Genomic DNA, 57,671 nt, shown 5'->3' with positions numbered 1-57,671 from the left:
CGAAAAGAGTAAACCCGCTCTTTCGCCCGGGACTTCTCTTCATCCCGGCGGGCACCACCAAAGGCCGCATCGAAACCGTACTTATCCAGAGCCTGACGCAGGGCCTGAGTTTTCATAATATCGGTGTGTTTGGAGCTGCCGTGGGTTAACGGACCAACGCCCATATCCACACCTTCCTGATTGATATGTACCAGCAAATCGAGGTCGTACTTTTCTGCCATTCGATCCCGAAACTCAATCATCTCCCGGAACTTCCAGGTGGTGTCAACATGCAGCAGGGGAAAGGGAATACGTCCGGGGAAAAATGCTTTACGGGCAAGATGCAGCATCACTGCAGAGTCTTTGCCCACAGAATACAGCATCACCGGATTATCGAACTCAGCCGCCACTTCTCGAATAATATGGATACTTTCGGCTTCAAGTTGCCGAAGGTGGTTCAGGTTAAAATCCGCGCTCATTGGGGCAACCCCGTTATTGTCATTCTGAGCCGCCTTATTCGTTTGAGTTATTGGCGGGAGGCTCACTATATCAATAATTCTAAAGAATATGAGCGGGGATATTTAGAATTGTTTGTACTATCTATATGACATCAAAGGGTGACTCTAAGAAACGAGCGTACCCTAACGACAATACGGAGCGCAGCAAGTCACTACCTGCTGCGATCAAACTCAAATAAGGCAACAAAGTTAAACCGGATTACCAATATCAAAGAACTGATGCTCTATGCCATATTCAGCAGCAAGCCAGGCACCCAAAGCCTGAACACCGCCGCGTTCCGTCGCATGGTGACCCGCTGAAATATAATGGATGCCTTCCTCCCGGGCGGTATGAACAGTAGATTCTGAAATCTCGCCACTGATATAAGCATCCACTCCAGCCTCAACTGCCTTACCCAGCAGACTTTGAGCGCCGCCAGTACACCACGCCACGGTTTTGATCGGATGATCACCACCGCTGATGACCAAAGGCTTACGACCCAACGTGCTCTCTATCATGGCACTGAAGTCATCCAGCGAAGTAGACTGATCAACCTCTCCTACATTGCCAATTGGGCGGGATTCTGCTGGATCAAGAGGGCCGGTTTCCGTTAGACCCAACAGTTTGGCCAGCGTTGCGTTATTACCCATGGTGGTGTGGGCATCCAACGGCAGGTGATAACCCAGCAGGCTGATATCGTGGGTAAGCAACTTTTGCAGGCGGCGCTTTTTCATGCCGGTAATCTGCGCCTGTTCATTTTTCCAAAAGTAGCCGTGGTGCACCAGAATGGCATCGGCTTTCCAGGCAATAGCCTGATCGATCACGGCTTCACAGGCGGTTACGCCGGTTGCTACACGCAGAACTTCATCCCGACCTTCAACCTGTAAGCCATTGGGACAGTAGTCACGAAACTGCCACGGCTGCAGCTCTGTATCCAGAATACGAACCAGTTCCTGTAATTTCATGGTGGTATTTACCTTCTTTTCAGACATACCGGGCTTTTCATATATCACCAGCCCATTCATACCTTTATACTAATTCTGAGCTATTGATGTTTCACCATATAACTCAGTAGCCCATAAGAATTTAAGCTCAACACACAGGATGGCTGGATACATCGAATGAGCCGGTTTTCTCGCACTTTCCGCTGGTTTGGCTGGCCCGCACTTTGCGGATTTCTTGTTGCACTGTTAATCCTGCAACAGTATCCCTCACTCACTGGCATACCAGAAAAGAAGCCTGTGGCCGAGCAACCTGCACAGGAATTTGTTCCATCCTTTAATTCCGCCGTAGTGAAAGCGGCACCCTCTGTGGTCAGCATTTTCACCCAGAGAACCCTGCGTCGCCCCGGAAACCGTGAGAACAACCTGATTTCTGAACCGTTCAGCAAAAGTCGAATCCCTCGCCGGCAACAGGTTCAATCCAGCCTTGGCTCTGGTGTCATTGTAAGTCCCGCTGGATACATTCTCACCAATAATCATGTCATCAAAGGTGCTGACGATATTATTGTTGCTTTACCCGACTTTAGGGAGACACGGGCCAATGTTATTGGTGTTGATCCGGAAACCGATCTGGCAGTGTTGAAAATTGAGATACAAGACTTACCCAGTGCCGATTGGGCTGACTCAAAATCAGTAAAAATTGGCGATGTAGTTTTAGCCATTGGTAACCCGTTTGGTCTTGGACAAACCGTGAGCCAGGGCATTATCAGCGCTACTCGCCGTGATCTTCGCCTCAGCAACTACGAAGGTTTCCTTCAGACCGATGCAGCTATCAATATCGGCAATTCCGGTGGCGCCCTTGTGAATGCCAAGGGCGAACTTGTGGGCATTTCCACTGCTCTGATCTCCAGTGATGGTGGCAGTGAAGGTTTGGGCTTTGCTATCCCCTCCAATCTCGCAAAGTTTGTGATGTCGTCCATCATCGATAAGGGTCGAGTCGTGCGTGGCTGGCTGGGAATTGAGTCTACAGCTCTCAGCACCGAGCTGGCTGAGGCATTTAACCTGCCACTGGGCAGCGGAATTCTGATTTCCGGAGTGTATGAGAAAGGTCCTGCCAAAGCTGCAGGATTACAGCGCGGGGACATTATTCTGCGTATCAATGATCTTGTGACATACGACGCCCGAAAGGTAATGAACAGTGTGGCCAAGTTAAAGCCTGGCTCAAAGGTAACCATTATGGTCCTACGGGACGGTAAGAAGATGCCTTTTGTTGCTGAGGTTGGCGAGCGTCCAGAGGACCCCTCTCGCGGCTAGGGAGCTTAATAAAAGCTCCCTGAGAACTTTATTTGTTTATTCGATACTCCGCAGAGCAAGCGTGAGCCGTCAGCCCTTCCCCTCTTGCCAATACCGAAGCCACCTTTCCAGCTTCCGATGCCCCTTTTGCTGAAAAGTTAATGAGGGATGTTCGTTTCTGGAAATCATAAACCCCCAGAGGCGATGAGAACCGCGCTGTGCCAGAGGTCGGAAGCACATGGTTTGGCCCTGCGCAGTAGTCTCCGAGAGCTTCAGCGGTATAGCGCCCCATAAAAATGGCACCGGCATGGCGAATATGGGGGAGCATAGCCTCCGGATTCTCTACTGACAGTTCGAGGTGTTCTGGTGCAACCCGATTCACAACCTCAAGCCCCCTTCCCAAGTCCGGCACATGGATAAATGCACCACGGCCACTAATGGATGCCTGAATAATCTCTTTCCGTTCCATCGCAGGCAGCAGCTTGTTCATACTCGCCTGCACCGCATCCAAAAATGCGGCATCCTGACTGATCAGAATGGCTTGAGCATCCTCATCATGCTCTGCCTGTGAGAATAAATCCATCGCGACCCAGTCTGGGTTTGTCTTGCCATCACTAATCACAAGAATCTCCGATGGGCCAGCAATCATATCAATACCAACCTGGCCGAACACCATACGCTTGGCGGTCGCCACATAGATATTCCCAGGCCCAACAATTTTATCAACAGCGGGAACGGTTTCTGTTCCATAGGCCAAAGCCGCAACAGCCTGCGCTCCGCCAATGGTGAAGACTTTGTCTACATCCGCAAGAGCCGCAGCTGCAAGAACCAGCTCGTTCACCTCCCCATGAGATGCAGGGACAACCATAACTACTTCTTCCACACCAGCAACTCTGGCGGGAATGGCATTCATCAGAACAGAGGAGGGATATGCGGCCTGACCACCTGGCACATAAAGCCCTACGCGATCAAGAGAAGTTATTCGCTGACCAAGTGTTGTGCCATCAGATTCTGTAAAGCTCCAGTCACTTTGAACCTGTTTTTCGTGATAATCGCGAATACGCTTTGCTGCCACTTCCAGTGCATTACGCTGTTCTGGTGGCAGATTTTCCAGAGCATTAGCCAGCTGCTCTTTATTGAGGCTGACGTCGGACATCTCTGTTGCAGATAACCCATCAAAGCGGTTGCTGTACTCCAGAAGAGCTGCATCACCACGGGTACGAACCTGTTCAACAATGTCAGTCACAATCTGCTGAACAGTGGTGTCAGAAACCGTTTCCCACGCCAGAAGATGATCCAGTTGTTGCGCAAATGTCTTATCACCATAAACCAGCCTGCGGGGTTGCAGTTCATCTTTGCTCATGGAGTACCTCTGACGTTGTCACTCGTTTTTATTAGTAATTGATTAAGGAGCCTGTGAAAATGCGGGTTAAGGCATTGCGTCTACTGCCGCTTTCATATGAGCGATAATCTGGCTGATTGTTTCGTGCTTCGTTTTCATGGCTGCACGGTTGACTACCAGTCGGGAGCTGATATCGGCAATATGCTCTCTGGGCTCCAGACCATTGGCTTTTAAGGTATTTCCGGTATCCACGATATCGACAATCTGATCGGCCAGATCAATCAGTGGTGCCAGCTCCATAGAGCCATATAACTTGATGATATCCACCTGTTTGCCCTGGCTGGCATAAAACCGCTTGGCAATGTTGACGAACTTTGTCGCCACTCGAATGCGCTTACCGGGCTCTTCCTGATAATCAACGGTTGTGGCCGTCATGAGGCGACACTTTGAGATTTGCAGATCAAGAGGCTCATAGAGTTCAGAAGAGTTGTGCTCCATCAGCACATCCTTTCCGGCCACACCAAGGTCGGCAGCTCCATGTTCAACATAGGTCGGCACATCACTCGCCCGAACAATCAGCAGACGAACATTTTCATGGTTGGTGAGAATAATCAGTTTGCGGGTTTTGGCAATATCTTCCGCCGGGGTAATACCTGCCTTTTCAAGAAGCGGGCGGGTTTCCTGAAGAATACGCCCCTTGGAGAGGGCTATTGTCAGAGGTGTCGAAATCATTGTTATTGTCCGCTTATAGCTTGCTCGGTACAGATCATATCTGCATCTCAATATGATTGCCTGGGGAGTGCTCCCCACACTCCTGGGCAACGTTTCCCTCCCTTTTCAGAGGAGGGAGCTTTAGCGAGGTACGCGACGGATGGTTGCACCCAGCTGTTGCAGCTTCTCTTCGATACATTCGTAACCACGGTCGATATGGTAGATACGATCAACGACAGTATCGCCAGTAGCCACCAGACCTGCGATGACCAGACTGGCAGATGCACGGAGGTCCGTCGCCATAACCGGAGCAGACTTCAGGTTATCCACACCACGCACAATTGCAGTATTGCCTTCAACGTCAATATCTGCCCCCATACGCTTCATTTCAAGAACATGCATAAAGCGGTTTTCGAAAATGGTTTCGGTGATTGTGCCAGAACCGGTTGCCACTGCATTCAGTGCGGTGAACTGCGCCTGAACGTCAGTCGCCATACCGGGATAAGGCGCTGTTTTCAGGCTCACAGCTTTAGGCTGACGACCTTCCATATCCAGTTCAATCCAGTCTTCACCCACTTCAACCTTGGCGCCAGATTCACGGAGTTTCACCAGAACCGGATCCAGAATAGTGGGATCAGTATCTTTTACACGAATGCGTCCGCGGGTTGCGGCCGCAGCGATCAGATATGTTGTGGTTTCGATACGGTCAGGCAGCACAGAGTAAACACAGCCGTGGAGCTTTTCCTTGCCCTGAATGCGAATAGTGTCTGTACCATGACCTTCAATGTCTGCACCCATGCGGATAAGGCACTCTGCCAGATCAACCACTTCTGGTTCACGGGCAGCATTTTCGAGAATCGTTTCCCCATCAGCCAGCACCGCTGCCATCAGCAAGTTCTCGGTGCCTGTTACAGTAACGGTGTCGAAGAAGATGTGAGCACCTTTCAGGCGATCAGCCTTGGCTTTGATATAACCATCTTCCACAAGCACTTCTGCGCCCATGGCTTCCAGACCGCGCAGGTGTAAGTCCACAGGACGGCTGCCAATGCCACAACCACCGGGAAGAGCCACTTCTGCATAACCATTCTTGGCCACCAGTGGGCCAAGCACCAGAATGGAGGCACGCATGGTTTTTACCAGATCGTAGGGAGCTGTGAGGTGCTTGATGGTATCGGCATGAACTTCTACGTTCATTTTCTCGTCAATCATCAGCTCCACGCCCATGCAGCCAAACAGCTCAATGAGGGTGGTGATGTCCTGAAGATGAGGCAGGTTGCAAATGGTTACCGGCTCGCTGGCCAGAAGGGTGGCGGCCAGAATTGGCAGGGCAGCATTTTTGGCACCAGAAATACGGATTTCTCCGTCCAGGCGGTTGCCACCAGTAATAATCAGTTTATCCATCGAATAACCGCTTACCCTTGACGGGCTGCCCACTCCTCAGGTGTGAAAATCTGCATAGTAACAGCATGGATAGTGCCAGCAGCTATCATCTCGTTGAGATGTGTATAGACCATCTGCTGGCGTTTGACTGGCAGACACCCTGCAAAAACCGGAGAAATGATTTTCAGAGTGAAGTCGCAACCTTCGCCCTCAACCATTACCTCTGCACCCTCTAGCCTGGCTTCGAGCAGCTCTTTAACTTCGCTGGCTTGCATAATAAGTCTTTCCAAAAACAGGAACGCAAAAGTGCGTATGATAGGGAACTCAGGGGCGGGAGACTAGGGGCAACAACTCATCCATGCCACAAACCCGGGCTAAAGCCATCAAATCATCTGGAATTTGGGCGAAGGCAAGCTCTTTTTCACTCTGGCGAGCACGGCGTACCCAAGACAATAACATAGCCAGCGCAGAGCTATCAGCGTGATCGACTCCTGACAGATCAACAACCAGATCCCTCGCTGGGTCCTTTGCAAGAGCGGCCCAGCTGCTATCGACCAGCTTGGGCACAGAATCTTTATTCACCACCCCGGTCAGAGCGAAACGACCGGGGGACATGGGAGTCAGTTCGCCCATTGACTATTCCCCCTGATTTTTGTCTGTCAGCTCTTTAACCTGTTCCTGTTCACTCTGCTGCATGAGCTCAGGCCATTTTTCGATAGCCTTGGAGACATCACGGAAGCGGTTCACCGCATTTTCAAACTGGTTACGGAACTGGATACCGATGTTGATGCCTTCAACAACAATGTTGCGCACCTTCCACTCTCCATTCTGTTTCATCATGGAGTAAGACATGGTGTATTCAGTATCCCTGCTACGAACTTTCAGGTTTACAGGCACGTTACGGCTTCTGCCCGCATCATATCGCTTCATCAACTCCTCAGGCACTGGCTCAACATTGCTGACGGACAACTGGCTGGCATCAAAGGTGAGTACGGCACGGCTGTAAAAGTGCACCAGCGTGGACTCAAACACCTGTGTAAACTGGTCCACTTCTTTGTCTGATACACGGTGAGCGTACTTACCCATAACGGCGCGGGCAATTTCGTCAAATGCCACAACAGGGGTAATCACCTGCTCCACATCACGATAAAAAGCTTCGGGATCTTTTTCATAGTGCGCGCGGTTATCCTTCATCAGCTGGATAACTTTAATGGTCGCATTACCGGCTATTTTATCTGGAGTCGCAGTTGATGCCTGAGCTGGCAGAGCCACAGCAAACATCATTAAAGCGCCCAATACTGAGACCAGTATTCCCTGTTTTTTCACCAATGACATAGTCCGGCTCCTCAACTTCACAAACGCGCTGAAACAAAAATATAAGAATTAAAAGCTATCGCCGCCATCATCATCCTTGCCAACAGAACCCAGCAAGAACTTACCAATCAGGTCTTCGAGAATTACGGCAGACTGAGTGTCATCAATACTTTCACCATCTCTATAGAACTCCCGGGAGCCCCCTACGCTGATACCAATAAACTTCTCACCCAGCAAACCAGCTGTCAGGATAGCGGCAGAACTGTCCACGGGAATATTATCTACACTGGTGTTCACATCCATCACAACCCGGGCCATATAAGTCTTCTTGTCCAGCTCGATATCCACTACCCGCCCAATCACTACACCGCCCATGGCCACCTTGGCACGTCTGGTGAGTGAACCAACATTGTCAAACTCAGCGTAGAGTCGGTAAGTTGAGTTATCGGTATTGACTGACAGCCCGCTTACTCTCAGGGCTAACAGTACCAGCGCAAAAAGGCCCGCCAGCAAAAAGGCACCAACACTGATTTCTACAGTACGCATCCGCATTTAGAGATCTCCAAACATCACGGCTGTGAGGATAAAGTCCAGCCCCAGCACAGCCAGGGAGGCGTAGACAACGGTTCGGGTCGTTGCCCGACTGATACCTTCAGATGTCGGCACAGCATCATACCCCTGAAACACCGCAATCCAGGTCACCACGAAACCAAACATCACACTTTTAATGATGCCGTCGATGACATCATCACGAAAATCAACAGAGTTTTGCATGTTGACCCAGAAGGAACCTTCATAAATTCCCAGCCAGTCAACACCCACCATTGCCCCGCCAAAAATCCCCACCATAGAGAAGATACAGGCCAGCAGAGGCATGCTGATAAACCCGGCCCAGAAACGCGGTGCAATAATGCGCTTGAGAGGGTCAACACCAATCATCTCCAAAGAAGACAACTGCTCAGTGGCTTTCATCAAACCGATTTCAGCCGTCAGCGCAGAGCCCGCTCGACCAGCGAATAACAGAGCTGTGACCACGGGCCCCAGCTCACGCACCAGGCTTAAGGCCACCATCTGCCCCACCGCCTGTTCGGAGCCATAACGCACAAGAATGTTATATCCCTGCAGCCCCAGCACCATGCCGATAAAAACACCGGACACAGTGATAATAATCAGGGACAAAACACCCACTGAATAAATCTGCTTAACAATCAACTTACCCATAGAGCCGTGGGTATGACTGCGGCCGAGCAATGCCATCGTCAGCATAATGGTTGCACGGCCAACGGCTTGCAGAACCTCCAGCCCGCTTCGCCCAAGAGCAGCGATATGATCAAGAATGCGGGTCATGAACGATCTCCCAGCATATCTTCCTCCAGGCTGCTTCCCGGAAAATGGAAAGGTACAGGGCCATCAGGTAACCCTTTCATAAACTGTTTCACCTTAGGATCATTAGAATCCTGCAGTTCTTCCGGTGTGCCTTTGGCAATCACCGAACCATCAGCCAGCAAATAGAGATAATCAGAGATACTGGCGGTTTCTGCCAAATCGTGGGAGACAATCACACTGGTCAGATTTAATGCGGTATTAAGCTTGCGAATCAGATTTACAAGCACGCCCATGGCGATAGGATCCTGTCCAACAAACGGTTCATCGTACATGATGAAATCCGGATCCAAAGAGACAGCCCGCGCCAGAGCCACGCGGCGCGCCATACCACCCGACAGTTCAGCTGGCATCAGCTGTGCTGCACTGCGCAGACCAACTGCATGCAGTTTCATCAGCACAACATCACGAACAATGGGTTCAGGCAACTTAGTGTGAACACGCAGGGGAAAGGCTACATTTTCAAAAACTGTCAGGTCAGTAAACAGTGCGCCACTTTGAAACAGCATACCCATTTTAGAGCGGGCACGAAACAGCTCTTCGCGCCCGAGGTGGGAGATATTCTGACCATCAACAAAGATCTCACCAGCATCCGGTTTTAGCTGTGCACCAATCAGGCGTAACAAGGTTGTTTTACCGGTGCCGCTAGGCCCCATAATCCCGGTTACTTTACCCCGAGGGATGTCCATATCAATATTATCAAAAATAACCCGCTCACCTCGTCTGAACGCAAGTCCGCGGATTTCAATAAAGTTTTCAGTCTCTTGATTCATCAGCAACAGGTTTCCACTGCAGAGGCAATGCTATGGCCAGCAGTCGTATTCACTTACCCTCAATACGACAAATAATTTTTTGTTTTTTAACTTTTGCGAAGTGTAACACCCACCGCCACACAATAGCAGTAGTGTCTGTATCAATGTCACATACAAACCGATTAGATCATGTGATTTTATTGTCAAACGCCGTGCTTTTCGCAAAAGTATTACTGTGCCTTCGCACCCTGCATAGCTGCAATCAGTTCTTTTTTGGAGCCTCCGAAGCCTTTTGCGGCCATGGCATGATAGCCTTCCTGGAACCTCTGCCCATCCTGCATGGCCTCCACCATTTGCTGCTGAGTTAACTCCATCCCTCCATTCAAGAGGCTGTCCGGGTTCACACTGGGATCAAAACTTGCGATCAGCTGCCTTCCCAGAGTGGAGAACTGTTCCATATCATTGAGCTGCTTTTGTACTAATGCCAGTTTTGCTTCCTGGGTAGCAAGCTCTTCTTTCAGGCGGATGATTTCTTCATCGCGCTTATCAGCTTTACCTTCCTCTTTCTTTTCCTTAAGTTGTTCCATCTGCTCAATCTCTTTTTGGGATTTCTCTAACAGCTTCTGAGACTCAGAAAGCTGTTGATTAAGGTCTTCAAGCTGACCAAGCAATTCTAGATTAGCCTGCAGATTTTTTTGGCATTCCATATGTAAATGGCTGACCTCCTCTTCCTTATCCTTGAGCTGCTTCATGGCCGTCTCAAGCTCTTGTCCTCTGTCACTCACACCATCGAAAGGTTGAGATTCCACTTCCGGGGTAAGAGCTGGAGTATGAGACACAGGCTCCACTACAGCCTTAGCCCCCAGACATCCGCCAACCATAAGGATCAGGCCAACCAAGCCAACAACAACCAAAACGATTACAGGAATGCTGACTTCTCCTGCCACCCACCCTCCTGTTGCAAGACCAAGGGCAATAGCACCACCCAGCCTGCCAATCTCCTTAATATTCTGAACACCCATGAAATACTCCAGCATCCTTGCAGCTATTTATTCAGAATAGTCACCAAAACAGATAACAGAAGTGCTTTGAACACTCACTGAAAAGCCGGATGAAAAGCCTGTAGGAAATCCGTAGAATGTCACCCTTTATTCACATCTTTATATCTCTACAAAAAAACAAACGGTTTAGGATTCATGCTACTAGCCACTGGAGCTCTTATTCTCGGCTTTATTGCCTTGATGTGGAGCGCTGATCAATTTGTAAACGGTGCAGCTGTCACAGCCAGAAATCTGGGCATGTCCCCCATGCTGATTGGCCTGACCATTATCTCTATAGGCACCTCAGCGCCCGAGATTCTTGTTTCTTTTATGGCTGCTACTTCCGGTCATGGTGATCTGGCTATTGGTAATGCACTGGGCTCAAACATCGCTAACATTGCTCTGGTACTGGGTGTCACGCTGCTTATTGCCCCCATTCCTGTGGATGAACGCCTGATAAAGAAGGAGCTGCCTTTGCTGGCTGCCATCACTGTCGCATCAGGTCTGCTGATTTATGACAACTACATTGGCTTTGCCGAAGGCATAGCCATGATTGTCGCTCTTGTTATCACGTTAATGGTTTTCAACTACTGGCAAAAGCACCCAAAGCCTGAAGGACTCAGCTCTGCTGGAGATGAGGGCGAAGCTGAGATTCCCGATATCACTCAGAACAAGGCTATATTTTTGTTGCTGGGTGGTTTAGGCGTTCTTCTGGCCAGCTCCAAAATGCTGGTATGGGCAGCCTCTGAGATTGTACGGGGCCTTGGAGTCAGCGAACTCACCATTGGTCTGACCGTTGTAGCCATCGGTACCAGCCTGCCGGAGCTGGCCGCCAGTGTTGCCAGTGCTTTGAAAAAGCACCACGATATGGCCATCGGCAATATTATTGGTTCTAACATTTTCAACCTGCTGGCTGTTATGGCTGTGCCCGGAATCGTATCGCCCATGCATATTGATCCGTCCGCCTTTGCCCGGGACTACCCGATCATGACAGGTCTGACCCTGCTTCTGGTATTCCTCACCCTGATCAGCAAACGCCCCAGGATTCTGGGCAGAGCCTCCGGTGCGCTACTGCTTGGCTGCTATATAGCCTATAGTCTCCTGATTCTGACACAGCCTTAAGCTCAGACTCTGAGAAACACTTCAACGATAGCAGGGTGCGCCCTGTTTCGTTACAATCCCGTGATTCGTTTTCTGTATGTATAAACGCTCTCCTATGACAACATCGACCACCACCCCTGTGGCCGCCTCTACGACCACCTCCGCAGCAAGCGCCGAAGAGTTTATTGCCTCCGGTCGCCGTACGGTCAATATCGAACAACAAGCTGTCATGGCTCTGCAGGACCGTATCAACCATGACTTTGCCAAAGCCTGTGAGCTTATTCTGAACTGCCGTGGCCGTGTGGTTGTAACAGGCATGGGTAAATCCGGTCACATCGGCAATAAGATGGCCGCTACGTTTGCCAGCACCGGCACGCCGTCTTTCTTTGTGCATCCTGGTGAAGCTGCTCACGGGGATATGGGCATGATTACCGCCAATGACGTTGTTATTGCCCTCTCCAACTCCGGTGGCAGCTCTGAAGTTGTTACACTGATTCCCCTGTTCAAGCGTCTGGGTATCCCCATGATCGCTATGACCGGCAATCCCGGATCAGTTCTGGCCACCAGCGCAGAAGTCCACTTGAACACCGGTGTAGAGCAGGAAGCCTGCCCTCTGGATCTGGCCCCCACTTCCAGTACTACCGCCACTCTGGTTATGGGTGATTCTCTGGCCATTGCTCTGCTGGAAGCCCGTGGCTTCACAGCTGAAGATTTTGCTTTCTCCCACCCCGGAGGCAGTCTGGGTCGTCGTCTGCTGCTGAAGGTGAGTGACCTTATGCACTCTGGTGATCGCCTGCCAGTGGTTGAAGAAGGTACAGCTCTGCGCACCGCCCTGCTGGAAGTCACCAGCAAAGGCCTGGGCATGACCGCTATTACAGATAACTCCCGTCGCCTTCGTGGCATCTTCACTGATGGCGACCTGCGCCGCACCCTCGACAACGGTATCAACCCGCTAACTACCAACGTGGAAGAGGTCATGACCGCCAACTGTGTCACTATCCAACCAAACATTCTTGCAGCAGAGGCTCTGAAAGTGATGGAAGATCACAATATCAACGCCCTGATCTGCATTGATGATGACAACCGCCCCGTGGGTGCTATCAACATGCACGACTTACTGAAAGCCGGTGTTGTTTAATGTCCTTGCGGCAAATCTTTTTCACAGCTCTCGCTCTTGGGTTTATCGGGATGATTGGTTTCTGGTCGTATACGGCGGACAACCCCAACACAATCGCCAATAAACCTGCTGCAGCCCAGAACAAGGCTCCGGATTTTTTTGTACGCAATGCGCGTGTCACAGAGTTTGGGCCGGAAGGTGAACTGGAGTCTGTGCTGGTTTCCGATGAAATCAGCCACTTTCCCCACAACGATACAACGCTGCTGAAAAACCCTGACCTGTTGAGCTACAACGGCGATCCACAAGTCACTGGTAAACAACCATGGCATACAACGGCAGACAGCGGCCGTGTTTTACCTGACGGTGAAACGGTTGAACTGATTGACAATGTGGTGATGGTGCAACGGGATGCACAGGGAAACCCGGCACAGCGTGTAGACACAGATTTTATGACCGTTTACTCTGGGCAGGAATTTGCAGAAAGCAATCTGCCAGTGCGCCTGACAACCCCGACCAGCGTCGTGAATGCTGTGGGCATGCGCGCGTTCTATAAACGGGATTTTATTCAGCTTAAATCCAGGGTACGAAGCATACATGAAACTCGCTAATCTCCCTTTTGGTAAGAGTCTGGTTTATCTGAGCCTGGCCCTGACTACGGTACTCACCGCCTCGCCCTCCTGGGCGCTCTCGGGAGATAGGGAGCAGCCTATCCATATCTCATCCGACAGTGCGGATATTGATGATGCAAAAGGCATTGCCATTTATCGTGGCGATGTAGTGATGACTCAGGGCTCCACCAAACTGACCGGCGACATCATCACTATCTATTCCACCAATCGCCAGGTACAGCGTGTTGTTTCAGAAGGCAACAACGATCTTGCCTACTACGAAGAAGAACAAGAGGGCGATAAAGGCATTTTAAAAGCCTGGGGTGTGACCATTGATTACAATATGGGCACCGAAAAAATCAAACTGATCGAGAAAGCTCGCCTGCAGCAAAAAGGCGATACCTTTATCGGTGATCGCATTGATTACGATCAGGCCAGACAGCTTGTAAACGCACAGGGTCAGCAAGGTAAAAGCAACGGTCGGGTTCAGATGGTAATCCAGCCTAATCAGGCGCCCGGTTCGTCGAAGTAGATTAGAGAAAGACACAGGCCTTATGGCACAACTGCAAGCAAAACACCTGAAGAAAAGTTACAGCGGCCGACAAGTCGTCCGCGATGTTTCTGTCTCTATTGAAAGTGGTCAGATTGTCGGCCTGCTTGGCCCCAACGGGGCAGGCAAGACCACCTGTTTTTACATGATTGTAGGCCTGGTGAAAACCGAAGGCGGCCAGATCACTATAGACGACAAAGACCTTACACCATTACCTATGCACGGCCGGGCTCGTGCAGGAATTGGCTACCTGCCACAGGAAGCCTCCATATTCCGCAAACTCACTGTTGCTGATAACATCATGGCCATTCTGGAAACTCGGAAAGACCTGAGCAAAGCAGAACGCATTGATAAAATGGAAGGTTTGCTGAACGAGTTCAATATTCAGCACATCCGCAACAACCTGGGCATGAGCCTGTCGGGTGGTGAACGCCGTCGTGTAGAGATCGCCCGGGCACTGGCAACAGAACCTTCCTTTATTCTGCTCGACGAACCCTTTGCCGGCGTTGACCCCATCTCGGTTACTGACATTAAAGAAATTGTCACGCATCTGAAAAACAGAGGTATTGGGGTGCTGATTACAGACCACAATGTTAGAGAAACACTGGACATCTGTGAACATGCCTATATTGTGAGCGAGGGTCAGATTATCGCGTCCGGAAACAGTAACACTGTTCTGGCCAACCAGAAGGTTCGCGACGTCTACCTTGGCGAGCACTTCCGAATTTAAAACCATTCAGTGATAGATAGGTTTATCGGGTAGCGTTTCAGGCATGCTTGAGAGGCAGGGATGATGACAACAATTTGCAGGACTGCGCAGTAAAGGCTGGATAATACGATCCTATGAAGCCATCTCTGGAACTTAAAATTGGCCAGCAGCTCACCATGACGCCCCAGCTGCAGCAGGCCATTCGGCTACTGCAGCTTTCTACGCTGGATCTCCAACAGGAGATTCAGCAGGCGCTGGAAAGTAACCCCATGCTGGAACAGGATGAACAGCAGACGTCAGACCCTGCCACACAGGATGCTTTGTCCGATGCAGGTCTGACAGACCTCAATGAATCTGCAAAAGCTGAAAAGACTGATGAAACCCGGGAAACACAGGAAGACTGGGCAGACTCTATTCCAACAGACCTGCCCGTAGACAGCGGCTGGGACGATGTTTATCAGGCCGCGCCTTCCTCCGGTTCAAACAGCCAGACCGACGCCTCTTCCGATGACTACGCCTCCCGCACCAGCTCCAGCGAAACCCTCCAGGATCACCTTGAGTGGCAGCTGAACCTGACACCTATGTCCGACAGTGATCGCATGATTGCCATGGCCATTATTGAAGGAGTTGACGACAATGGCTACCTGACAGTTTCTCTGGACGACATCCTGGAAGGGCAGGACCCGGAACTGGGTATTGAAATGGATGAGATTGAGATGGTACTCAATCGCATTCAGCACTTTGATCCTGTCGGTGTCGCCTGTCGGGATTTACGCGAGTGCCTTCTTATTCAATTACGCCAGCTTCCTGAAGCCACCGATGATGTGATGAACGCCCATCGTATTGTAGATCTCTACATTGATCTTCTGGGCACACGGGATTATGCATCCCTTATGCGTCGTACCCGCTTAAAAGAGCCACAAGTGAAAGCCGCTCTGGATATCATTCAAAGCCTGAACCCTCGCCCCGGTTCCCAGTTGCAGGAATCAGAAGCGGCATATGTAATTCCAGACGTACTGGTACGTAAGCGTAAAGGCCGTTGGGTTGTTGATTTGAACCCTGATACTTCACCGAATCTGCGTATCAACGACAGCTATGCGTCACTGATTCGTCGGGCAGACTCCAGCGATGACAATACCTATTTGAAAAACCATTTGCAGGAGGCGCGCTGGTTTATCAAAAGCCTGCAGAGCCGTAACGAGACTCTGCTTAAGGTTGCTTCCCGTATTGTGGAATACCAAAGAGGCTTTCTTGATTATGGTGAGGAAGCTATGAAACCACTGGTACTGCATGATATTGCCGAAGCGGTTGATATGCATGAATCCACAATTTCACGGGTCACCACCCAGAAGTTTATGCATACGCCTCGAGGCATTTTTGAACTCAAGTACTTTTTCTCCAGTCATGTCAGTACCACATCAGGAGGAGAGTGTTCTTCAACAGCCATTCGAGCCTTGATTAAAAAGCTGGTCGCTCAGGAAAATCCGAAAAAACCATTAAGTGACAGCAAGATGGCTGTTCTTCTGGAAGAACAGGGTATAAAGGTGGCAAGACGCACCATCGCCAAGTACAGGGAGGCACTTATGATTCCGCCCTCTAATGAGCGTAAACGTCTGGTTTAACTGATTAAATATCCAAATCATTGCTTTCCCATAGTCTGGCGGCGTATTGATTGAAAATTTCGCTAACAGTAGCCAAAAACTGAGCCTGAACCTGCTCTGGCTCATGGAAATAGTCTCCATATACGCAAAATCCGAGACGGAGCACAGGACTAATGATAGAATCTAAAGTGTCGGCCCGGTATGGAATTGCCGGGGCTGCTCAACCTGACATCAGGAGAGTAACGCATGCAAGTTAAGATCAGTGGTCATCAGTTCGACGTCACAGAAGCTCTGCACGAGTACGTTTCCAAAAAGCTTAATAAACTCGCCAGTCATTACGATGGAATCACCAGCATTCAGGTTACTCTGAGTGTTGAAAAACAAAGGCAATGTGCCGAAGCCACCCTTCACGTACGTAACGCAGATATCGCGGCCTCGTCCGAACATGAAGATATGTATGCTGCCATTGATCTTATGACAGACAAGCTTGATCGTCAGCTCCTGAAATATAAGGAAAAGAATATTGATCGCCTTCAGGGGGCTTCACACTAATCCCCGGTCCAAAATCCAATGAGTCTACGGAATATTCTTGCTCCTGGTCACGCCTTATTTGGCGTGCAGGGAGCCAGCAAGAAGCGCACCCTGGAATACATCGCCAACATCATTAGTCAGCGGCAACCCGGCCTCGATGCCAAGGAGTTGTTTAACCAGCTTGTGATCCGGGAAAAGCTCGGCAGCACAGGTCTTGGTAGTGGTTTTGCTCTTCCCCATTGCCGTATCGCTGGCCTGGAAGAGCCGCAGGCTGTATTTCTCAGGCTGGCTGAAGCTATCGACTTTGATGCTATAGATAGTGAACCTGTTGATCTGGTTTTTGCTCTGGTTGTTCCAGAACAGGAAACTGAAAAGCATCTGGACTTTTTACGACAAATTGCCGAACAGTTCAGTGATGCGCCACTCTGTGAAGAGCTAAGGTCAGCAGATAGCAGCGAAACACTTTACCGATTGCTCACCGCTAAAGTTACAGCCTGATTTTCATCATGTCCTACTCAAAACAGAGCCCTTCATATAGGCTCTGTTTTTTACATATTTTTTTAATGGTTTTTTTCCTATGCTTGTCTGACAGACGGGGGGATTGATTCGGATATGTCAAAGACCATAAGACTTGTTATTATCAGCGGCCGTTCCGGTTCAGGTAAAAGTTCTGCACTGGCAGCTCTCGAAGACCAGGGCTTTTATTGTGTTGATAACTTGCCTGCCAGTTTACTTCTCAATCTGGTTAAACGCTGCCACTCAAACCCAGACAGTATGGATAATTTAATCGCTGTCAGTATTGATGCACGCAACACATCAGGAGAGCTGGCCGAGTTTCCATTGATTCACCAACAACTACAGGAACAGAAAAATCTGGTGGGTGATATCATCTACCTCGATGCCGACCACGAAACACTGTTAAAGCGTTTCAGTGCTACTCGCCGTCGTCACCCTCTTAGTGATGGTGAGTCTTCTCTTGATGAGGCAATTAAGAAAGAAGCTGAGGTTCTCAGTTATATTGCAGATTCTGCAGATATGCGCGTTGATACCAGCCGCCTGTCACTACACGATCTGCGCAGCGTAATTCGCCAGCGTGTTGCCGGAAAAGAACGCCACGACCTGTCGTTACAATTCCAGTCTTTCGGTTTCAAGAAAGGTGTCCCCATTGATGCCGACTATGTATTTGACGTGCGTTGTCTCCCAAATCCTTATTGGCAGGAAGAGCTTCGTGGGATGACAGGAAAGGAGCAACCGATTATTGATTTTCTTTCTGCTCACGATTCTGTCAAACGAATGCAGGATGATATCTACCAGTTCGTCCATAATTGGTTACCAGAGTTTGAATCCGGCAATCGCAGCTATCTGACCGTAGCCATAGGTTGCACAGGTGGACAACACCGATCAGTCTATATTAGTGAGCAGTTAGCAAAAGCGTTTACAGACATCATGGCTTCTGTACAGGTTCGCCATCGAGAGCTGGAGCACGCAGCGTCCCAATAAACTCTCAGCGGCAGACGAGCAACCCGATAAGGATAACAACAGAACATGGCGGCGATTCAGGAACAGATTGAAATCATCAACAAGCTTGGCCTCCATGCTCGGGCTGCTGCAAAATTCGTAGGGGTTGCTTCCAGCTTTACCAGTTCTGTCCGTGTTGGTCGACCGAACAAAATGGTGGACGGCAAAAGTATCATGTCTGTCATGATGCTGGCCGCCAGCAAAGGCACCTCCCTGCAATTAGAAGTGGAAGGGAGTGATGCCGACCAGGCTCTGCAGGCCATTATTGAGCTGGTTGCCAATCGTTTTGATGAAAGTGAGTAACACATTTTCCCATGTTGCAGCATCAGCAGTCTCTAACCCTCTCTGAAGACCAGCTGGAAGCACTTGACCGCGCTTTATCCGGCAACATGCCCGAGCATACCCGCCATATGCTCGGCAGCCTGTCTGCCGCTGATATTGCCCACCTTCTTGAGTCCTCCCCACCTCGGCAGCGCAGCATCCTCTGGAAACTGATTCCCGTTGAAGAGGAGGGTGATGTTCTCAATGAACTGGGGGAAGAGGTTCGTCAGTTCTTTATTGACCAGATGAACGTGGCCGAGCTGATAGACATTCTGGAAGACCAGGATGTCGATGATATGGCCGATATCCTCCAGCAGCTGCCAACACGCATTACCCGTCAGGTTCTGAACTCCATGGATCATCAGAACCGTCAGCGGGTGGAAGAAGTTCTGGCCTACCCGGAAGATACCGCCGGCGGCCTGATGAACACCGACACCCTCACAATGCGTGGTGATATCGATGTGGATGTCGCCCTGCGTTATTTGCGCCGTCATGAATCATTACCAGAGCCGGTAGACAAAGTCCTCATTGTGGATCGTAAGGATTATCTGCTTGGCTCCGTCTCCATCGCTAACCTTTTAACAGCTGACCCGGATACTCTGCTGAACAGTCTGATGGACGAATCGGATCAAGGGATTCCCGTATCCATGGAAGATACCCACGTTGCCCAGTTGTTCGAGCGGGAAGATTTAGTCTCTGCCCCCGTTGTTGATGAACAGGGGCATCTGCTGGGGCGCATCACAGTAGACGACGTCGTCGATGTGATCCGGGAAGAAGCCGAACACTCCATCATGAGCATGGCGGGTTTGGATGAAGATGAAGACACCTTCGCCCCAGTTATCAAAACGTCCCGTCGTCGTGCCATCTGGTTAGGGATAAATCTGCTCACCGCATTTATTGCTTCCGGTGTCATAGGGTTGTTTCAGGACACTATCGATAAAGTTGTTGCCCTTGCCGTGCTAATGCCCATCGTCGCCAGTATGGGGGGGATTGCAGGGAGTCAGACTCTGACGCTGATTATTCGTGCTATGGCACTTGGGCAGATTGGTCGCTCCAACACATCATGGTTACTGCGTCGTGAGTTTCTTGTGGGATTACTCAACGGTGGCATCTGGGCTGTGGTTGTTGCTGGCGCTGCATGGCTTTGGTTTGATGACCCGACCATCGCTTTGATTATTGGTCTGGCAATGGTGATTAACCTGCTTATTGCCGTGCTGGCGGGGGCTATGTTGCCTCTGGCCTTAAAGGCGATGGATATTGATCCGGCACTGGCTGGGTCTGTCATTCTCACAACGGTCACAGATGTAGTTGGTTTCCTGGCCTTCCTTGGCCTTGCCTCTCTCTTTTATGGATAGTCCTTGATAGATAAGCGATAAGACGGCAGCCATCCTTCCGGATTTTTCATATCAAACCCTTTCACATAGGGCTGCACCCACTGAGAAGTCTGGATGTGTGACAGTGGCACCAGCGAATAACACTCAAGCAGCCGCTGCTCCAGTTGCTGATATTTTTCATCAGGCTCCGCCAGCCCCATAACCTTCTGCAGTTCACCTTCAAAGTTTTCGTCCATTAAACCGGGAGGAAATAAGGTAAAGTGCCGACTTCCCAACAAAAGAAATGCGGAAGGATCATTGTAAGCCGCCAGCCAGTGGCCCAGCAGAATATGGTAATCCCCACTGTTGATACGGTGCACATACTCTTCCCAGCCAACAGTCACAACCTTCACATTCACACCGGGCAATCTGCGCCATTGCACAGCAATAGATCTCACTGGCCAACTGTAGTTTGAGTGAGTGGTAAGAAATTCAAGCTGTACAGGGTTTTGCTCATCAATCCCCGCTTGTGCCAATAATGCTCTCGCCTGCTGATCCCGTATTCCCTGATTGACCGTCGCGGCATCGGGTTGCTGAAAATGATAACCACGAGTCCACGGAGGAATCAGCGTCCATGCCTGATCCGCCTTATCTCCACCTGGATAAATGGCTTCCCTGTCCAAAATATCAGCCAGTGCCTGGCGCAGCTCCGGTGTCAGACGTGACTCCTGAGGATTGAAGACAAGATAAGTGGTATTGAGCTGGCGCCGCTGTACGTCGGTATCACCCTTTTGCCACATACCCAGTTCCACTGGAATAGGCGAAGAGATATCAAGATCCTGCTGCTGAAAGGCCATAGCCTCATCCAGAATGGAGCCAAATACTTTCCATACAACCTCCTCCGGAGCCTCCATAGATTCACGATGAAACTTTAAATTTCGCTCTAATAAAATTTTGTCATCATTCCACACTAGAAAACGATAAGGACCATTAGTGACAGCACATTCTTCCGTCTCCGCCCACAGAGGGCCGCACCTTTGAATAGCCTGTTCAGAAACAGGTAAAAAAGCAGGAAACGTCAGCAGAGCCGGAAGCCATGAGCGTGGTTCGTCCAGCACTATAACCAACGTATGTGCATTGAGCACATGGACACCCAGCTCAGATGGGGGTAACTCTCCCGTTATCACCTGATGGCTGTTTCTAACCCCTGCCAGCTCAAGATACCAGCTGTATTGAGCACGGGTTGTCGGATCAGCCAGACGCTGGAAGCTATAAAGAAAGTCTTTTGCTGTAAGAGGGGAGCCATCAGACCAGGTTAACCCCTGCCGAACCTGAAAAATCCATATTCGCCCATCCTCAGACACACTCCAGCTCTCCGCTGCTCCCGGAGAAGGGTTACCAGCTTCATCCTGAACAGTTAAACCTTCGAACATATCCTTGAGCACTGCCGCTTCTGGTGAGCCCAGAAAGCGATGAGGATCAAGAGATACGGGCTTTACCGGGAGTCCTCGCACAAGTGTGTCAGCAAAAGGGATAAGAGGCGCAAGAAAAAGACAGCTACAAAATATACGAAGAGAAGTGAGTAGGTTCATAAACAACTTTCCGGCCAGATCTGGCCGGAAAGTTTAGTAGAGAAAAACACGATGACTATCAGGGTCTGTTGAGGTTTTGTTACTCGCCAGCAACTGTCATGCCGTCCACCAGCAGCGATCCGCTTTGGATATTGCCACGACGATCAATATCGTTACCCACAGCCCGCAGATTCATAAACATATCTTTCAGGTTACCTGCGATGGTGACTTCGGAAACCGGGAACTGGATCTCACCATTCTCCACCCAGAAACCACCGGCACCACGGGAGTAGTCACCGGTTACCATGTTGATACCCTGACCAATCAAGCTGGTGACCAGCAAGCCTGTCCCCATATCCTTCACCAGAGAATCCAGATCACCGGCATTACTGTCAAGGAACAGATTGTGGGCACCGCCAGCATTAGCGGTACTGGTCATACCCAACTTACGGGCGGAGTAAGTACTCAACAGGTAGCTCTCCAGCACACCATCCACGATAAAGGACTGGTCGCGGGTCTGCAGGCCATCACCATCAAAAGCTATGGAGCCCATACCGCCTTTTAGCTGAGGGCGTTCGTAGATATTCACCCAGTCAGGGAAAATCCTCTTACCTTTATGGTCCAGGAGGAATGTAGACTCACGGTACAGGGCACCACCGCTGATAGCACCCATAAGATGGCCCACAAAGCCCCCTGCCAGCTCTGCACTGAAAATCACAGGCACAGTAGCGGTAGATACCTTACGGCTTCCCAGACGCCCCAGGGTGCGTTCAGCGGCCTTGCGGCCGACATCAGCCATCGCCTCCAGCTGATTGCCGTCACGGGCCACTGTGTACCAGTAATCCCGCTGCATCTCTTCACCCTGCTGACCAATCACCACACAGCTGGCACTCTGACGGCTGGAACGATGAGGACCAATAAAGCCGTGACTGTTACCGTATACACGGCAACCCTGATGGGAGTTCACCGTTGCACCATCGGAGTTAGTAATCAGATTGCTGGCACTGCGGGCCGCATCTTCACACTCTTTAGCCCGCTCAATCGCCTCTTCTGCGCTGATACCCCAAGGGTGATACAGATCGAGATCGGGGAACTCAGTGGCCATCTGGTCAGCATCCGCCAAACCTGCGCAAGGGTCTTCACTGGTGTAACGGGCGATATCACAGGCTGCCCTCACCGTATCCCGAATCGCCTCTGGTGTATCATCACTGGTGCTGGCCGAACCTTTGCGCTGACCAAAGTACACAGTGATACCAAAACCCTGATCTTTGTTAAATTCGACTGTGTCCACTTCTCCCATACGCACGGTGGTGGACAAACCGGCATCCGAGCTGGCCCCCACTTCACAGGCGGTCGCCCCCTGCTTGCGGGCCTCATCAATAATGTCGGACACCAGCGTGGTCAGACGCTGCTCCTCAAGTACCGGATCAATAACCGGTTGCACCTGACTGTTCATTACCTCTCCCTATCCGATAGGTTCTTAGCCACATTCTACAGCCGGGCTTTTCCGCGAGTAAACCGCAGCCTACAATAGCGACCATATTTCATTAACTGGCTACAGAATGCGCAAGAACAGAGAACCTCTCTTTGAGGAAGAACAGGACGAAGAGATCATCCTGGTCAGCAAGTCCGAACTCAAGCGAGATGCCCACGAACTCCGCGAACTGGGCGAAAAGCTCTCCAACCTGAAACCCGGTCAACTGGAAAAATTCCCGCTGGAAGGCCGTATTGTAGATGCCCTGCTGGAAACCAAGCGAATCACCAGCCATAACGCCCGTAAACGTCACTTCGGCTTTATCGGTAAACTGATGCTGGATCAGGACATCGACGCCATCCGCCACCAGCTGGCCCTGCTAGACACCAGCAGCGACGAGTACAACCGCCGTTTCCACCTGCTGGAACGCTGGCGTGATCGTCTGGTAGAAGAAGGTAATGCAGCACTGGGTGAATTTATGGAAGCCTATCCAGCTACCGATGCCCAGCATCTGCGTCAGCTGATTCGCAATGTGAGCAAAGAGAAAAATGAAGAGAAGAAAGCAACGGTCAGCAAAAAGCTGTTTCGTTATTTACGGGAAGTGAGTGAAAACTAACACATAACTCACAGAGGTGGTGGGAGGTTTCTGGCTGTTTTCAGAGGCCATGGATGGCCGGTTAGTACCGCAGGGCAGGGACTGCCCATCGGTACGGGAAACAGCCAGAAACCTCCCACCGCCTGAACTCAATCAGGCGCTGGTGCCACCCACAGTAATCTCATCAATCTTCAAAGTCGGCTGACCAACCCCCACAGGAACAGACTGACCTTCTTTACCACAAACCCCAACCCCGGTATCCAGTTCAAGATCATTACCCACCATGGACACCCTGTTCATCACATCCGGGCCATTACCAATCAGCGTTGCGCCTTTCACCGGAGCAGTAATCTTACCCCCTTCAATGAGGTAAGCCTCACTGGTGGAGAACACAAACTTGCCCGAGGTAATATCCACCTGGCCGCCCCCCATGTTTGCCACATAAATACCTTTCTCCACAGAAGCAATAATCTCATCCTTCTCATGCTGGCCTGCCAGCATATAGGTGTTGGTCATGCGGGGCAGAGGCAGATGAGCATAAGACTCACGACGGCCGTTGCCTGTAGACTGAACCCCCATCAGGCGAGCGTTCATCTTATCCTGCATATAGCCCTTAAGGATGCCGTTTTCAATCAGCACAGTATTGGACGCTGTTACGCCTTCGTCGTCTACATTGAGAGAGCCACGGCGGCCCGCAAGGGTGCCATCATCCACAATGGTGCATAGAGGTGAAGCAACCCGCTCACCAATACGACCAGAATACATAGAGCTGCCCTTACGGTTGAAGTCACCTTCCAGCCCATGGCCAACGGCTTCATGGAGAAGAACGCCATTCCAGCCTGCCCCCAGCACCACCGGCATGGCTCCGGCAGGTGCCGCCACCGCTTCCAGGTTTACCAGAGCCTGACGCACAGCTTCTGCCGCATACTTCTTCCACAGGTTCCCCTGGAAGAACATGCTGTAATCTCCACGCCCGCCACCGCCGTAAGAACCACGCTCACGGCGGCCTTTGTCTTCAACAATCACGGAGATATTCAAACGCACCAGCGGACGTACATCGCCAGACAGTGTGCCATCGGCTGCCGCCACCAGCACATATTCGTGCACACCGGCCAGACTCACACTCACCTGCTTCACACGATTATCGATGCGGCGCGCTTCTGCATCCATATCTTTCAAAAGCTTGACTTTGTCGTCCCGGGAGAGGGAGTCGAGGGGATTGGCATCATTGTAAAGCGCCAGAGGCTGGCTGCGGCTCCAGGCCTGCACCTGACGATCCTGCCCTGCACGGGCAATACTGCGAGATGCCCCCGCCGCAGCTTCCAGAGAGGAAAGAGCAATATCATTTGCGTAGGCGAAGCCCGTCTTCTCACCGCTGACTGCGCGCACACCTACACCACGGTCAGCATTAAAGCTGCCTTCCTTTACGATGCCATCTTCCAGCACCCAACCTTCATGGCGTACGCTCTGAAAATAAAGATCTGCGGCATCGATCCGATGCCCGAGCATACCGTGAATAACCCTCTCCAAATGGCCCTCATCGAGAGCGGAAGGTACGAGTAGCTGCTGTTTAGCCTGGGTCAGAATATCGGTCATCTGGCAGGTGTTCCCTGAATTACGTCGATCTTCATGGTATGGGAGGGGGAGTGATGAGGCAATAGCCATCACTCCCTCTGCAGAGCTTCCGGGTCACGCTTTTGTGGCTGTTTTTTGCTGCCGACTTTGTTGGAAAACAGCCGATCCAGCCTCACTTCCGGTTCTGAGAAGCTGCCTTTGATTTCGTAACGCAGGCTGGCGAACGGCTCCACTGTACTACCAAGAAGCTTGTCGAACAGATAGGTGGCACCGGCAATGTAGGGCTGCCCAAGCAGCAAGCTTACTACAGAAAGATTCTGGGTCACCGGCAGGGTTACGACCAATTCCATATTCAGGGAACGATCCGGCACATACAGCTGCCCGCCAAGGTGTAAATCCGTTGCCGGCCCTTTGACTACAACAGGCTCACTGAAAGTAATCAAACCATTTTGAAAGTTCATTTTTCCCTTTACGCTGTCAAACGCCATGCCGCTACTATAAAGGTCAGAGAAATCCAGGCGCAGGCGTCGCGTAATTGCATCAAGGTTCAGCACACCAAACAAGCGCAGTGCTCCGGAGGCCGTATCTACAGAAAGGAAGCGCCCATCGCGAATATCAAAGGTCAAATCGCCAGTCAGATCATTCATATCAAAATCTGCCGGAGAACCCTGCCAGTTCAGGTTAATGCGGTCATCGAGTTTTTTCGCTGTAAGAAGATTAGGGTATCCCCAGCTCTCCAGCATGGTTTCAATATCCGAGCTGCCAAAGCTGGCAGTCAGCGTTGTTTTATGCAGTTTATTCTGCAGCCGCCATGTTAGCGACCCATCAAATACGCCATTTCCTAACTCCCCTTGAATATCATTCACCTGAACTCCGTCTTTTATGCCTCTACCATTAAAAGACAGGTGCCCGAAGTCTCGACCACTCAGACGAATTTTGCGGATAGTAACATTCATATCTGGCAAGGATGCAGGATCAACCTGCTCCAGAGGATCTTCATCGTCTTTCTCGGGGGGAAGTGGTATCGCACGTCCCTGCTCGTCCGTTTCTACCTTGTGTTGAGGCAGTACAGAAGAAGGAATATCCAGCCTGTCAATATCAACTTTGAGAGGTTCGTCTCCACCCAACACGGACACAGAACCTACAAGATCGGGAGCAACAAAGCGCACGTCCCACGCCTGTCCATCACGGGAAATATCCACCAGAGAATCAGAGAAAATCTCATCGTCACCACTCCAGAAAAGGTGGCGAACACCAAAGTTCTTCACCTCAATGTGTGATAGCAATCCAGTTGATGACTGATTGGCAGGGGTTGTTGATTGTGACGTGCTTTCCTCTAAGGCATCACCAGCAAAGGGAGAATTATTCCACCACTGCACCCAGGGCTGCAGCTGGAGTTCATTCAATTGTCCGGTTAATAAAATGCCGGTTTCAGGATATAGGCTCTTGGGTGCAAACAGCTTACCTTCACCAAAGTGCGCTCCCACACTGGTCAGGCGACCTTTATCGTCCAGTTTCATTCCAAGAACAGCTTTTTGCTCCAGCTCAGCACGAACAGTAACCGGCTGTCCTTTCGCCACATTTACGCTGACTCTTATGGGCTCTCTATCCTTGGCAGACTTACTCAGTGGGGCAGGCAGCGTTGTTGCAACACCTGTTAAATCAGATGTCACATCCACTTTCACACTGTTGCCAATACTCACTTTCGCACGATAATCCGTTTCACCCGTCGCCAGCCCATAAAAGTCCTGACCTAACCACTTCGACAGCGTCTCCATGGAAACCCGGCTTTTCACATCCAGCAGTGTTGTTTCAGATTTCCCTGTTTTTCTGGTAGAGAGATTTAGCGAGGCTGGGTTGCCGAACACTTCACCTGTTAAATCCCTGCCAGATAACCCCTTAGAGGAGTAGAGCACCTCTCCATTCAATGCGTTGCCGGTAATATTTGCCTCAGGAACTGTAAAACTATTGTTGTTCAATCGCACACCTATCCGGTAGTCACCTTCAGCTCCAGCGGTAAGAGGAATATCCAGATCAAGGTTGACAGCAAGAGGACCAGTCATACTCCAACGATCAGCTGCATGATTGATAGCTGTAGCAACAGGTGTCTCCTGCAGGATGCGCAGGCCATCTACACCATCACTGGCAGCTTGCCCTTTAATATTCAGCATCAACGGTTTATTACCCAATATCTCCGGCACAAACGCTGTAACCCCAGACAGGCGGCTGTCGTAAAGCCTGGCCTTATCTGCTCGCACCAGCGCTTCGTCCTGATCCACAGAAACCAGCCCATCAATATCTGTTACTGCCGGCCAGTTCGCATCAAAGGCAAAAGCTGTTTTGGAGACATCAAAAAATAACCCCCAGCTTGTATCATTAGGGACATACGGGCCGGTGAGAGGACCATTCCAGATAAACGCTCCCTGACGAATATCGCCGCCTTTAATAGCCCCCGTCAGCCAGTCCGACAGTTCATTGGACATCGCGGCTTTGGTGGGCAGGTATTTACCGGCATAAGCAATATCACCATCAACAACACCCGCCTCCAGCGCCATCCAGATGTTTTTGCTGGCATCGAAAGGAATGTCCAAACGTAAGCGGGTGTTCAGAACGCCTTCTCCACCATGGAGAGACAAGCCATCAGAGCGCAGTACGTAAACATCATCCACGATATGCCAGTACAAACGCCCGACGACGCGATCAAAGTTCCAGACATCATCAAATACGTTTTCCAGCCCAAGAGTAAACTCGGAGCTATCCACATCAATCACGCCAGCATTAGCATTCATACGAAAACTGCCGTTTACCCGCTCACCAGAAGGTGCCCCATAATAGTGGTCAACCCCCACGTTGCGCATATCAGCCGTCAGTTCAAAATCGAAGGGTTTACGGTCGGGGTAGGTCCGCAGAACAAAATTATTTAAGCGTCCACGGGGAGCCAGCCGAGCCACTACGTCATCTACAATCTTCGGCATTTGCTTTGAAGCCGTAATAGCGAGAGCCAAAGGCTGGAGGTGAACGGTATCAGCCGTCAGGGTAAAGCTGCGCTCACCTTTGTCGCGCCACTCCATAAACAAATTGCTTTCTGGGTAAGGAAAGCCTGAGTATATAAACGACAGGTCATTCAACCAAAGCCGAGGGGGCTCTTCCCGCGAAAATGTCAAGGCGATATCTGAGCGTAATGCTGTCAGGGGTGGAAGGGTTTGTCCCTTCCAATCCACATCCAGCATGTCTGAGCGAACCTGCCCGCGCACATCCCACCCCTGGGGGGTATAGGAGAACCACAGCTTTGTGCCGGAATGCAATTGGTTGATTTGTAGTCCGGTTTCTTCTTTCAGGGCTTTGGGCAACAAAGGCAGCCAGGGTTTGAGGTCGATTGATGGTACTGACACATACCCCCCCAGCATCACATCCGGCCAGCTGTAGGCACGCCCTGACAAGTGCATAGTCAGGTTCACTTCCTGCCCGGTATCCGTCTCAATCACTGCCGCCAGTCTTCTATTCACAGGCGAGCCCGACAGAACCATACGACGAACAGCCACCTCGTTGGTTTCACCGGAAGGCATAGTAAAAACAAAGTGCAGATCCCGAAAATCAATCAGCCTTTGCTGCGCAATCAAATCCAGAACTCTGCGAATATGTGCCCGCTCACGTTTTGGCCTTGTGTGAGCTTCCACGGGGGAAGCAGGGAATCCAGTAAGAGCAAGAGAGCCCGGCTGCCCATCCACCATTAACCGTCCATCGCCAATAGATATGCGCTGAAAAACAGGCTGCATATGCGTCAGACTGGAAAGAGTGTCTAACTCGAGCACAATATCTGTTAACTGCAGGCTGGTTTGCGCAGGGTGTTGCGGTTGAAAAACCGTTAACTCGCTCACTTCAACCGCAAGATTAAAGTTCACAACTGAGCCGGAGAGCTCTCCCAGGTCAACCGGAGCACCGACTACTGCACTGATCTGCTCCTGCACCTGCTCGCGCAGATCATCCACCATTGGCAAAAGCAAACGCGCAACCGAGAGCGCCATAGCCACCAGCACCAGCAGGAAAACAAGAGCGACTTTGGTTGCACGGGAAATGTGCAGAGCGATACGTTTCATCGACTATACACAAAACCGGCGCACAGGCACCGGTTACTGAGGTCACGACTAAAAAAGCGCTGATTCAAGCGTTAATGTCCTTTCTATTTACTCACACCAGAACAACGTCAAACTGCTCCTGGCTGTAACGGGGCTCCACCTGAAAACGAATAGTTTTTTTCATGGCCGATTCCAGTTCAGCTACATTGTCCGACTCTTCATCCAGCAGTTGATCCACAACCTGTTCGGAAGCCAGTACAAGGTAGCTGTCGCTCTCGTAGGTGCGCGCTTCCCGCATGATTTCCCGGAAAATTTCGTAGCAAACCGTTTCTGCTGTTTTCAACGTGCCCCGCCCCTGACAGGTTGGACATGGTTCACACAGTGTGTTTTCTAACGATTCCCGCGTGCGCTTGCGGGTCATCTCCACCAGCCCCAGCTCAGATACGCCGGTAATATTGGTTTTAGCGTGATCCCGCTCCAGCATTCTTTCCAGCGTCCGCAGAACCTGACGCTGATGCTCTACATCTTCCATATCAATAAAGTCGATAATGATGATGCCGCCAAGATTGCGCAGGCGCAGTTGCCGGGCGATAGCATGGGCTGCTTCCAGATTGGTTTTGAAAATAGTCTCTTCAAGGTTGCGATGACCAACGAAGCCGCCCGTGTTCACATCAATGGTAGTCATGGCTTCGGTCTGATCAATAATCAGATAGCCGCCAGACTTTAGCTCAACCCGACGGGACATAGCGCGGTTGATTTCATCTTCCACACTGAACAGATCGAAGATAGGGCGTTCACCTGTGTAGTACTCAACTCGACCGTCCAGGTGGGGTACCAGCTTGCGTACAAACTTCTTCACCTTGTTGAAGGTTTCTTCAGAATCGATGCGGATTTTTTCAATATCCGGTTCCACCAGATCTCGCATAGTGCGCAGGTGCAGGGGCAAGTCTTCATAAATGCAGGAAGGTGCCTTATTGGATTTGCGCTGCTCTTCCACTGTTTCCCAGAGACGATGGAGGAAAAGGATATCCGCTAAAATCTCTTTATCGCTTATGCCTTCCGCTGCAGTTCGCAGTATAAAGCCGCCCTTATCCTTAAGGCCTTCTCTATCCATAACCTCTTCAACAATGGTGCGCAGACGGTCACGCTCCCCTGTATCCTCGATACGCAGAGAGATACCAACATGGGTATTGTGGGGCATAAAAACGAGATAGCGGGCAGGAATAGAGATATGAGTGGTGAGACGGGCACCTTTGGAGCCGATAGGGTCTTTAGTAACCTGCACCACCAGCGCCTGCCCTTCATGCACCAGTTCCACAATGCCGGGTTCCTGACCGTCGGCCTTTTCGCCCCGCTCGTAGATTTCGCTGGCATGGATAAACGCAGCGCGCTCCAGGCCAATATCCACGAAAGCCGCCTGCATGCCGGGCAGAACCCTGACAACCTTCCCTTTATAGATGTTGCCGACAATACCACGGCTGCGATAACGCTCTACATACACCTCCTGCAGAACGCCATTCTCTACCAGTGCCACACGGGACTCCATGGGCGTGATATTCATCAATATTTCTTCGCTCATCCCTAACCCCCAACCCTTAACCTCAACTTCCAGCAGTCTGCTGCCAAAAAGGTACGTTGAACAGGCGGGCCAGCTCTACTGTTTCCTGAACCGGCAACCCGACAACATTGGAATAACTGCCTTCAATTCCCGCTACCAGTACACCTCCAAATCCCTGGATACCGTAGGCACCAGCCTTATCCATGGGTTCACCTGTTGCCACATAGCGGGTGGCCATGTCCTGAGAAAATTGTCCGAAGCGCACCATTGTTGTCACAACCCGCGCTTCAATTTTTGTATCAAAACAAAGAGCAACCCCTGTGTGAACGGTGTGCTCCTGCCCCTGAAGCTGCATAAGCATATCCACCGCCTGTTCCGGCGACTCTGGCTTTCCCAGTATATCGGTAGCCAGCGCTACAGTTGTATCGGCAGCAAGCACAGGCGCCAATTCTTTCGATTTGCTGACAGAAAGAATACGCCACCCCTTGGTGGCCTTGTTGCGTGCAAGACGCTCCACATAAGCCACAGCGGATTCACCAGCAAGGACAGTTTCATCAACTTCCATATCCAGCAGCCGGAAAGGCACGCCCGCCTGATTCAAAAGTTCACGCCGGCGTGGAGAACGGGAAGCCAGATACAGAAAGGATGGGGCAGCCATCGTCATCGCTCACCTAAATAACAATAAATCGTCTGCGCAAACTGTGGAGCAAAGCAGCCAGCCAGGGCCATAGTAAGGCACTGGTAACTGATGGCAACAGATAGAGCAACGACGGATTCACTCGCCCTGTGGCATTACCAATCCATAGCACTGCCAACTGATACAACCCTACGATAACCAACACCATAAAACATTGCTGCCACCAGGGGTACATCCTTAGCCGACGGTGGAGCTGGTGGACTGCCAGTGCCATAAACAACATGGCCATGGCATTCTGACCGAATACTGTGCCATATAGTACATCCATAATCAGGCCGGCAATCCAGGCAAAAAACAGCCCGTAATATTGAGGCAGTGCCAGCGTCCAGAAAATCACCACCAGGGGTACCCAGGCTGGTCGCGCATAGGCCACCAGCTCAGGCATAGGGAGAAGGCTGAATACCGCAGCCATCAGCATCGTCAGCCACACCAGCCAGTGAGCGTGTTTCTGTCTCATTGTGAAGCACTCTCTTTATTTTTGCTCTCTTCGGTAAGAGGCTCGGCCTGTCCGTAGACTTCCCGCTCGGAGATAAACACCAGCATCACCAGTCGGCTGCGGTTCAAACGAGCCAGTGGTGCAGCGTGAATAGTCAGGAACGGATAACCCGCGTTACGGTGAACATCCGTCACTTCCGCTACAGGATAACCCACCGGGAAGCGTTGCCCCATGCCCGAAGTCACCAACAGGTCACCTTTTTTAATGTCGGCAGTGGCAGGAACATGAAGTAGCTCCAGCTCTGTACCTGAAGATGTGCCCGCAGCAATGGCACGGTAGCCGTTGCGATTCACCTGTACCGGGATACGGCTACTGCTGTCGGTAATAAGAATTACGCGGCTGTTCAGCGGGCTGGTTTGAATCACCTGCCCCATCACACCGGTGGCATCAAGCAATGGCTGGCCTTCGTAAACACCGTCCATATCACCTTTATTGATCAGGATCTGTTTGATCGTGGGATCAGGGTCGATACCAATCAGTTCAGCGACTACCACCTTTTCATCCACAATCCGGGATGAGTTCAGCAGTTCACGGAGGCGAACATTCTGGGCATTAAGGGAGGCAAGCTTCTGAACCTTTTGTTCCAGAATCAGCGTGCGCGCCTTCAGGCGGGCATTCTCCTGAGCGAGCCCAGACCGGGAGCTGACCACAAGACGAACGTCGTCCGTTACCCGAGCGGGCGTATCCGCCAGCCACTGAATGGGTGCTACCACAACAGACAAGGCTTTGCGTACCTGCGTGAGAGTGTCGAAACGGTGGTCGACAAAAATCAAGGCCAGAGACAGCGCCAGAAGAAAAGTAAAGCTGGCTCCTAAAGACTGCCCCTTTCGAAATATGGGATTAATGGGAGTGCTCCTGCAAGCTCCGGGTGAAACCACTTATTTTAAATGGCTTAGGGGCTATGCGGGAAGTGCTGACATACAAAAAAGACTTACTGGCACAACCAGTAAGCTTTTTTTATACAAAATGTGATAGAGAGATTGCGCTTACAAAAATATCGTCACAAGCAAATAAACCCAAAAAACAGTGCAAGCCCTATCAGAAGAAGCAGACCGAGAACAGGTTTGTTTTTTTATAATTGATTTGCGCTATAGTGGTGTGCTCTGGCTACCATCACGCAATTATATTTTGATCGCACTGTATCACCAGATTGGGAGCTAATCATGGTTTCTCGAACCAAAGATTGACACAGGCCATTAAGCACCCTCTATTCTGTAAAGCCCTCTATTCTATAAAGAGAGTGGCTCACACCAGTGATTGACAGAACCAGACGCAATCTCCTGCGCGGCATATTGCATCCATCCACTGATGCTAAAACAGCTGTATATGCCCCTCTCTATCCTCCCTGGTCACTGCCCGCAGAAGACTTCCTCAATGCCTGCACACGCTGCGGGAACTGCATAAGACAATGCCCTGAGAGCATTATTACTACCGGCGATGGCGGTTTTCCAGAGGTCAACTTTCATAAGGGTGAGTGTACTTTTTGCGGCGAGTGTGTCTCAGCCTGTCAGGCCGGTGCACTCATCAAACAACACCCCAGTCAAAAACCATGGACGTATATCGCTCACATAAAAGACAATTGCCTTGCACTAAATGGCGTGACCTGCAGCCGCTGTGCAGATGAATGTGAGTCAAACGCCATAAAACTGAACTACTCTGTTCTCGGTATCTCCACACCCTCAGTCAACAGCGAAAGCTGTACCGGCTGTGGGGCTTGCGTGAGTGTCTGCCCCGTAAATGCCATTGAAGACCGCGCGAACGGGAATAATTTATGAGTAAGTGCACACAGCAACCTATTGATATCTGTGGGCTGGTTATTCTGTCAAAGCCTGATCTGATGCCACAGGTAAAGCAACAACTCACCTCGATTCCGGGGTTGGTGATTCATGCCTGCGATGAGTCGGGCCGCATGGCTGTGACGATAGAAGACACCTCCATTACAAATAAAAATCACCTGCCAACACCAGTTGTAGATAACATCGACAACATCTGGAGCATCAGAGGTGTTGTCGATGTATCTCTTGCCTACTCTCACTGTGAGTGAGCCTGCTGCTATGGATCGTCGAGATTTTATACGCAACTCCGCGGCCACTGCAGCCGCCAGTGCAGCAGGACTTACACTCCCCAAAGCTGCCGGGAAGCTGATTGCCTCCGAGAAGGCTGACAGCACGATTCACTGGGACAAGGCTCCCTGTCGTTTCTGTGGCACCGGCTGCAGCGTTCTGGTGGGGGTGCAGAACGGACGCATGGTGGCTTCTCAGGCAGACCCAGAAGCACCGGTTAACCGAGGGCTGAACTGCATTAAAGGTTATTTCCTCTCCAAAATCATGTACGGCGAAGATCGTCTGACAACCCCTCTGCTACGTATGAAAGGTGGGAAATATGATAAGAGTGGGGACTTCACCCCCGTTTCCTGGGAGCGGGCTTTTGATGAAATGGAAAAACAGTTCAAGAAAGCCCTGAAAAATGTGGGGCCAACAGGGGTTGGCATGTTTGGCTCAGGGCAGTGGACTGTCTGGGAAGGTTATGCAGCCTCCAAACTCATGAAGGCCGGCTTTCGTTCCAATAATATTGATCCTAATGCACGACATTGCATGGCATCGGCTGTGGGCGGGTGTATACGCACCTTTGGCATGGACGAACCCATGGGTTGTTATGATGACTTTGAGAACAGTGATGTCTTTGTACTCTGGGGCTCTAATATGGCGGAGATGCACCCTATTCTCTGGAGCCGTATCGCTGCCCGCGCCCTCGCACATGACCATGTTCGCATAGCAGTTCTCTCAACCTACGAGCACCGCTCCTGTGATCTGGCTAATCACGTACTCATATTTAAGCCACAAACCGATCTGGCTATCGGTAACTTTATCTGTAGTCACATTATTAGCACGGGGCGGGTTAATAGAGAGTTTGTTGAAAAACATACTCACTTCCGCCGGGGAGACACAGACATTGGCTACGGTCTGCGACCTGAAAACCCCTTGCAAAATAAAGCGAAAAATCCTGACAGCGGCACCTCAAAACCCATCAGCTTTAAAGAGTTTGCCCGGTTTGTCAGCGAGTACACGCTGGAGAAAGTATCCCAGATGTCCGGCCTTAGCCCTCGCGCCCTGCTGGAGCTGGCGGAGTATTACGCCGAACCGGATACAAAAGTGATGTCTCTATGGACCATGGGAGTCAATCAGCACACCCGTGGTGTATGGATGAACAACATTATTTACAACATCCACCTGCTTACCGGGAAGATTTCCAAACCTGGTTGTGGCCCCTTCTCACTCACAGGTCAGCCTTCGGCCTGCGGCACTGCGAGAGAAGTTGGCACCTTTGCCCATCGCCTGCCTGCAGACTTAGAGGTTACCAACCCGGAACACCGCAGAAGAACGGAGAAAATCTGGAAAATCCCTGCAGGAACAATCCCCCCAAACGTCGGCTATCACGCCGTACTGCAGGACCGCATGCTCAAAGACGGCAAAATGAATGCCTATTGGGTAATGTGCAACAATAACATGCAAACAGCTCCCAATCTGGAGCAGGAAACCTATCCAGGTTACCGCAATCCCAAAAACTTTATTGTGGTATCCGACCCTTATCCCACTGTCACAACCAGCGCTGCCGACCTGATTCTTCCTACGGCTATGTGGGTTGAAAAAGAAGGGGCTTACGGCAACGCAGAGCGGCGTACACAGTTCTGGTACCAACAGGTGAACCCACCCGGCGAATCCCGCAGCGACCTGTGGCAGCTTATAGAGTTTTCCAAGCGTTTTAAAACTGATGAGGTGTGGCCTGCAGATCTGCTGATTCGTAATCAGCACTTCAAGGGGAGAACCCTTTACGAAGTCCTTTATGAAAATGGTAACGTCAACAAGTTTCCCCTCAGTGAAACCAACCCTGATAAGGAAAATATGGAGGCCAAACACTTTGGCTTTTATGTACAAAAAGGTTTATTTGAAGAGTACGCAACATTTGGCCGGGGTCATGGGCACGACCTCGCCCCTTTCGATATGTATCACAAGGCTCGAGGGCTACGCTGGCCGGTTGTGAACGGCAAGGAAACCCAATGGCGTTATCGGGAAGGCTACGATCCCTTTGTTAAAAAAGGTCAGGAGGTTTATTTCTACGGCAAGCCGGATGGTAAAGCCTGGTTGTTCGCCCTCCCCTACGAGCCACCTCCTGAGATGCCCGATGAAGAGTACGATTTATGGCTCTGTACTGGCCGTGTTCTGGAGCACTGGCATTCCGGCACTATGACTCAACGTGTTCCCGAACTGTATAAAGCGTTTCCCGACGCTGTATTGTTTATGAACCCGGCAGATGCCCGAGAGCGTAACCTGCGCCGTGGCACTCAGGTGCGCGTTAGCTCACCACGGGGTGAAATCCTCACCCGAGTGGAAACACGTGGACGCAACCGCATGCCAAGAGGGGTTGTATTTATTCCCTTCTTTGATGCGTCAGAGTTGGTTAACAAGTTGATACTGGATGCCACCGACCCGCTGTCCAAACAAACTGACTTCAAGAAATGTCCCGTTAAGGTTGAGGGGGCGTAACCATGCAACGATCAACTTTCAACGGCATAACAAGCCTCTCAGCCTTATTTGTACTTTTGAGTATTGGAGTAGTACGCGCCGACTATGACGCCATGGAGGGTGAACCAGAATCATTGCGTGGCAACACTCCACTTCTTGATGAAAAAAGCCCCCCACGACTCAAAGACTTTCCTAAAGAAATCAAAAAACCATTGCCAAATTATGTTGGACAGCCGCCGCTTATCCCCCACAGCATTCGCGGCTACGATATCACGGCGAACAGCAACCCCTGCCTGGCCTGCCACAGCCTGGAGAATGCCCCAAAGTTCAAAGCTACCCCTATTGGCGTGTCCCATTTCCGGGACAGGGATGGACATATGCTCCCGGATGTGTCCCCCAGCCGTTACAACTGCACCCAGTGCCATGTCCCCCAAAAAAACGCACCTCCGCTGATAGAAAACCTGTTCAAGCCGGTTAAGAGTTTGCAGCAATGAGTATCAGGAACAGGATACCCAGGTGGTGTCTGCATTACTGGACACGGCTCACTCAGCCCGTTGCTCTGGCATTATGGATTATTCTGGCCTTTGGATTTATTGCCGGTGTTAGCTTCTGGAGCGGCTTCAACACTATGCTGGAACAGACGGCCACGGAAGACTTTTGTACCAGCTGTCACGGTATGACGGAGAACCTGCGGGAGATTAAGCCCACCATTCATTACACCAACCGCTCTGGCGTACAGGCCACTTGCTCCGACTGCCATCTGCCCCACAATTTCACCAATGAAATTATCCGCAAGGTACAGGCCAGCAAAGAGGTGTTTGGTGCAATTGCCGGCACTATCGACACCCGTCAGAAGTTTCAGGATTATCGCCTGCACATGGCCAAACGGGAGTGGCAGCGTATGAAGGAAAATGATTCTCAGGAGTGCCGTAACTGCCACAAGATGGAATCCATGGATTACACCCTCCAATCCAGCCAGGCGGCTTATATGCACAGAACCTATCTGGCTACCGGACAGGCTACATGCATCGACTGCCACAAAGGCATCGCCCACAGGCTTCCTGATATGGAAAACGTACCTCAGTGGAGCCCACCATCTTCTGGTGCTGTGAAGAAAAAAGGTTAAGCAATGAGTCAATTAGAGTGGGTTATTTGGCATGTACTGGGCTATGCGGCTATTCCGGGCATATTTATCACCGGATATCTTATGACAGCAATTCTTGCCTGTATTCTGTTAGATCTGTTCGGCGTACCGGTGGGCGATAAAAAGAAGTAAGGGCTTGTAATAAAGAGGGGTTAAGAACACAAGTGGTAAAGGGGCTGCATAAACACTTGGCTGCGATTGCACTTATTGTATTAATCCAGCTGCCTGTGTTTAGACGCCCCCTTCGGCTGAGTTTATTATTAATTTTAGAGTGACCACTTTACATTCTGCCTCAGTGCTTAGTCACTGTCAGGGCAGCGTAGCGGCTGTTTTCATTTTCAATACGATTGATGGACTTTTCGATCATATCCGTAGTGATGGGCACCTCAACACCGTCGTCTGTAATGATCGCAGCAACAAACATTGGATTGTTTGCACCAACAATATCCTGCAGTGGCTTGAGAGTATTTCCTGCGTTCATCTTTCGCACCTCATATGTGGCTCATCTTATATCTGAACATATTAATGAGCGGGGTTGTGTTGCCTCTAATGTACGAAGAAAGTCTGTTAACAAGTAGCTGTGTTTTGTAAAAAATCAGTGTTTTTATGTGGTCTTCTTTCGTCCCAGTAAAGACTCCGCCAGACGATGCGAAAGCAATGGTTTAGGTACTTAACTACCAGTACTTATTTTAAGGAACCAAGAAACAATTCAGGCCGGTAAAAACCGGCCTGAATGAATAGAAGTACTGCACTTTAGGGATTACTCAGTAGAGAGCAGATCCATACGGTGACGGTCCATCATCTCCAGTGCACGGCCACCACCACGGGCCACACAGGTCAGCGGCTCTTCGGCAACGATAACGGGCAGGCCGGTTTCTTCAGAAATCAAAGTGTCCAGACCACGCATCAGTGCACCACCACCGGTAAGAACCACGCCACGCTCGGCGATGTCGGAGGCCAGTTCAGGGGGAGACTGTTCCAGTGCACTCTTCACGGATTGAACGATAGCACTCAGGCTGTCCTGCAGAGCTTCCAGAACTTCGTTGCTGTTCAGGGTAAAGCTGCGGGGCACACCTTCTGCCAGGTTACGACCACGTACGTCGATCTCGCGTACCTCGCCCATTGGGTAGGCGATGGCAATTTCCTGCTTGATACGCTCGGCAGTGGATTCACCAATCAGGCTGCCGTAGTTGCGACGCACGTAAGTGACGATAGCTTCATCAAAGCGGTCACCACCAATACGAACAGATTCAGAATAAACCACGCCGCTCAGGGAGATAATCGCAATTTCAGTAGTACCACCACCCACGTCAACAACCATAGAGCCGCTGGCTTCTTCTACAGGCAGACCTGCGCCGATAGCAGCCGCCATTGGCTCTTCGATCAGATAAACCTCGCGGGCACCGGCCCCGAGAACGGATTCACGAATAGCACGACGCTCAACTTTCGTAGACTTGCAAGGCACACACACCAGAACCCGCGGGCTGGGCTGGATAAAGCTGTTTTCGTGAACTTTGTTGATGAAGTGCTGAAGCATTTTTTCGCATACATCGAAGTCTGCGATCACACCATCTTTCATAGGACGGATTGCGGTAATGGTACCCGGTGTACGACCAAGCATACGCTTGGCATCCATACCCACAGCCACCACACTCTTCTGTGTGCCAAGGTTACGAATAGCTACTACAGAAGGTTCATCAAGCACGATACCTTTATCGCGCACATAGACGAGGGTGTTAGCGGTTCCCAGGTCAATCGACAGGTCTGTTGAGAACAGTCCGCGCAATCTTTTTAACATAGTGTCCTGTAGCCCCCTGCAGAGGGCGTTCTCAATAAGTTAATCCTGTATCAGCACTCAAAAGGCGTGCTGCAGGAAGAATATGTCGGCAGATCGCAAACCCATCAGGCTACCAGCTGCTGCCATACGGTTATGTGAATCCGGATCACACAACCGCGCAATTTGTTTATCTGTTTACCGTTAGAGCAACGGTACACTGACGTAATCTATCAACTCTAACAATCGACTGCATCCCCGGCAAGGCGTCACATCAACATACCCTAGCAAAAGAACCTTGAGATTATAGGGACAACCCCCTAAATTAGGCCGATTACTCTGAAATTACAGGGCGAGAGCAGTCATACTGTGCTCGTTGTCACACTACTCAAGGAACTCAGGGAGACGTTTCATGGCGATCGATCGCTCCACCGTAGAGAGCGTCGCTCACCTTGCCCGGCTGTCTATCAGCGAGGATGAGGTCAGACAGACAACCGAACAGATTACGTCCATTATGGGCCTGATTGATGAAATGCAGGCTGTGGACACCCATGGCGTTGAGCCTCTGGCGCATCCGCTGGATGCCGTACAGCGTCTGCGTGCGGATGAAGTGACGGAAACCAACCAACGTGAAAACCTGCAGGCCAACGCTCCTGCTGCCGAGGAAGGCTTATTCCTCGTACCGCGCGTCATTGAATAACAAAGCCACTCCACCGAATCCGCAGATAGCCTGAACTAAGCATGTCAAACACAAGCACGCACGAGAAAAGCCTGGCCGAGCTGTCCAGGTCGTTGAAGTCCAAAGAGCTCTCCAGTGTTGAGCTGACCCAGAGCTACCTCGACCGTATTGACGCTCTGAACAGTGACCTGAACGCCTTTATCACTGTTACCCCTGAGCTGGCGCTGGAGCAGGCCAAAGCCGCTGATGCCGCCATCACCGCAGGCAATGCCTCACCACTGACGGGTATTCCCTTCGCCCACAAAGACCTGTTTTGCACCGAAGGCGTGAAAACCAGCTGCGGCTCCAAAATGCTGGACAACTTTATCGCCCCTTACGAATCCACCGTGACCGCAAACTTCAAAGACGCCGGTGCAGTCATGCTGGGCAAGTTGAACATGGATGAGTTCGCCATGGGCGGCTCCAACGAAAACAGCTTCTACGGCCCAGCCAAAAACCCCTGGAACCGTAACATGATCCCCGGCGGCTCCTCCGGTGGTTCTGCCGTTGCCGTTGCTGCTCGCCTGAGTGCTGCAGCCACCGGCACCGACACCGGTGGCTCTGTGCGCCAACCTGCCAGTATGTGTGGCATTACTGGCCTGAAACCTACCTATGGTCGTGTATCCCGCTGGGGGATGGTGGCTTTCGCTTCCAGCCTTGATCAGGCAGGCCCTATGGCACGCTCTGCTGAAGATGCCGCCATGATGCTGAATGTTATGGCTGGCTTTGATCCGAAAGATTCCACCTGCATGGACCGTGCAGTACCGGATTACACCGCCACTTTGAATGAGCCTTTGAAAGGTCTGCGCATCGGCCTGCCTAAAGAGTACTTTGCTGAAGGTCTGGATAGCCGTGTAGAGCAGGTTGTGCGTGACGCTGTTGCCGAGTACGAAAAGCTGGGTGCCACTGTAAAGGAGATCAGCCTGCCTCGGAACCATCACTCCGTAGCGGCTTACTATGTTATCGCCCCTGCAGAAGCGTCTGCCAACCTGTCCCGCTTTGATGGTGTGCGTTTCGGCTATCGCTGTGAAGATCCAAAAGATCTGGAAGACCTCTACAAGCGCAGCCGCGCGGAAGGTTTTGGCAGTGAAGTGAAGAACCGGATTCTGGTGGGAGCTTATGCCCTCTCCGCCGGTTACTACGATGCCTACTACGCCAAAGCACAGAAGATTCGTCGCCTGATTCGTGACGACTTCCTTGCCGCCTTCAATGATGTGGACGTGATTATGGGACCAACGGCTCCTACACCCGCATTCCCCATTGGCGACAAGTCCAATGACCCGGTGGCCATGTACCTGGGGGATATCTTCACCATCTCCGCTAACCTCGCTGGTTTGCCCGCCATGAGCGTACCTGCCGGTTTGGTGGATGGCCTGCCTGTTGGTTTGCAGATTATCGCGCCGCACTTTGAGGAAGCCCGTTTGCTGAATGCTGGTCACCAGTTCCAGCAGGCAACGGATTGGCACCTGCGCAAGCCTGAGACTGTTTAAGGGGAAGCTTATGTTTACAAGCACGATGCAATGGGAAGCCGTTATCGGGCTGGAAATTCATGTTCAGCTCTCTACCAAAACCAAGATTTTCTCCGGTGCCTCCACCGCCTTTGGTGCAGAAGCTAACACTCAGGCCTGCGCTATTGATCTGGGCCTGCCCGGCACCCTGCCAGTAGTGAACGACGAAGCCATTAACATGGCTATCAAGTTTGGTCTGGGCATTGATGCCGAGATCAACAAGGTGAATGTGTTCGAGCGTAAGAACTACTTCTACCCAGACCTGCCCAAGGGCTACCAGACAACCCAGCTGGAAAAGCCCATCGTTGGTGCAGGGCATGTCGATATTATGCTGGATGACAAAAGCACCCACCGGGTACGCATCCACCACGCTCATCTGGAAGAAGACGCAGGCAAGAGCCTGCACGAAGACTTCGCAGGCATGAGCGGCATCGACCTGAACCGTGCTGGCACACCGCTGATTGAAATTGTCACCGAGCCAGATATGCGCAATGCCAGGCAGGCTGTGGCCTTTGCCCGCAAGCTGCACTCTATCGTGACCACGCTGGGTATTTGCGATGGCGATATGTCTCAAGGCTCCATGCGTTTTGATGTAAACGTCTCTGTTCGTCCACAAGGTCAGGAAGAACTGGGCACCCGCACCGAAACCAAAAACCTGAACTCCTTCAAGTTTATGGAGCGTGCGATCAACAAAGAGATCGAGCGCCAGATTGAGCTGATAGAAGACGGCGGCACTGTGATTCAGGAAACCCGTCTTTACAATGGCGATACCGACGTTGCCCGCTCCATGCGCAGCAAAGAAGAAGCTAACGACTACCGTTACTTCCCCTGCCCTGACTTGCTGCCAGTGGTGATAGAAGACAGTCGTCTGGAAAAGCTCCGTGCCGAAATGCCGGAAATGCCGGAAGCCCGCAAAGCCCGCTTTATCAACGAACTGGGCCTGAGCGACTACGATGCCGACGTTCTCTCCGGAGAGCTGGCTACGGCAGATTACTTTGAAGCGGCCGCTAAAGCCGGTGGCGATGCCAAACTGGCCGCCAACTGGGTGATGGGGGAACTGGCAAAAACCCTGAACCAGAATGATCTGGACATCAGTAGCTGCCCTGTGTCCGCCGAAGTTCTGGGTGGCCTGATGGCCCGCATCAAGGACAACACCATCTCCGGCAAAATCGCCAAGCAGGTATTTGAAGCGCTGTGGAAAGGCGAAGGCGCAAACGCTGATGAAGTGATTCAAGCCAAGGGCCTGAAGCAGGTGACCGACACTGGTGCGATTGAAGCCATTATTGATGATGTTCTGGCTGCAAACCCCAAACAGGTGGAACAGTATCAGGCGGCGGATGAAGCCAAACGCGGCAAGATGGTTGGATTCTTTGTGGGGCAGACCATGAAGGCTTCCAAGGGCAAGGCTAACCCTGGCATGGTTAACCAGCTTTTAAAGAAGAAACTGGGTTAATTGCCTGTCTCCAGTCTTGCAGGGTAACTTGCAAGACTGGAACAGCGCCTACCGAAGAGACATGAACAAGATTTTCAAACTGATTAAAAGCGACCACGTGAGGATGTGTGCTTTAAAGTGCTTTGCCCCATGAGCCAATGAGTGCCCTATTAAGTACCCGGGTATAGGCTATGCTTCTCCCCCTTCGAATCTATCAATAAACTGGGGAGAAGGTAGTGCATACTGTCTTGCCTGTCTGCCGCTTCTGTTTACTGGTATGCCTGCTGGCCCTCTCTCTGGTTAGCTGGGGGCAAGTCAGTGAGGTTCTGTTTCTGGTGAACCCGGCCAGCCGACACGGTCAGTGCGCTGAGCTATGGGAAGAGTTTTCCCATACGGTCAAACCCAAATACTTTATTTCCAGGGAAGAAGCTGAAAACAATACTGACGGGCGACTCCCCTACATGGTTAAGTTCACCGAAGCAAATGGGCAGGCAAGTCAGCAGGCCAGTCGGTTCTATGAAGAATGGCTGCAAAGAAGGGAAGCACAGGATCAACTGCTAATCGCAGGGGTAGGCGGTGATGGCACCATCAGTGAAATTGTCCGCGAACTACCCTACAGAGAGCACCTGATCTTTGGAGTGCTGCCCTTTGGTTCAGGTAATGATATAGCCCGTACCCTTCGCATACCCCTCTATAACATGGAGGAAGCGGCTCAGATTCTGATTCATGGAACCCCTGTCACATATGGCGCTTACCATGTGACAGCAAAGCGCAGACTTGCCCAACAGGAAAGCAGTGCTGTGCTGATGGCTGTCGATGAAGTGGATGCTGGCCTTTCGGCCAAGGCAGGATTGTGGAAATACCAGCACGACAGCAGAACACACATCAGCCCGTTATTGCTATGTACCCCCAGAAGTATGGTGTATCCCGTTGTGAATATTCTGACAACAGTTGCTAACAGCCATCCCCAGCTTCAAGTTACGCAGGATGATGCACCTGCACGCAATATCCGAGGAATTTTTACATTATCCTGTGGCCCGACCTGCGCTGGAGGTGTTCCTCTTATCCCCGACATGGACCCGGAGCAAGATGAGGGTATGGCAGCTGTTACAAACAACCAGTGGCTACCCCGTCAGCTTGTCACTATGGTGAAACTGGCCACCGGTGCATCGACTCCAGAGGTAGAACGCTTCCCTTTCAGGCAAATATCACTTAACCATATAACAGGGCACCCTCCTATCGCCCTTCAGGTGGATGGTGAGCCCTTATATGAAACACCTGCCAAAATTGTGCGAATGGCAAGAGCATATACATTCCTGGGAGGGAAAGCGCCCTAGTCAAAGACCCTATCAACACCCATTGTCACTTGCCCGATAAAGCGCTTAAACTCACTGCGTTGCTTAATAAGCAGTGCTGTATTACTGGCCTCTTCCATATACTTGCCAGGGTCAAGTTGCGGTTCTACCTTATCGCTTGTGCATTTCCCTTTTTTCTTTTTCTTTTTCTTCTTGCTACTTTCTTCTTCCTTTGCATAAACACGGGCAACTTTATTACTCCCCAAAGGTTCCGTGCTGCGTACAAGTTGAGCAAAGGTTTCTCGCGTTTCGTCAGTCATCCCATATTCAAGTAGAGCATTGGCCGCTTCAATAATATCCTGACCGCAGGGGTTTCCTTCCGTCAGATGAGGGGTGGACAACAGAATATTCAGAACATCTTCATAAGCCTGTAACTCCGCTCTCAAGTAAGTCAGTGCGTTAAGAACCCCTTCAGACTTATCCGGCTCATCATGAACCGCTACCAGCCTTTCTCTTCTTTGCAAAGTTTCCGCTGATTTTGCCTTGTCTAAAACTAGCCGGGCAATATCCAGCTCTCCTTTTGGAAAAAAAACTACCAGCCGGTCAATCAGGCCCATATAATGCTTGTAAAACTCAACACAAGCTGCCAGGCCATTTGGTTTGCCTTTCACGATGGTCGTTATTTTCTTGACTTTCTCCGCACACTTGGCCGTCTGGTTAACAAGGTGCCATGCACCCTCATCAGTGACCAGAGACCTGAGTTTTTTTACAATAGCTTCAGAGAGTGCAGGCAGCCAAAGGGAAAACAGAGCGCCAGGAATCTCAGCGACCTGCTCTTCAATATTGCTTCCCTCTCTTTCTCGATCAAGGTATCTCAGACGCTCGATATAATTGGTCATGCCCGATTTCATTTCCTGAATAATGCGCTGGGCATCTGTCTGGGCATCTTCTTCAACACGTGTTCTATAAGGGGTCACAACTGTTTTCTGGGGAATATAACTTTTGAGTGCAAGCTGCAATTGGCCAAACACCTCCAATAACTTTGGCCAGTTTTGATAGCGCTTTTCACAAGCCACACATTCATGGGCCACAATATTAAAAACAGCAGGAACGAACTTCACAAGAAACCCTCCGCCGCACACAGGCAGAGATACAGATTTTCGTAAATCACCTAAAGCGTCAGCTTTAAAATCTTCTAAATGCTGATGAGAGGCGGAGCTAAAACTGAAACTTTCACCCTCATAGGAGGATTCAGAACCGGAGGATCGTAATGAATCCAGCCTTTTCGGCATCACTGCTGGAGGGTGATCAGACGGTTTCTTTACCCGGCAAGCACCGCGCCTTCGCGCCAAAGATGGGGTAAATAGCTGCTCAGTTCCTCCAGGAAGTGGCATCGCCTTACGCTCCAGAAAATTCGTCTGGGACTGGAATTCGTCAAGCTGTCCAATAACTTCCGGATCATCACAAAGAGAGGCCAGTATTTGGGGTAACACCTCTGGCTGCTTCACCTGATACCCACTCACCTTGCCAGTAGCAGTATCTTTATTTTTGCTCTCTACCGTGCTGGCTTCGACACTTTGCGGCAGGCTTTGGCTGGCCTGACTGTCAGTACTGGATACTCTTAGCTCCATAAATACCTCCCCCCAAAAACCGACATATAAAACTGTTAAGTCAGTAACTAAGAGGGCAATAAATAAAGAATGTTCGTTGCCGGTTAGAGTAGCTAACCTGAGTGTCAGCGCTCCTGACAGCTCACCTCCGTCAGCAACCTGTAAAAAGAGCCAGAAAGCATTTCACAACATATTCTAAGTACCCGGAGTGAGCCTTTCGGTTTGCTCGGAATGACGCCTTCAAAAGGTTTTCACACCTCGGCAATTCCTCACACTCATTTATTCTTTCTAGGCATTCCCCGAACTCTTACTCTAAATAGTTGATCCAGATCAGGTTTTATCCCCCGCAACTCAGGCATTCTGCATATCCACCCAGTTTCCAAGAACTTGATGACTGACTGTTTCACAGGGGGATCGTTCGTGAAGTCGGATATTGAAATTTCCAGGGATGCGAGTCTAATGCGAATCACCGAGCTGGCAGACAAGCTCGGACTGAAACAAGAACACGTTGAACCTTATGGTCATTACAAGGCCAAAGTCAGCCTTGATGCCTACGAAGAACTGAAAGATCGTCCGGACGGTCGTATGGTTCTGGTTACCGCAACAACACCTACACCTTTCGGCGAAGGAAAAACTGTAAATACCATCGGTATTACCATGGGTTTGAACACCATTGGTAAGAAAGCGATCAGCTGTATTCGCCAGCCCAGCATGGGCCCCGTATTCGGTATCAAAGGTGGTGCAGCGGGCGGCGGTTATGCGCAGGTTGTTCCTATGGAAGACTTTAACCTGCACCTGACCGGTGACATCCACGCTATTTCCAGCGCCCACAACCTGGGTTCTGCGGCACTGGACACCCGCATCTTCCACGAAGAGCGCGAAGGCTACGAAGCCTTTGAAAAACGTTCCGGCCTGAAAGCTCTGCGCATTGACCCAAGCCGTATCACCTGGCGCCGTGTTGTGGACCACAACGACCGTGCCCTGCGTCAGATCACCGTGGGCGAACAGACGCCCGGTGCAGCCAAGAACATGAACGGCATTCCTCGTCCTGAAGGCTTTGATATCACCGTTGGCTCTGAGCTGATGGCGATTCTGGCACTGGCCACCAGTCTGCAGGATATGCGCGAGCGTTTCGGCAAAATCATCATGGCTTACAACCACGATGGCGAACCTGTCACCGCAGACGATCTGCAGGTTGCCGGCTCCATGACTGCCATCATGAAAGAAGCCATCAAGCCAACCCTGATGCAAAACCTGGAAGGCGGTGCGAGCTTTGTACATGCTGGTCCCTTCGCCAATATTGCCCACGGTAACTCCTCCGTTGTGGCCGATAAGATCGCCCTGAAACTGGGTGACTATGTAGTCACAGAAGCAGGCTTCGGCTCCGACATGGGCTTTGAGAAGTATTGCAACATCAAGGTGAACGCTGGCGGAAAATCTCCAGACGTTGCTGCACTGGTGTGCTCCCTTCGAGGCCTGAAGTCTCACTCCGGTGATTTCCAGGTTGTGGCTGGTCGCGACCTTGACTCAGGTATGATTGAGCCTAACCTGCCTGCACTGGAAAAAGGCATCAGCAACCTGCGCTACCACATCAACAACGTGAAGAAGTACGGCCTGCCATGTGTTGTTGCCGTAAACCGGTTCCCGCAGGATACTCAAGAAGAATTGGACTGGCTGCTGGCCAAGGCCAAGGAATTGGGTGCTGATGGCGCAGCAATCAGTGAAGGTTTTGTTCACGGTGGTGAAGGCTGCATGGCGATTGCCAACGAAATCGACCGCGTGTGCAACGAGAAGAAACCTTACTTCAACTATCTGTACAACTTCGAAGACACCATTACCACCAAACTCAACGATTTGGTTGTGAAAGGTTATGGCGGCAAGCAGGCCGTGATCAGTGATCTGGCTAAAGAGCAGATTGCGGTACTGGAAGAGAAAGGCTACGGCAACCTGCCGGTATGCATGGCCAAGACCCAGCTCTCCGTTTCTCACGATCCAAGCCTGAAAGGCGAGCCAACGGACTTTGAGGTGCCCATCCGTGAAGTACGACTTTCGGCGGGTGCTGGTTTCGTATACGCCCTGTGCGGCACCATCATGACCATGCCTGGCCTGGGTTCCAAGCCTGGCTACATGAAGATCGACATTGATGGTGAAGGCAACATTGTGAACCTGAGCTGATTCAGCGACTCACTTTTCTCATCCTATGATGACCCCCTGGAAGGAGCCTCTCGGCTCCTTCTTTTATATTTCCTGCTCCGAACGTCTTACACCTCCTCCTCTCTCAGACCTATGTCGGACAGACGCTCGGGAACGAAGTCAGTACCTTGGGATCGTGGGTGGATTTGGGAGATAACAGGAGGTTCCCGATGGCATTGGAATTATCACTTGAGGAGCACCAGGAGCTTGCCATCATTGCTTTGGATGGCAATGTACGGACAAGCAATGCCAACCTTCTGCAGGACACCATCGACATGCTGGTTGATGATGGCCACTCCCGAATCATTCTCGATTGCAAGGGTTTAATCTCAATGAATAGCGACGGCCTGGCAGTTCTGTCAGATCTGGTGAAACATATGCGAGGCCGGGGCCGTCTGGTTCTCTGCCGGGTGAATAAGCCGGTTCAGGATTTGCTGCATATCAGCGGTCTGGATCTGTTTATAGAAAGTGAATCCAGTAAGGATGCCGCCATCCGCCGGATTCTTCACTAACCAGTGATATAAAAAGGAGGCTGAGTATGTATACCAAGTATTCGCATATGCATCCGCGGTCTACGGACTCATGCACTGGCCATAAATACCACTCTGAGCCACGCAGGCCTTCGCAGGGAAAAAAATCCCAGCGCAATACCAGAGCACAGGCAGAGGCACGCCACAACCGTCGTCACAGCAGATACAACAGCGGATACAGTGCCCGGACATCTCAGCTTCACCTGCGCAGAACGTCTCACAGGCATAACCATTCTTCTCCTGTTTATCAGGGCAATGGCTGCCCTTGCACGCCATCAAAACCTCAATTGGAAGCAGGCTACGGAACCGACTTGGGAGCGCAGGAGGCCAATAAGTGGTTTCAGGCTATGGCAAAAGAACGCTATGAAACCCATAAGGCAGCGGCAACATCTGTGGATAACCCTGAAAGTCATATTAAAGACAACCAGCATACTCCGCCTGCCTTTGAACCCAGGCCCAAAAGCCTGAGTGAGTATGTGATCACAGCACTGAATGTTTTGAAAACCGGCAGTTACTATCTGGCAAGTATTGGTATCTATGCTGGAGCAACCGGCGTTCTTGCCAGCTGTGCTTTGGCAACCTTTGTCTCGATACTGCCTGTTGCCGTTCCTCCACTGGTTTTTGCACTGGTTATTGGGGGTGGAATGGTTGCAGGAGCCTTTATCGGACTGAGCTCTGCCCATAAGGGTGAATCACTGTTGCCACCTAAGAGTCACTGGAGCGATATGCTGGGCATGACCCACCTATGGAGGCGTCTGGAGCTGCCAACCTCTGGCACTCTGAACTCCAACATCACTGGTTTGGCCGCGACTGAGCGCAGATAAACATCTCGCCCGATGTTAATCTGCACCAAGTATCCGGTCATTGCCATGCCTGTGAGTGAGCGTGAGCACTGCGTGAGAGTCGAGGGCAGCTGGTGTCGTACACGATTTAGAAACGCCAGAAAGAAAAATGCCCCCTGAGTCAGAAAGCTCAAGAGGCCTGTTCTGCACAAGGGTATTACTTGGTGCCGAAGATTTTGTCGCCCGCATCGCCCAGGCCCGGCAGGATGTAGCCTTGCTCATTCAGGCCGTCATCTACAGACGCAGTAAAGATTTCCACATCAGGATGAGCATCCAGAACCTTCTTGATGCCTTCTGGAGCAGCAACCAGTACCAGCACACGAATATTAGTGCAGCCAGCTTTTTTCAGCATGTCGATAGAGGCAACCATGGTGCCACCAGTAGCCAGCATTGGATCAACAACCAGTGCCATACGTTCGTCAATCTGCTTGCACAGCTTTTCGAAGTAAGGAACAGGCTCCAGAGTTTCTTCATCACGGTACAGGCCAATAACACTGATACGAGCACTTGGAATCAGCTCTACAACGCCGTCCAGCATGCCCAGGCCTGCACGCAAAATAGGTACAACAGTAATTTTCTTGCCTTTAAGGCGCTCAACTGTGATATCGCCGTTCCAGCCATCAATCACAGTTTCTTCAAGCTCCAGATCCTTGGTAGCTTCGTAAGTCAGCAGGGTTCCGACCTCACTGGCCAGAGTACGGAAACCCTTGGTGCTGATATCCCGAGTACGCATCAAACCGAGTTTATGCTGGATCAGGGGATGGGTAATTTCGCGAACGCTCATCAAATGCCTCAATATATTTTGCTACAAGAAATGTAGGCAGTGACCAGCCCGCTATTGTAAGCCCCAGAACCGGCTTCCTCCAATATCCTGTTGAACAATTCAGTGTTCACCGTAATACAGACTCGGAAAATCACTTGTCATGATGACGTTGATTCATGGATTTAACATCTGTATGTTTTCGATCCTAAAGCCTTGAATGTTTTCAGGCATATTTTTACCTAGAGAAGAGACTCTATACATGTCCACTGACCTGGACCACATCCAGAAAGTATTCGATGAAGCCGACTGCCTCTACACTCAGGATGAAGTGGAGGGCGCGATCCGCAATATGGCGGCCGACATCACTGAGAAGCTGGCTGGCAAAAACCCGCTGATCTTCGCTGTTATGAATGGCGGTCTGGTATTCTGTGGCAAGCTGCTCACTCACCTGACGTTCCCGCTGGAATCGTCTTATATGCACGCTACCCGCTACCGTAACACCACCAGCGGCGGTGAACTGGACTGGAAAGTGCCCCCCCTGCAGGATCTGAAAGATCGCACCGTCATGGTTGTTGACGACATTCTGGACGAAGGCCACACCCTTGCAGCCATTATTGAACACTGTGAGAAAGCCGGTGCCAAAGAAGTGCTGTCCTGCGTGCTGATTGATAAAAAACACGATCGCAAAGCACGCCCCGGACAAAAGAGCGACTTTACGGGCCTGGAATGTGATGACCGTTATGTATTTGGCTATGGCATGGATTATCAGGGTTACTGGCGGAATGCACCGGGCATTTATGCTCTGAAGGGTCACTGATCCCGATTTTCATAAAAAAGCGCAGACTATTCTCTGTGCTTTTTTGCATGAGCTTTTATTTGAGCTTTTTGATTTCTTCTCGTGCAGCCTTATGCTGACGCTGAAGCTCTTTCATCTGCTTGGTATTTCCTTCCAGTAAGGCTTCTGTTTCTGCCAGCTGTTGTCGCAAACGGCCTACGCGGCTGTCAGCTACTTCAAAGTCCCCCTTCAAGTCAATTTTTTCCTGTTCAACTGTGGCGCGCAAGTCAGCAATGTCTTGATTCACGTCTCTATGGGCCACATCAAAAGCCTGTTGTTTGGCAGTCATAGCATCGACTAAGCGACCAACCTCACCCTGTGCGCTGGCCAGCCCGCTTTGAGCGGATTGCTGATCCCACTCAGGCCGTTCACGCTCAAGCTTACCTTCAAATTTCTTTACTCCCTTTCTGGCAGTCTTCAACTCCGCTCTCAACTCCTTGAGCTCATTATCCAGCTGCTTTTGGTCTCCCTCTACACTTTTCTCTAACGTCTTAAGCAGCTCTCTATCGGCCTTGAGGGTAGTTTTCAGTGGGGCTTTTTGTTGTTTGATGGACTCTTTATCCACCTTGAGCTCTTCTTTGATTTCTGCCTTGAGCTTGCTGATTTGATCTTTGATTTCAGAACGCTGACTCTTGAGTGTCTCGGCATCCTTTTTAAAATTCCGCTGCTCATCATGTGCAATAGCATTTCGTTCGCGTGTTGCCGTTTTTCTATCCGCTTTGTCCGCTTTTCTATTTTCGGTTTTGAGGTCTTTTGTCAATTGCTCGAAGTCGCCTTTGTTCTGCTGAATCTCACTGCGGTACTTGTTGGCAAAACCCACAGCATCCCGGGTGGATTGCGCACGCTCTGCTGCTGTTCCGGAGATGTCCACAACTTCACCACCGGGAAAGCGCAGAGTGAAGTCCTCACTGCTGCGACTCAAGGAGACCGGATCGCTCAAGAGCTTATTGAGGTTCTGAGTATTATCACGGGCCTCACGGGTTTGCTGGAGCACATCCTGCCTCTCTGCTCCCTGCGCCCTCTGCACATCCTGTTTCTGCCCGGCTGTGGCGACAAGATGCTTGACTGAGGCTGAAGGGGCGGGAGGAACACCTTTGGCTGAACGGCTGAATACGCTTTTCAGTTTGGAAAGCTTGGAAAGATTAAAACCTTTCGAGCGTGAAGGAACCAGCTTTTTCACCTTGCCGGGAAGAGTAGTAGCCCGTTTTTTAATACCCGTACCAACAGATGCTGCACCGGCCTTAAGTGCTTCTTTGGGGTTTTCCTTCAAGGCACTCAAGCCCCCCCCAACCTGCTCTTTCGCGGCGGCTCCTGCCTCTTTCGCCCCTTGGTATTTCCCTTTGGCATACTGACCGGCACTGTAGAGTGCGTTCCCTGTACTGTGCATGGGGTGCTGGGCAAAATTCACAGCTCCTCTTACCAGAACTGCGCCTTTATCGAAGGTTTTCCCCTTAAGCCAGCTCATAGCCTGCTTCATTCGCCCGGGCTTTTCGTCAGTCACATCTTCAACTGATCGCTCTGACAGGCTTTTATCACCAACTGAGTTTTCAGGGTCAACACTCTGCTGTTCTTTCAGGGATACAGTGTCGCTACTGAGAGACAGTGAACGCGCGCTGTTGCCCAATGAAGCACGAACCGTGACTTCAGAATCGTTTTTGTTATCAACAACTGAATGGCCTGAAGGCTGTATGCCCCCAGGACCAATACCTGATGGTGTACTCATAGGCGTAACCGGCCCGCTGCAAAGTTCCTGTTCTGCGTATATCGGCAGATTCAGGAAGGAACAACACAGGTTTTCTTGAACCTCTTTGCCTGAACGAGCGCACTGGCTACAATGGCCGCCAAAAATACGTCACTACAATAACAGCAGTCGTACTCAGGGGAATCCGATATGAAGAAAGACAAACAGAAGGTTATTGGCGAAGAACTCTCTGATAAGCGCATCAAGGATCTACTCAACCTAAGCCCTGAAACTGGCGTGAACCGCGATTATTTTATTCTCATGAAGGGCTACAGAGCCTTGCGCAGTCACGACTTTGAGCGGTTTATCGGCTTTTTCAAAGAAGCCGGGCTGGACATAAATGCCAAAGGCCCGGACGGGCTGACACTAAAGGAAGAAATGGCTGAGCATGCGCAGGCAACCCCATACCTCGAAGTTTTGAATTAACAGGGGAATGCAACCCAATAAAAAGCGACCATGCCACCATGATCGCTTTTTATCAGAGAACGATATCAGGCAGCCTTGGAATCAGCGCTAACCAGCTCCCGATTAAAGGCCTCTTCATCAAACTTGCAGCCGAGGAATTTCACCACCTCGCGCAAATCATTCTCACCATTCCCCAGGCAGCTTGTCCCTCCGGGAGACGGGGTCATATTGAAGATAATACCAGTGCCGGGGTTAATACGGGCTTCACCCAGCATCAGCTCTTTGTTGTCTTTATCTATCAACTGAGGACGAATACCCCCAAAGCCCTTGGCAAATGAAACATCTTTCAGCTTCAGGCCGGGAACAATTTTACGGGCATCCTTAAGGAACAGACGAGTACGCACCCAGGGAATTTCAAACAGGAAGTTCTTGAAAATGTAGTTGCGAATATCTGACACCTTAAACAGATCCCAGAACACCTTGAACACTGAACCATCCAGTCTCAGCACCTTAAAGAATTCTGGAATCGTGCTGCTGTTATAGCGCTCAAGCATTGGCAGCAACAGAGCTGTTGGCCCGAAACGGGTTTTGCCAGGCACCTGCACGTCAGGGTCACCATGAATAGCGGCAAACGGCAGCTTGTCGTTTTGAACGGTATAAACCTTGCCGTTCAAAACCTGTGGTGTGAAGTAGAAGCTGCCCGCAACGGGCAGACAGGAGAAGTTCAACCCATAACCCATCTGCTGAGCCAGCAACAGGCTGTGGCCACCGGCACAGACAACGACAAAGCGTGCCTGATACTCACCTTTACCGGTTTTTACGGTGAATATATCACCATTTTTTTCAATGGCATGAACACCGTTTTCAAGGAGAATATCAATGTCTTTACCAGACACTTCTGCCTGTCTCTTTGACTGCTTCACAAAGGATTCAGACAACGCCTTGTAATCAACAGCGGTATAATCATCGGTAATCGCCAGAGCCACCAGCTCTTCTTTACGGGGGCCGTTATCGGTCTTCACAACCTGAGGTTCAATCTCGGCAATCTGCTCTTTATCCAGCAGGGCCATGCCCTGGTAGTGTTCGCCAAATACCTTGAAGCGCTCACGAAGGAAATCACATTCCTCACGGCCCACACCTAAAACCATCTTGGGATATTTAAAGATGATCCGATCCCGCTCTTCATCAGGAAGAGTGTGCGCATAATTCACCAGCATGTTTGCGGTGCGCTTCACTTTCAGGGCCTTTTCCAACGTGTAGTTGGTTTCAATATCACCACAATGGATTGTTTGACTGTTATTACTGCTTTTGGAGTTAACTGTGGCAAAGTCGTTGTATTTTTCGATCAGACCGATACGTTCAAGATCCGTATACCGGGCCAGCTCATACAAAAGTGCTGTACCGGAAACTCCCCCACCCACAATCAGTACGTCATAGGTCTTCGCCGTCATTATTTCTGCTCTCTGCTTGCTGACCTTAGCCAGGCTGATCTGCATGTGCTTTTGGCACGGTGGCAGATAGCAGCCACTTATTCTGTTTTAGATTTATTATTCGCGGTTCCGTCACCACACGGAGCGCATTATATAGGAAGATGCGCGACTTTCACCTATCAACATAGGTGAAAACAACCAGTCAAGGGTTGTATACAGGAAAACAGGAGGAATAAATGACAGAAATAGCAAAATCTCACATGAGGTGAGATACTTGAAGAAATAATATGGAATCAGTCAGAGAGGAGAGATGGCTGGGGTGGCAGGATTCGAACCTGCGCATGACGGGATCAAAACCCGTTGCCTTACCGCTTGGCGACACCCCAAATATTTGAAACAAAATAAAAGCATGGTAGCTAGGGGCAGATTCGAACTGCCGACCCCAGCATTATGAGTGCTGTGCTCTAACCAACTGAGCTACCTAGCCATGGCATCATTTTGCTTTTGTCCTCGAAAGAACTGTTTTCGGAAAAGATGGCTGGGGTGGCAGGATTCGAACCTGCGCATGACGGGATCAAAACCCGTTGCCTTACCGCTTGGCGACACCCCAACTTTTCGAGCCGAAACTATACAGTTTCTGTATAGCCCTGCAACATCTTTGGTAGCTAGGGGCAGATTCGAACTGCCGACCCCAGCATTATGAGTGCTGTGCTCTAACCAACTGAGCTACCTAGCCCCGAAAACGTGATGCGCATTTTCATGATAAAGGCCCCACCTGTCAACACCTTACACGCCAAACCACAATTCGGTTTTCCGTATTCAAAACATGACGAAGATCAAACAGCCCTATACAATGCCTGCTTCAGCGATAACCAGAAACATAAACAAAAGACGTGGTATCGAGTATGAATCAGGATGACATTGTTATTGTCAGCGGCGCACGCACTCCCATGGGCGGCCTTCAGGGCGCACTCAGCAGCCTGACTGCCCCCGAGCTTGGCACTGCAGCAATCAAAGCGGCCGTAGAGCGTGCAGGTATCCCATCGGAAGATGTTGAAGAAGTGATCATGGGTTGCGTTCTCCCTGCAGGCCTGAAACAAGGCCCCGCCCGACAAGCCTCCCGCTCTGCAGGCCTGCCCGATGAAACCGGCTGTACGACTATCAACAAGCTCTGCGGCTCTGGTATGAAAGCCACCATGCTTGCCCATGATCTGATCAAAGCTGGAACCAACACCATCATGGTGGCAGGCGGTATGGAGAGCATGAGCAACGCGCCTTATATTCTCGACAAAGCCCGCAGCGGTTACCGCATGGGCCACGGTCAAGTCGCCGATCATATGTTCCTTGATGGCCTGGAAGATGCTGAGACAGGCCGTCTGATGGGCTCCTTCGCCCAGGATATGGCTGACGAATACAAGATGACCCGGGAAGCCATGGACGCCTTCGCCATAGAATCCCTGAACCGTGCCAACGCCGCTATCGAAAACGGCTACCTGAAAGAAGAGATCACCCCTGTCACAATCACCTCCCGCAGGGGAGAAACCGTTGTCACCGACGATGAGCAACCTGGCAATGCCCGCCCGGACAAGATTCCCGGCCTGCGCCCTGCCTTCGCCAAAGACGGTACCATCACAGCCGCCAATTCCAGTTCCATTTCCGATGGTGCGTCTGCCCTGATTTTGATGACAGCCGGTGAAGCAGAGAAGCGTGGCCTCAAGCCACTGGCGCGCATCGTTGGTCACACAACAAACTCCCGCCACCCATCAGAATTCACCATCGCCCCCGTTGGCGCAATCACCAAATTGTTTGACAAGACGGGCTGGACGAAAGATGACGTGGATCTGTTTGAAATCAACGAAGCCTTTGCCATGGTGACTATGGCAGCTATTCAGGATCACGATCTGGATCACGCCAAGGTCAATATCCACGGCGGCGCCTGCGCTCAGGGCCACCCCATTGGCTCTACCGGCTCACGCATTATCCTGTCACTGATTTACGCACTGCGCCGTACTGGAGGAAAGAAAGGTGTCGCCAGCCTGTGCATTGGTGGCGGTGAAGCGACAGCTATGGCTCTTGAGCTTCTGTAACCGTTAAAGGTATTGACCTGTCGCCCTGTTGATCCTGCTGTTCTTCAGGGCTTTCTTCCGGTGGCCCTACCCGCTGGATTCTCATATCTGACCAGCCCCAGATAAACAGCCCCGGAAACGTCGACTCCAGCTGAAACCGCTCCGGCATCAGTTGCGCCAGTGATGCATTCACTGTCACCACCTTCGCTCCGTTCGGTAACCCGGCACAGAGCATCGCTACCTGTCGAATACAAGATTCACTCATCGCCGTGCAATCCACATACACCCGCTGCCAGCGGGACATATCCAAACCAAACATATCGCCACAGATGAAAGAGACCTTGCCGGGAGGCATACTCTGTCGGGCCAGTTTTTTACCCAGCTGCACAAACAGAGGGATTTGCTCGATACCCAGAGTCCGGCACCCGTAACGATCTGACAGCCACATACAGTTGCGCCCTGTGCCAGAACCCAATTCCAGCAATGCATCACTAGAAGAGAGCTTTAAGCGGCGTGCCACCGCATTCAAGGTCACCAACGGTGTTTCACCATAACCCTGCGCATCAAATTCGCCCCGCTGATCCAGAAAACGGCGACTCACCGCCCACGGTGAACACAGGAAAAAGAACGCCCGGCGGTGCAGCTCGAAATAAATAAAACGGAAAGAGAAGATATATCGGAAACCAACAACGGAAAGCATCACCTCGGTTACCAAAGCCCGAAACCAACCCCACAGCCGATTTTCCCTGGCATTCTTCCAGTTCATTCCCTTGCCCCTTCAAATAGCCTTTCAACAGCACCAAACATCAACCATAATC

Annotated in this window: 56 protein-coding genes and 4 tRNA genes (1 of these 60 running past the window's edge); 29 read left to right on the top strand and 31 right to left on the bottom strand. The window is 51.0% G+C overall.

All coding sequences use genetic code 11. The annotated features are described in order from the left end of the window. On the bottom strand, positions 1-509 hold the 5' portion of the coding sequence (gene cysD, locus E1189_RS17990) for a sulfate adenylyltransferase subunit CysD (RefSeq protein WP_329602107.1). 454 nt of this gene lie to the left of the window's left edge; only the first 509 of its 963 coding nucleotides appear in the window; it begins with the start codon at positions 507-509; the stop codon falls past the left edge of the window. Between the two features lie 177 nt (positions 510-686). Further along, positions 687-1,442 (bottom strand): Nif3-like dinuclear metal center hexameric protein, encoded by a 756-nt coding sequence (locus E1189_RS17985; protein ID WP_155162137.1) that lies wholly within the window; start codon positions 1,440-1,442, stop codon positions 687-689. 156 nt (positions 1,443-1,598) lie between these two features. Here E1189_RS17985 and E1189_RS17980 point away from each other — a divergent pair, with 156 nt between their 5' ends. Continuing rightward, positions 1,599-2,732 (top strand): S1C family serine protease, encoded by a 1,134-nt coding sequence (locus E1189_RS17980; protein WP_155162130.1) that lies wholly within the window; start codon positions 1,599-1,601, stop codon positions 2,730-2,732. 28 nt (positions 2,733-2,760) lie between these two features. Here the strand turns inward: E1189_RS17980 and hisD are convergent, their stop codons facing one another. The 10 genes from hisD to E1189_RS17930 all read right to left on the bottom strand — a co-directional run bounded on the left by hisD (position 2,761) and on the right by E1189_RS17930 (position 10,615). Then, on the bottom strand, positions 2,761-4,074 hold the full coding sequence (hisD, locus tag E1189_RS17975; protein WP_155162129.1) for a histidinol dehydrogenase: 1,314 nt from the start codon (positions 4,072-4,074) through the stop codon (positions 2,761-2,763). Between the two features lie 66 nt (positions 4,075-4,140). Continuing rightward, positions 4,141-4,782, bottom strand: coding sequence for an ATP phosphoribosyltransferase (gene hisG, locus E1189_RS17970; protein WP_456238844.1), 642 nt, complete (start codon positions 4,780-4,782; stop codon positions 4,141-4,143). A 123-nt stretch (positions 4,783-4,905) separates the two neighbouring features. Further along, the gene (gene murA / locus E1189_RS17965) at positions 4,906-6,165 is read right to left on the bottom strand and encodes a UDP-N-acetylglucosamine 1-carboxyvinyltransferase (RefSeq protein ID WP_155162127.1); all 1,260 of its coding nucleotides are present in this window, start codon (positions 6,163-6,165) and stop codon (positions 4,906-4,908) included. 11 nt (positions 6,166-6,176) lie between these two features. Beyond that, the gene (locus E1189_RS17960; RefSeq protein WP_155162126.1) at positions 6,177-6,419 is read right to left on the bottom strand and encodes a BolA family protein; all 243 of its coding nucleotides are present in this window, start codon (positions 6,417-6,419) and stop codon (positions 6,177-6,179) included. 49 nt (positions 6,420-6,468) lie between these two features. Next, positions 6,469-6,777: an STAS domain-containing protein gene (locus E1189_RS17955; RefSeq protein ID WP_155162125.1), complete on the bottom strand. Its 309-nt coding sequence runs from the start codon at positions 6,775-6,777 to the stop codon at positions 6,469-6,471. A 3-nt stretch (positions 6,778-6,780) separates the two neighbouring features. Further along, positions 6,781-7,479, bottom strand: a complete 699-nt coding sequence (locus tag E1189_RS17950) for an MlaC/ttg2D family ABC transporter substrate-binding protein (RefSeq protein ID WP_155162124.1) — start codon at positions 7,477-7,479, stop codon at positions 6,781-6,783. A 48-nt stretch (positions 7,480-7,527) separates the two neighbouring features. Continuing rightward, positions 7,528-8,010 carry an outer membrane lipid asymmetry maintenance protein MlaD gene (gene mlaD, locus E1189_RS17945; RefSeq protein ID WP_155162123.1) on the bottom strand — a complete coding sequence of 161 codons (483 nt, stop codon included), beginning with the start codon at positions 8,008-8,010 and terminating at the stop codon, positions 7,528-7,530. Further along, positions 8,011-8,805 carry a lipid asymmetry maintenance ABC transporter permease subunit MlaE gene (mlaE, locus tag E1189_RS17940; protein ID WP_155162122.1) on the bottom strand — a complete coding sequence of 265 codons (795 nt, stop codon included), beginning with the start codon at positions 8,803-8,805 and terminating at the stop codon, positions 8,011-8,013. Continuing rightward, on the bottom strand, positions 8,802-9,614 hold the full coding sequence (locus tag E1189_RS17935) for an ATP-binding cassette domain-containing protein (protein WP_155162121.1): 813 nt from the start codon (positions 9,612-9,614) through the stop codon (positions 8,802-8,804). The genes mlaE and E1189_RS17935 overlap by 4 nt, the downstream gene beginning before the upstream one ends. A 209-nt stretch (positions 9,615-9,823) precedes the next feature. Beyond that, a complete protein-coding gene (locus E1189_RS17930) occupies positions 9,824-10,615 on the bottom strand; it encodes a hypothetical protein (RefSeq protein ID WP_155162120.1) in 792 nt (263 codons plus the stop codon). A gap of 174 nt (positions 10,616-10,789) precedes the next feature. Here E1189_RS17930 and E1189_RS17925 point away from each other — a divergent pair, with 174 nt between their 5' ends. The 11 genes from E1189_RS17925 (at position 10,790) to mgtE (ending at position 20,044) form a co-directional block, all read left to right on the top strand. After that, positions 10,790-11,755, top strand: a complete 966-nt coding sequence (locus E1189_RS17925) for a calcium/sodium antiporter (protein WP_155162119.1) — start codon at positions 10,790-10,792, stop codon at positions 11,753-11,755. A 76-nt stretch (positions 11,756-11,831) separates the two neighbouring features. Next, positions 11,832-12,872, top strand: coding sequence for a KpsF/GutQ family sugar-phosphate isomerase (locus E1189_RS17920; RefSeq protein WP_230460502.1), 1,041 nt, complete (start codon positions 11,832-11,834; stop codon positions 12,870-12,872). Continuing rightward, positions 12,872-13,459 carry an LPS export ABC transporter periplasmic protein LptC gene (gene lptC / locus E1189_RS17915; RefSeq protein WP_155162117.1) on the top strand — a complete coding sequence of 196 codons (588 nt, stop codon included), beginning with the start codon at positions 12,872-12,874 and terminating at the stop codon, positions 13,457-13,459. Before E1189_RS17920 ends, lptC begins: the two co-directional genes overlap by 1 nt. Next, positions 13,446-13,991: a lipopolysaccharide transport periplasmic protein LptA gene (gene lptA / locus E1189_RS17910; protein ID WP_196221505.1), complete on the top strand. Its 546-nt coding sequence runs from the start codon at positions 13,446-13,448 to the stop codon at positions 13,989-13,991. The genes lptC and lptA overlap by 14 nt, the downstream gene beginning before the upstream one ends. A gap of 22 nt (positions 13,992-14,013) precedes the next feature. Beyond that, a complete protein-coding gene (gene lptB / locus E1189_RS17905; protein ID WP_155162115.1) occupies positions 14,014-14,739 on the top strand; it encodes an LPS export ABC transporter ATP-binding protein in 726 nt (241 codons plus the stop codon). Between the two features lie 113 nt (positions 14,740-14,852). After that, positions 14,853-16,340 carry an RNA polymerase factor sigma-54 gene (locus tag E1189_RS17900; RefSeq protein WP_155162114.1) on the top strand — a complete coding sequence of 496 codons (1,488 nt, stop codon included), beginning with the start codon at positions 14,853-14,855 and terminating at the stop codon, positions 16,338-16,340. Between the two features lie 225 nt (positions 16,341-16,565). After that, complete coding sequence (gene hpf / locus E1189_RS17895; protein WP_155162113.1) at positions 16,566-16,871, top strand: ribosome hibernation-promoting factor, HPF/YfiA family; 306 nt, start codon at positions 16,566-16,568, stop codon at positions 16,869-16,871. Positions 16,872-16,889: 18 nt separating this feature from the next. After that, the gene (gene ptsN / locus E1189_RS17890; RefSeq protein ID WP_155162112.1) at positions 16,890-17,348 is read left to right on the top strand and encodes a PTS IIA-like nitrogen regulatory protein PtsN; all 459 of its coding nucleotides are present in this window, start codon (positions 16,890-16,892) and stop codon (positions 17,346-17,348) included. A 114-nt stretch (positions 17,349-17,462) separates the two neighbouring features. After that, on the top strand, positions 17,463-18,350 hold the full coding sequence (gene rapZ, locus E1189_RS17885; RefSeq protein WP_155162111.1) for an RNase adapter RapZ: 888 nt from the start codon (positions 17,463-17,465) through the stop codon (positions 18,348-18,350). 45 nt (positions 18,351-18,395) lie between these two features. Next, positions 18,396-18,671, top strand: coding sequence for an HPr family phosphocarrier protein (locus tag E1189_RS17880; RefSeq protein WP_155162110.1), 276 nt, complete (start codon positions 18,396-18,398; stop codon positions 18,669-18,671). An 11-nt stretch (positions 18,672-18,682) separates the two neighbouring features. Continuing rightward, complete coding sequence (mgtE, locus tag E1189_RS17875) at positions 18,683-20,044, top strand: magnesium transporter (RefSeq protein WP_155162109.1); 1,362 nt, start codon at positions 18,683-18,685, stop codon at positions 20,042-20,044. Here mgtE and E1189_RS17870 read toward each other — a convergent pair. After that, positions 20,035-21,516 carry a peptide ABC transporter substrate-binding protein gene (locus E1189_RS17870; RefSeq protein ID WP_196221504.1) on the bottom strand — a complete coding sequence of 494 codons (1,482 nt, stop codon included), beginning with the start codon at positions 21,514-21,516 and terminating at the stop codon, positions 20,035-20,037. The genes mgtE and E1189_RS17870 overlap by 10 nt on opposite strands. A 157-nt stretch (positions 21,517-21,673) precedes the next feature. Beyond that, a complete protein-coding gene (gene pmbA / locus E1189_RS17865) occupies positions 21,674-23,029 on the bottom strand; it encodes a metalloprotease PmbA (protein WP_155162107.1) in 1,356 nt (451 codons plus the stop codon). A 106-nt stretch (positions 23,030-23,135) separates the two neighbouring features. Between pmbA and yjgA the strand changes: the two genes are divergently transcribed. Beyond that, positions 23,136-23,663, top strand: a complete 528-nt coding sequence (gene yjgA, locus E1189_RS17860) for a ribosome biogenesis factor YjgA (RefSeq protein WP_155162106.1) — start codon at positions 23,136-23,138, stop codon at positions 23,661-23,663. A gap of 132 nt (positions 23,664-23,795) precedes the next feature. On the opposite strand, the gene tldD is transcribed toward yjgA, so the two are convergent. The 6 genes from tldD to mreC form a co-directional block, all read right to left on the bottom strand. Next, positions 23,796-25,238, bottom strand: coding sequence for a metalloprotease TldD (gene tldD / locus E1189_RS17855; protein WP_155162105.1), 1,443 nt, complete (start codon positions 25,236-25,238; stop codon positions 23,796-23,798). 68 nt (positions 25,239-25,306) lie between these two features. After that, entirely contained in the window at positions 25,307-29,314 is a 4,008-nt protein-coding gene (locus tag E1189_RS17850) for a YhdP family protein (RefSeq protein WP_155162104.1), read from the bottom strand. A 91-nt stretch (positions 29,315-29,405) separates the two neighbouring features. Continuing rightward, positions 29,406-30,872 (bottom strand): ribonuclease G, encoded by a 1,467-nt coding sequence (gene rng / locus E1189_RS17845; RefSeq protein WP_155162103.1) that lies wholly within the window; start codon positions 30,870-30,872, stop codon positions 29,406-29,408. 22 nt (positions 30,873-30,894) lie between these two features. Then, positions 30,895-31,509 (bottom strand): Maf family protein, encoded by a 615-nt coding sequence (locus E1189_RS17840; RefSeq protein ID WP_155162102.1) that lies wholly within the window; start codon positions 31,507-31,509, stop codon positions 30,895-30,897. A 13-nt stretch (positions 31,510-31,522) separates the two neighbouring features. Then, positions 31,523-32,005: a rod shape-determining protein MreD gene (gene mreD, locus E1189_RS17835; protein WP_155162101.1), complete on the bottom strand. Its 483-nt coding sequence runs from the start codon at positions 32,003-32,005 to the stop codon at positions 31,523-31,525. Beyond that, on the bottom strand, positions 32,002-32,922 hold the full coding sequence (mreC, locus tag E1189_RS17830; protein ID WP_155162100.1) for a rod shape-determining protein MreC: 921 nt from the start codon (positions 32,920-32,922) through the stop codon (positions 32,002-32,004). The genes mreD and mreC overlap by 4 nt, the downstream gene beginning before the upstream one ends. A 375-nt stretch (positions 32,923-33,297) precedes the next feature. On the opposite strand from mreC, the gene napF reads away from it, so the two are divergent. Genes napF through E1189_RS17800 form a run of 6 tightly spaced genes read left to right on the top strand, consistent with a single transcriptional unit; the run spans position 33,298 to position 37,843 of the window. Continuing rightward, positions 33,298-33,819, top strand: a complete 522-nt coding sequence (gene napF / locus E1189_RS26295; RefSeq protein WP_408014766.1) for a ferredoxin-type protein NapF — start codon at positions 33,298-33,300, stop codon at positions 33,817-33,819. Next, a complete protein-coding gene (locus tag E1189_RS17820; RefSeq protein WP_155162099.1) occupies positions 33,816-34,088 on the top strand; it encodes a chaperone NapD in 273 nt (90 codons plus the stop codon). The genes napF and E1189_RS17820 overlap by 4 nt, the downstream gene beginning before the upstream one ends. Beyond that, on the top strand, positions 34,057-36,588 hold the full coding sequence (gene napA, locus E1189_RS17815; RefSeq protein WP_230460500.1) for a nitrate reductase catalytic subunit NapA: 2,532 nt from the start codon (positions 34,057-34,059) through the stop codon (positions 36,586-36,588). Before E1189_RS17820 ends, napA begins: the two co-directional genes overlap by 32 nt. 2 nt (positions 36,589-36,590) lie before the next feature. Then, positions 36,591-37,061 carry a nitrate reductase cytochrome c-type subunit gene (locus E1189_RS17810; RefSeq protein ID WP_155162097.1) on the top strand — a complete coding sequence of 157 codons (471 nt, stop codon included), beginning with the start codon at positions 36,591-36,593 and terminating at the stop codon, positions 37,059-37,061. Next, complete coding sequence (locus E1189_RS17805) at positions 37,058-37,693, top strand: NapC/NirT family cytochrome c (protein WP_155162096.1); 636 nt, start codon at positions 37,058-37,060, stop codon at positions 37,691-37,693. The genes E1189_RS17810 and E1189_RS17805 overlap by 4 nt, the downstream gene beginning before the upstream one ends. 3 nt (positions 37,694-37,696) lie before the next feature. Further along, entirely contained in the window at positions 37,697-37,843 is a 147-nt protein-coding gene (locus E1189_RS17800; RefSeq protein ID WP_155162095.1) for a TIGR02808 family protein, read from the top strand. A gap of 160 nt (positions 37,844-38,003) precedes the next feature. Here E1189_RS17800 and E1189_RS17795 read toward each other — a convergent pair whose 3' ends face one another. Together E1189_RS17795 and E1189_RS17790 are read right to left on the bottom strand one after the other, a co-directional pair. Then, complete coding sequence (locus E1189_RS17795; RefSeq protein WP_155162094.1) at positions 38,004-38,192, bottom strand: PA1571 family protein; 189 nt, start codon at positions 38,190-38,192, stop codon at positions 38,004-38,006. A 279-nt stretch (positions 38,193-38,471) separates the two neighbouring features. Continuing rightward, positions 38,472-39,509, bottom strand: a complete 1,038-nt coding sequence (locus E1189_RS17790) for a rod shape-determining protein (protein WP_155162093.1) — start codon at positions 39,507-39,509, stop codon at positions 38,472-38,474. A gap of 388 nt (positions 39,510-39,897) precedes the next feature. Here E1189_RS17790 and gatC point away from each other — a divergent pair, with 388 nt between their 5' ends. The 4 genes from gatC (at position 39,898) to E1189_RS17770 (ending at position 44,480) form a co-directional block, all read left to right on the top strand. Then, positions 39,898-40,185, top strand: coding sequence for an Asp-tRNA(Asn)/Glu-tRNA(Gln) amidotransferase subunit GatC (gene gatC, locus E1189_RS17785; protein WP_155162092.1), 288 nt, complete (start codon positions 39,898-39,900; stop codon positions 40,183-40,185). A 41-nt stretch (positions 40,186-40,226) separates the two neighbouring features. Beyond that, entirely contained in the window at positions 40,227-41,693 is a 1,467-nt protein-coding gene (gene gatA, locus E1189_RS17780) for an Asp-tRNA(Asn)/Glu-tRNA(Gln) amidotransferase subunit GatA (protein ID WP_155162091.1), read from the top strand. Between the two features lie 10 nt (positions 41,694-41,703). Then, complete coding sequence (gene gatB / locus E1189_RS17775) at positions 41,704-43,164, top strand: Asp-tRNA(Asn)/Glu-tRNA(Gln) amidotransferase subunit GatB (protein ID WP_268921663.1); 1,461 nt, start codon at positions 41,704-41,706, stop codon at positions 43,162-43,164. 215 nt (positions 43,165-43,379) lie between these two features. After that, on the top strand, positions 43,380-44,480 hold the full coding sequence (locus E1189_RS17770; RefSeq protein ID WP_155162090.1) for a diacylglycerol/lipid kinase family protein: 1,101 nt from the start codon (positions 43,380-43,382) through the stop codon (positions 44,478-44,480). On the opposite strand, the gene E1189_RS17765 is transcribed toward E1189_RS17770, so the two are convergent. Beyond that, on the bottom strand, positions 44,477-46,069 hold the full coding sequence (locus E1189_RS17765) for a hypothetical protein (RefSeq protein WP_155162089.1): 1,593 nt from the start codon (positions 46,067-46,069) through the stop codon (positions 44,477-44,479). The two genes, E1189_RS17770 and E1189_RS17765, sit on opposite strands and share 4 nt — an antisense overlap. Positions 46,070-46,438: 369 nt before the next feature. Between E1189_RS17765 and E1189_RS17760 the strand changes: the two genes are divergently transcribed. The 3 genes from E1189_RS17760 (at position 46,439) to E1189_RS17750 (ending at position 49,595) form a co-directional block, all read left to right on the top strand. After that, positions 46,439-48,223: a formate--tetrahydrofolate ligase gene (locus E1189_RS17760; protein ID WP_155162088.1), complete on the top strand. Its 1,785-nt coding sequence runs from the start codon at positions 46,439-46,441 to the stop codon at positions 48,221-48,223. A gap of 188 nt (positions 48,224-48,411) precedes the next feature. After that, a complete protein-coding gene (locus E1189_RS17755) occupies positions 48,412-48,753 on the top strand; it encodes an STAS domain-containing protein (protein ID WP_155162087.1) in 342 nt (113 codons plus the stop codon). Between the two features lie 329 nt (positions 48,754-49,082). After that, positions 49,083-49,595, top strand: a complete 513-nt coding sequence (locus E1189_RS17750) for a hypothetical protein (protein ID WP_155162086.1) — start codon at positions 49,083-49,085, stop codon at positions 49,593-49,595. A 175-nt stretch (positions 49,596-49,770) separates the two neighbouring features. On the opposite strand, the gene upp is transcribed toward E1189_RS17750, so the two are convergent. Continuing rightward, positions 49,771-50,397 (bottom strand): uracil phosphoribosyltransferase, encoded by a 627-nt coding sequence (upp, locus tag E1189_RS17745; protein WP_155162085.1) that lies wholly within the window; start codon positions 50,395-50,397, stop codon positions 49,771-49,773. A gap of 238 nt (positions 50,398-50,635) precedes the next feature. Between upp and E1189_RS17740 the strand changes: the two genes are divergently transcribed. Continuing rightward, positions 50,636-51,193 (top strand): hypoxanthine-guanine phosphoribosyltransferase, encoded by a 558-nt coding sequence (locus E1189_RS17740; RefSeq protein WP_155162084.1) that lies wholly within the window; start codon positions 50,636-50,638, stop codon positions 51,191-51,193. 55 nt (positions 51,194-51,248) lie between these two features. Here the strand turns inward: E1189_RS17740 and E1189_RS17735 are convergent, their stop codons facing one another. Then, complete coding sequence (locus tag E1189_RS17735) at positions 51,249-52,934, bottom strand: hypothetical protein (RefSeq protein ID WP_155162083.1); 1,686 nt, start codon at positions 52,932-52,934, stop codon at positions 51,249-51,251. Positions 52,935-53,102: 168 nt separating this feature from the next. Between E1189_RS17735 and E1189_RS17730 the strand changes: the two genes are divergently transcribed. Beyond that, the gene (locus tag E1189_RS17730) at positions 53,103-53,378 is read left to right on the top strand and encodes a PA4642 family protein (RefSeq protein WP_155162082.1); all 276 of its coding nucleotides are present in this window, start codon (positions 53,103-53,105) and stop codon (positions 53,376-53,378) included. 65 nt (positions 53,379-53,443) lie between these two features. Here the strand turns inward: E1189_RS17730 and E1189_RS17725 are convergent, their stop codons facing one another. From E1189_RS17725 to E1189_RS17705, 5 genes are all read right to left on the bottom strand, one after another. Next, positions 53,444-54,808: an FAD-dependent oxidoreductase gene (locus tag E1189_RS17725; protein ID WP_155162081.1), complete on the bottom strand. Its 1,365-nt coding sequence runs from the start codon at positions 54,806-54,808 to the stop codon at positions 53,444-53,446. A gap of 290 nt (positions 54,809-55,098) precedes the next feature. Continuing rightward, a tRNA-Gln gene (locus tag E1189_RS17720) sits at positions 55,099-55,173 on the bottom strand. 24 nt (positions 55,174-55,197) lie between these two features. Further along, positions 55,198-55,274: transfer RNA gene (locus tag E1189_RS17715), tRNA-Met, on the bottom strand. Between the two features lie 48 nt (positions 55,275-55,322). After that, positions 55,323-55,397, bottom strand: a tRNA-Gln gene (locus E1189_RS17710). Positions 55,398-55,446: 49 nt separating this feature from the next. After that, a tRNA-Met gene (locus tag E1189_RS17705) sits at positions 55,447-55,523 on the bottom strand. A gap of 169 nt (positions 55,524-55,692) precedes the next feature. Here E1189_RS17705 and E1189_RS17700 point away from each other — a divergent pair. After that, positions 55,693-56,874, top strand: a complete 1,182-nt coding sequence (locus E1189_RS17700) for an acetyl-CoA C-acyltransferase (protein WP_155162080.1) — start codon at positions 55,693-55,695, stop codon at positions 56,872-56,874. Here E1189_RS17700 and E1189_RS17695 read toward each other — a convergent pair. Further along, on the bottom strand, positions 56,852-57,619 hold the full coding sequence (locus tag E1189_RS17695) for an SAM-dependent methyltransferase (RefSeq protein WP_155162079.1): 768 nt from the start codon (positions 57,617-57,619) through the stop codon (positions 56,852-56,854). The genes E1189_RS17700 and E1189_RS17695 overlap by 23 nt on opposite strands. Positions 57,620-57,671 lie beyond the last annotated feature (52 nt).

Origin of the sequence: Parendozoicomonas verongulae, assembly GCF_009711465.1 — a bacterium.
Taxonomy (GTDB): domain Bacteria; phylum Pseudomonadota; class Gammaproteobacteria; order Pseudomonadales; family Endozoicomonadaceae; genus Sansalvadorimonas; species Sansalvadorimonas verongulae.
Note: the sequence above shows the minus strand (reverse complement) of the source record. Positions and strands in the feature narration are given on the sequence as shown.

Bases quoted from the DNA above. Each gene is read 5' to 3' on its own strand.
- ptsN (WP_155162112.1), top strand. From the start codon at position 16,890: ATGAGTCTACGGAATATTCTTGCTCCTGGTCACGCCTTATTTGGCGTG.
- E1189_RS17920 (WP_230460502.1), top strand. From the start codon at position 11,832: ATGTATAAACGCTCTCCTATGACAACATCGACCACCACCCCTGTGGCC.
- E1189_RS17820 (WP_155162099.1), top strand. From the start codon at position 33,816: ATGAGTAAGTGCACACAGCAACCTATTGATATCTGTGGGCTGGTTATT.
- mlaE (WP_155162122.1), bottom strand. From the start codon at position 8,805: ATGACCCGCATTCTTGATCATATCGCTGCTCTTGGGCGAAGCGGGCTG.
- E1189_RS17985 (WP_155162137.1), bottom strand. From the start codon at position 1,442: ATGAAATTACAGGAACTGGTTCGTATTCTGGATACAGAGCTGCAGCCG.
- gatA (WP_155162091.1), top strand. From the start codon at position 40,227: ATGTCAAACACAAGCACGCACGAGAAAAGCCTGGCCGAGCTGTCCAGG.
- E1189_RS17850 (WP_155162104.1), bottom strand. From the start codon at position 29,314: ATGAAACGTATCGCTCTGCACATTTCCCGTGCAACCAAAGTCGCTCTT.
- E1189_RS17840 (WP_155162102.1), bottom strand. From the start codon at position 31,509: ATGGCTGCCCCATCCTTTCTGTATCTGGCTTCCCGTTCTCCACGCCGG.
- gatC (WP_155162092.1), top strand. From the start codon at position 39,898: ATGGCGATCGATCGCTCCACCGTAGAGAGCGTCGCTCACCTTGCCCGG.
- tldD (WP_155162105.1), bottom strand. From the start codon at position 25,238: ATGACCGATATTCTGACCCAGGCTAAACAGCAGCTACTCGTACCTTCC.
- E1189_RS17695 (WP_155162079.1), bottom strand. From the start codon at position 57,619: ATGAACTGGAAGAATGCCAGGGAAAATCGGCTGTGGGGTTGGTTTCGG.
- E1189_RS17765 (WP_155162089.1), bottom strand. From the start codon at position 46,069: ATGGAGCTAAGAGTATCCAGTACTGACAGTCAGGCCAGCCAAAGCCTG.
- mlaD (WP_155162123.1), bottom strand. From the start codon at position 8,010: ATGCGGATGCGTACTGTAGAAATCAGTGTTGGTGCCTTTTTGCTGGCG.
- lptC (WP_155162117.1), top strand. From the start codon at position 12,872: ATGTCCTTGCGGCAAATCTTTTTCACAGCTCTCGCTCTTGGGTTTATC.
- E1189_RS17960 (WP_155162126.1), bottom strand. From the start codon at position 6,419: ATGCAAGCCAGCGAAGTTAAAGAGCTGCTCGAAGCCAGGCTAGAGGGT.
- E1189_RS17935 (WP_155162121.1), bottom strand. From the start codon at position 9,614: ATGAATCAAGAGACTGAAAACTTTATTGAAATCCGCGGACTTGCGTTC.
- E1189_RS17930 (WP_155162120.1), bottom strand. From the start codon at position 10,615: ATGGGTGTTCAGAATATTAAGGAGATTGGCAGGCTGGGTGGTGCTATT.
- hisD (WP_155162129.1), bottom strand. From the start codon at position 4,074: ATGAGCAAAGATGAACTGCAACCCCGCAGGCTGGTTTATGGTGATAAG.
- E1189_RS17880 (WP_155162110.1), top strand. From the start codon at position 18,396: ATGGCGGCGATTCAGGAACAGATTGAAATCATCAACAAGCTTGGCCTC.
- E1189_RS17730 (WP_155162082.1), top strand. From the start codon at position 53,103: ATGAAGAAAGACAAACAGAAGGTTATTGGCGAAGAACTCTCTGATAAG.
- pmbA (WP_155162107.1), bottom strand. From the start codon at position 23,029: ATGAACAGTCAGGTGCAACCGGTTATTGATCCGGTACTTGAGGAGCAG.
- E1189_RS17980 (WP_155162130.1), top strand. From the start codon at position 1,599: ATGAGCCGGTTTTCTCGCACTTTCCGCTGGTTTGGCTGGCCCGCACTT.
- mreD (WP_155162101.1), bottom strand. From the start codon at position 32,005: ATGAGACAGAAACACGCTCACTGGCTGGTGTGGCTGACGATGCTGATG.
- rapZ (WP_155162111.1), top strand. From the start codon at position 17,463: ATGTCAAAGACCATAAGACTTGTTATTATCAGCGGCCGTTCCGGTTCA.
- rng (WP_155162103.1), bottom strand. From the start codon at position 30,872: ATGAGCGAAGAAATATTGATGAATATCACGCCCATGGAGTCCCGTGTG.
- E1189_RS17735 (WP_155162083.1), bottom strand. From the start codon at position 52,934: ATGAGTACACCATCAGGTATTGGTCCTGGGGGCATACAGCCTTCAGGC.
- upp (WP_155162085.1), bottom strand. From the start codon at position 50,397: ATGAGCGTTCGCGAAATTACCCATCCCCTGATCCAGCATAAACTCGGT.
- E1189_RS17925 (WP_155162119.1), top strand. From the start codon at position 10,790: ATGCTACTAGCCACTGGAGCTCTTATTCTCGGCTTTATTGCCTTGATG.
- E1189_RS17795 (WP_155162094.1), bottom strand. From the start codon at position 38,192: ATGAACGCAGGAAATACTCTCAAGCCACTGCAGGATATTGTTGGTGCA.
- E1189_RS17810 (WP_155162097.1), top strand. From the start codon at position 36,591: ATGCAACGATCAACTTTCAACGGCATAACAAGCCTCTCAGCCTTATTT.
- E1189_RS17760 (WP_155162088.1), top strand. From the start codon at position 46,439: ATGACTGACTGTTTCACAGGGGGATCGTTCGTGAAGTCGGATATTGAA.
- gatB (WP_268921663.1), top strand. From the start codon at position 41,704: ATGTTTACAAGCACGATGCAATGGGAAGCCGTTATCGGGCTGGAAATT.
- napA (WP_230460500.1), top strand. From the start codon at position 34,057: ATGTATCTCTTGCCTACTCTCACTGTGAGTGAGCCTGCTGCTATGGAT.
- mgtE (WP_155162109.1), top strand. From the start codon at position 18,683: ATGTTGCAGCATCAGCAGTCTCTAACCCTCTCTGAAGACCAGCTGGAA.
- E1189_RS17790 (WP_155162093.1), bottom strand. From the start codon at position 39,509: ATGTTAAAAAGATTGCGCGGACTGTTCTCAACAGACCTGTCGATTGAC.
- hpf (WP_155162113.1), top strand. From the start codon at position 16,566: ATGCAAGTTAAGATCAGTGGTCATCAGTTCGACGTCACAGAAGCTCTG.
- E1189_RS17725 (WP_155162081.1), bottom strand. From the start codon at position 54,808: ATGACGGCGAAGACCTATGACGTACTGATTGTGGGTGGGGGAGTTTCC.
- murA (WP_155162127.1), bottom strand. From the start codon at position 6,165: ATGGATAAACTGATTATTACTGGTGGCAACCGCCTGGACGGAGAAATC.
- E1189_RS17805 (WP_155162096.1), top strand. From the start codon at position 37,058: ATGAGTATCAGGAACAGGATACCCAGGTGGTGTCTGCATTACTGGACA.
- lptB (WP_155162115.1), top strand. From the start codon at position 14,014: ATGGCACAACTGCAAGCAAAACACCTGAAGAAAAGTTACAGCGGCCGA.
- E1189_RS17700 (WP_155162080.1), top strand. From the start codon at position 55,693: ATGAATCAGGATGACATTGTTATTGTCAGCGGCGCACGCACTCCCATG.
- lptA (WP_196221505.1), top strand. From the start codon at position 13,446: ATGAAACTCGCTAATCTCCCTTTTGGTAAGAGTCTGGTTTATCTGAGC.
- E1189_RS17800 (WP_155162095.1), top strand. From the start codon at position 37,697: ATGAGTCAATTAGAGTGGGTTATTTGGCATGTACTGGGCTATGCGGCT.
- yjgA (WP_155162106.1), top strand. From the start codon at position 23,136: ATGCGCAAGAACAGAGAACCTCTCTTTGAGGAAGAACAGGACGAAGAG.
- E1189_RS17950 (WP_155162124.1), bottom strand. From the start codon at position 7,479: ATGTCATTGGTGAAAAAACAGGGAATACTGGTCTCAGTATTGGGCGCT.
- E1189_RS17900 (WP_155162114.1), top strand. From the start codon at position 14,853: ATGAAGCCATCTCTGGAACTTAAAATTGGCCAGCAGCTCACCATGACG.
- E1189_RS17740 (WP_155162084.1), top strand. From the start codon at position 50,636: ATGTCCACTGACCTGGACCACATCCAGAAAGTATTCGATGAAGCCGAC.
- E1189_RS17955 (WP_155162125.1), bottom strand. From the start codon at position 6,777: ATGGGCGAACTGACTCCCATGTCCCCCGGTCGTTTCGCTCTGACCGGG.
- E1189_RS17755 (WP_155162087.1), top strand. From the start codon at position 48,412: ATGGCATTGGAATTATCACTTGAGGAGCACCAGGAGCTTGCCATCATT.